Source organism: Streptomyces poriticola, assembly GCF_036689765.1.
In the GTDB taxonomy this organism is placed as follows: Bacteria; Actinomycetota; Actinomycetes; order Streptomycetales; family Streptomycetaceae; genus Streptomyces; species Streptomyces poriticola.
Genome location: NZ_JBAGKH010000039.1, coordinates 1 through 47,234 on the forward strand (window position 1 = coordinate 1; position 47,234 = coordinate 47,234).

General features: G+C 73.5%; 22 protein-coding genes and 2 pseudogenes. 16 read left to right on the plus strand and 8 right to left on the minus strand.

Translation table 11 applies throughout. The annotated features are described in order from the left end of the window. From V5O46_RS28915 to V5O46_RS28925, 3 genes and pseudogenes are all read left to right on the plus strand, one after another. Nucleotides 1-2,427: alpha/beta fold hydrolase (locus tag V5O46_RS28915; protein ID WP_332887673.1), on the plus strand; the 2,427-nt coding region annotated here is incomplete at its 5' end. A gap of 71 nt (nucleotides 2,428-2,498) precedes the next feature. After that, nucleotides 2,499-3,209 (plus strand): annotated as a pseudogene (locus V5O46_RS28920) (thioesterase II family protein); the annotation flags it as partial. A 431-nt stretch (nucleotides 3,210-3,640) separates the two neighbouring features. Further along, nucleotides 3,641-4,567 carry a phytanoyl-CoA dioxygenase family protein gene (locus V5O46_RS28925; RefSeq protein ID WP_332887674.1) on the plus strand — a complete coding sequence of 309 codons (927 nt, stop codon included), beginning with the start codon at nucleotides 3,641-3,643 and terminating at the stop codon, nucleotides 4,565-4,567. A 131-nt stretch (nucleotides 4,568-4,698) separates the two neighbouring features. Here V5O46_RS28925 and V5O46_RS28930 read toward each other — a convergent pair whose 3' ends face one another. Beyond that, nucleotides 4,699-5,751 carry a putative nonproteinogenic amino acid hydroxylase gene (locus tag V5O46_RS28930; RefSeq protein WP_332887675.1) on the minus strand — a complete coding sequence of 351 codons (1,053 nt, stop codon included), beginning with the start codon at nucleotides 5,749-5,751 and terminating at the stop codon, nucleotides 4,699-4,701. 300 nt (nucleotides 5,752-6,051) lie between these two features. Here V5O46_RS28930 and V5O46_RS28935 point away from each other — a divergent pair, with 300 nt between their 5' ends. The 10 genes and pseudogenes from V5O46_RS28935 to V5O46_RS28980 all read left to right on the plus strand — a co-directional run bounded on the left by V5O46_RS28935 (nucleotide 6,052) and on the right by V5O46_RS28980 (nucleotide 32,292). After that, on the plus strand, nucleotides 6,052-6,270 hold the full coding sequence (locus V5O46_RS28935; RefSeq protein WP_332887676.1) for a phosphopantetheine-binding protein: 219 nt from the start codon (nucleotides 6,052-6,054) through the stop codon (nucleotides 6,268-6,270). After that, on the plus strand, nucleotides 6,267-7,517 hold the full coding sequence (locus V5O46_RS28940; protein ID WP_332887677.1) for a cytochrome P450: 1,251 nt from the start codon (nucleotides 6,267-6,269) through the stop codon (nucleotides 7,515-7,517). The genes V5O46_RS28935 and V5O46_RS28940 overlap by 4 nt, the downstream gene beginning before the upstream one ends. Continuing rightward, nucleotides 7,514-8,254 (plus strand): thioesterase II family protein, encoded by a 741-nt coding sequence (locus tag V5O46_RS28945; protein WP_332887678.1) that lies wholly within the window; start codon nucleotides 7,514-7,516, stop codon nucleotides 8,252-8,254. Before V5O46_RS28940 ends, V5O46_RS28945 begins: the two co-directional genes overlap by 4 nt. A gap of 52 nt (nucleotides 8,255-8,306) precedes the next feature. Further along, on the plus strand, nucleotides 8,307-11,396 hold the full coding sequence (locus tag V5O46_RS28950) for a type I polyketide synthase (RefSeq protein WP_332887679.1): 3,090 nt from the start codon (nucleotides 8,307-8,309) through the stop codon (nucleotides 11,394-11,396). 50 nt (nucleotides 11,397-11,446) lie between these two features. Continuing rightward, a pseudogene (locus V5O46_RS28955) lies at nucleotides 11,447-17,038 on the plus strand (SDR family NAD(P)-dependent oxidoreductase); the annotation flags it as partial. A 129-nt stretch (nucleotides 17,039-17,167) separates the two neighbouring features. Next, nucleotides 17,168-23,662 carry a type I polyketide synthase gene (locus V5O46_RS28960; RefSeq protein ID WP_408649077.1) on the plus strand — a complete coding sequence of 2,165 codons (6,495 nt, stop codon included), beginning with the start codon at nucleotides 17,168-17,170 and terminating at the stop codon, nucleotides 23,660-23,662. A gap of 1 nt (nucleotide 23,663) precedes the next feature. After that, on the plus strand, nucleotides 23,664-26,786 hold the full coding sequence (locus tag V5O46_RS28965) for a type I polyketide synthase (RefSeq protein ID WP_332887682.1): 3,123 nt from the start codon (nucleotides 23,664-23,666) through the stop codon (nucleotides 26,784-26,786). A gap of 49 nt (nucleotides 26,787-26,835) precedes the next feature. Then, complete coding sequence (locus V5O46_RS28970) at nucleotides 26,836-30,036, plus strand: non-ribosomal peptide synthetase (protein ID WP_332887683.1); 3,201 nt, start codon at nucleotides 26,836-26,838, stop codon at nucleotides 30,034-30,036. Between the two features lie 109 nt (nucleotides 30,037-30,145). Beyond that, nucleotides 30,146-31,495: a lysine N(6)-hydroxylase/L-ornithine N(5)-oxygenase family protein gene (locus V5O46_RS28975; RefSeq protein WP_332887684.1), complete on the plus strand. Its 1,350-nt coding sequence runs from the start codon at nucleotides 30,146-30,148 to the stop codon at nucleotides 31,493-31,495. A gap of 26 nt (nucleotides 31,496-31,521) precedes the next feature. Further along, nucleotides 31,522-32,292: a thioesterase II family protein gene (locus V5O46_RS28980; protein WP_332887685.1), complete on the plus strand. Its 771-nt coding sequence runs from the start codon at nucleotides 31,522-31,524 to the stop codon at nucleotides 32,290-32,292. A 632-nt stretch (nucleotides 32,293-32,924) separates the two neighbouring features. On the opposite strand, the gene V5O46_RS28985 is transcribed toward V5O46_RS28980, so the two are convergent. Then, complete coding sequence (locus tag V5O46_RS28985; protein WP_332887686.1) at nucleotides 32,925-34,118, minus strand: IS701 family transposase; 1,194 nt, start codon at nucleotides 34,116-34,118, stop codon at nucleotides 32,925-32,927. 774 nt (nucleotides 34,119-34,892) lie between these two features. On the opposite strand from V5O46_RS28985, the gene V5O46_RS28990 reads away from it, so the two are divergent. Further along, a complete protein-coding gene (locus V5O46_RS28990; RefSeq protein WP_332887687.1) occupies nucleotides 34,893-35,447 on the plus strand; it encodes an LmbU family transcriptional regulator in 555 nt (184 codons plus the stop codon). A gap of 108 nt (nucleotides 35,448-35,555) precedes the next feature. On the opposite strand, the gene V5O46_RS28995 is transcribed toward V5O46_RS28990, so the two are convergent. Together V5O46_RS28995 and V5O46_RS29000 are read right to left on the minus strand one after the other, a co-directional pair. Beyond that, nucleotides 35,556-36,212 carry an FMN-binding negative transcriptional regulator gene (locus V5O46_RS28995; protein WP_332887688.1) on the minus strand — a complete coding sequence of 219 codons (657 nt, stop codon included), beginning with the start codon at nucleotides 36,210-36,212 and terminating at the stop codon, nucleotides 35,556-35,558. A gap of 232 nt (nucleotides 36,213-36,444) precedes the next feature. Next, nucleotides 36,445-37,629 carry a serine hydrolase domain-containing protein gene (locus tag V5O46_RS29000; RefSeq protein WP_332887689.1) on the minus strand — a complete coding sequence of 395 codons (1,185 nt, stop codon included), beginning with the start codon at nucleotides 37,627-37,629 and terminating at the stop codon, nucleotides 36,445-36,447. 514 nt (nucleotides 37,630-38,143) lie between these two features. Between V5O46_RS29000 and V5O46_RS29005 the strand changes: the two genes are divergently transcribed. Next, nucleotides 38,144-39,661, plus strand: a complete 1,518-nt coding sequence (locus tag V5O46_RS29005) for an FAD-dependent monooxygenase (protein WP_332887690.1) — start codon at nucleotides 38,144-38,146, stop codon at nucleotides 39,659-39,661. Nucleotides 39,662-39,739: 78 nt separating this feature from the next. Here V5O46_RS29005 and V5O46_RS29010 read toward each other — a convergent pair whose 3' ends face one another. Both V5O46_RS29010 and V5O46_RS29015 read right to left on the minus strand, forming a co-directional pair. Beyond that, on the minus strand, nucleotides 39,740-40,396 hold the full coding sequence (locus V5O46_RS29010) for a TetR/AcrR family transcriptional regulator (RefSeq protein WP_332887691.1): 657 nt from the start codon (nucleotides 40,394-40,396) through the stop codon (nucleotides 39,740-39,742). A 118-nt stretch (nucleotides 40,397-40,514) separates the two neighbouring features. Beyond that, entirely contained in the window at nucleotides 40,515-44,471 is a 3,957-nt protein-coding gene (locus tag V5O46_RS29015) for a type I polyketide synthase (RefSeq protein ID WP_332887692.1), read from the minus strand. 285 nt (nucleotides 44,472-44,756) lie between these two features. Between V5O46_RS29015 and V5O46_RS29020 the strand changes: the two genes are divergently transcribed. Further along, entirely contained in the window at nucleotides 44,757-45,578 is an 822-nt protein-coding gene (locus V5O46_RS29020) for an AfsR/SARP family transcriptional regulator (RefSeq protein ID WP_332887693.1), read from the plus strand. Here the strand turns inward: V5O46_RS29020 and V5O46_RS29025 are convergent. Continuing rightward, on the minus strand, nucleotides 45,568-46,401 hold the full coding sequence (locus tag V5O46_RS29025) for a thioesterase II family protein (RefSeq protein WP_332887694.1): 834 nt from the start codon (nucleotides 46,399-46,401) through the stop codon (nucleotides 45,568-45,570). The genes V5O46_RS29020 and V5O46_RS29025 overlap by 11 nt on opposite strands. Further along, on the minus strand, nucleotides 46,398-47,102 hold the full coding sequence (gene fabG / locus V5O46_RS29030) for a 3-oxoacyl-ACP reductase FabG (protein ID WP_332887695.1): 705 nt from the start codon (nucleotides 47,100-47,102) through the stop codon (nucleotides 46,398-46,400). The genes V5O46_RS29025 and fabG overlap by 4 nt, the downstream gene beginning before the upstream one ends. Nucleotides 47,103-47,234: the final 132 nt, after the last annotated feature.

The window sequence follows — 47,234 nt, forward strand, 5'->3', positions numbered from 1 at the left end:
ATCGAACACGTCCTGGCCGGGCACCCCGGAGTGGCCCGGGCGGCGGTCGTGGTCCGCGAGGACCAGAAGGGCGAACAGCGCCTGGTGGCCTACGTGGCGCCCGACCCGGACGCCGCGGTGGCCGATGCCGAGGCCCAGGTGGACGAGTGGCGCCAGGTCTACGACGAGGGCTACGCCGACTCCGCCGAAGTGGCCTGGGGCGAGGACTTCCACGGCTGGCGGTCGGTGTACGACGGCGAGCCGATCCCGGTCGGGCAGATGCGGGAGTGGCGGGACGCGGCGGTGGCACAGGTGCTGCGGTTCGCACCGCGCCGGGTGCTGGAGGTCGGTGTGGGCTCCGGTCTGCTCCTCTCCAGGATCGTCGGCGAGGTCGAGGAGTACTGGGGCACCGACATCTCGGCCACGGTGGTGGACCGGCTGAGGGCGCAGACCGAACAGGCCGGCTACGGCGACCGGGTCCGGCTCGGCGCACAGGCCGCCCACGACGTCACCGGGCTGCCCCGCAACGCGTTCGACACCGTCGTCCTGAACTCGGTGGTCCAGTACTTCCCGAGCGCCGCGTACCTGGACCGGGTGCTGGGCGAGCTGATGGAGCTTCTCACGCCGGGCGGCCGGCTGATCGTCGGTGACGTCCGCAACGCCGCCACCCTGCGGCTGCTGACGACCGCGGAGAGGCGGGTGGCGCAGCCGCACGCCTCGCGCGGTGAGTTGCGGGCGCTGGTGGAACAGGCGCTGCTCGTCGAGCGGGAGCTGGTGGTGGCCCCGGAGTGGTTCGCCGAATGGGCGGCGGACCACTGTGCCGCGGCCGACATCCGGCTGAAGGAGGGGCGGGAGCACAACGAGCTGACCCGGCACCGCTACGAGGTCGTCCTGCACAAGCGGCCGGCCGACGTCCGCGACCTGGCCGCTGTGCCCGCGACGGCGTGGGGCCGCGACGTGTCCGGCCTGGCGGAGCTGGGAGCCGTGGCGGACCGGGCGGGCGACGGCCCGCTCCGGGTGACCGGCATACCCAACGCACGGCTGGTGGAGGAGGCCGCCGCCGCGTCCGCCGCCGGAGTCCTGACGACGGACGCCCCGCGGGGCCGACCGGTGGATCCGCAGGACCTCGCCGACTGGGCGCGGCGGCAGGGCCGGGACGCCGTCCTCACCTGGTCCGCCGAGGCCGTCCACTGCTTCGACGCGGTGCTGCTGCCCGCGCCGGGCAACGTCGGCCAGGGATTCCTTCCGGGCGGTAGCGCCGGGCGGAGCCTGACCAACGCACCCTCGCTGGCCAAGTCGCTCGGCCCGCTCCTGGCCGAGCTGCCCGAGTACCTGCGCGGGCGCCTTCCCGACTACATGGTCCCGGCCGCGATGGTGCCGCTCTCGGAGATCCCGCTGAATGCCGCCGGCAAGCTCGACCGGCGCGCGCTGCCCGCGGAGCACACCACCACCGTGGGCAGCCGGGAGCCGCGCAACTCCCACGAGGAGACGCTCTGCGCCCACTTCGGCGAGCTGCTCGGCCTGGAGAGGGTCGGTATCGACGACGACTTCTTCGTGCTCGGCGGGCACTCGCTGCTGGCCACCCGGCTCAGCGCCCGCATCCGCAAGGAGTTCGGCCTCGAGGTGCCGCTCCGGACGATCATCCAGTACCCGACGGTGGCCGAACTGGCGGCGCTGGTGCTCATCGGCGGGATCCCCGACGACCACGGCGGCTCGTTCGAGGTCGTGCTGCCGCTCAACAGGGATCCGGGCACGGGCAAGCCGCCGGTGTGGTTCTTCCACGGCGGGGGCGGTCTCGGCTGGGCGTACTTCACCTTCGCGCCGTACCTGCAGGACCGCCCGGCCTACGCACTGCAGTCCCGCGGCTCCGACGGCATCGACCCGCCGGCCGGGTCGGTGCAGGAGATGGTGGACGACTACCTCGCCGAGATCCTCAGGATCCAGCCGGAAGGCCCCTTCCACCTCGTCGGCTGGTCCTACGGCGGCCCGCTCGCGCACGCCGTCGCGGTGGCGCTGGACCAGCGCGGGCATCGGGTCGGTCTCGTCGCCGTCCTGGACTCCCAGCCCGCGACCACCCGTCCGGAGAGCGGGTTCAAGCAGGTGTCCGGCAGAACACCGGACCTCTACCGGGCGGACGTCGAGGAGATCTTCGGCCAGTTCATGAACACCGGCAACATGGACAGCTTCCTTGCGACGATGTCGAAGGTGGGGGCCAACAACCTGAACAGGATGGGCGACTTCGAATCACCGGTCTACCGCGGCGATCTGCTGTATTTCAACGCCAAGCTGGACAAGACCGAGGAGATCCCCTCCTGGGGCCCCGACTGGCGTCCGCATGTCCTGGGCTCCATCGAGGAGTACGAGGTGGACGCCACCCACCACGACCTGCACATGCCCGAGCCGGCCGGCCAGATCATGCGGGTCATCGCCGGAAAGCTGGCGCAGTGACCGGGTCCGACGGACCGTCGACAGGACGAACGGGGTTGGCCGCGGTGACAGAGTCCGACGGGCGCTTGCCGGTGCCGGAACGGGACCGGACCGCGCTGCTGTGTGCGCCGTTCGCAGGAGCGGGACCGTCCTTCTTCCACCCGTGGCGGGCACTGTCCGGCGACCGGTGGCGCGTGGTACCGGTCGGACTCCCCGGCCGGGAGCGGCGGATCCTCGAGACGCCGTACCGGAACGTCGTGGAGGCGGCCGAGAACTCGGCCGACGACCTCGTTGCGGAGCTCGGCGCGGGGGCGCGGGCCGTGCTGTTCGGGCACAGCCTGGGCGCGGTGCTCGCCTACGAGCTGACGCATCTGCTGAGCGCGCGCGGGGTGCACGTCGAGCGCCTGGTCGTCAGTGGTTCGCCGGGTCCGTGGACCCAGCGGGAGAGACGGGCCACGGGGCTCGAGGACGAGGAGTTCCTCGCCCGGGTCGAGGAGTTCGCGGGGTTCCGGCACGAGGCCCTCGACCACCCGGAGATGCGTGAACTGATTCTCCCCGTGCTCCAGGCCGACTGTGAGATGCACGAGAACTACGTGCCCAGCACCGACGAACCGGTCGCGGTGCCGATCTGCTCGGTCCGGGGCTCCTCCGACGGGCTGGTCGGCGCGGACCAGGCACAGGAGTGGGCGAAGGCGACCACGGGCGCCTTCAGTTACGCGGAGCTCCCCGGAGACCACATGTACCTGGTCGATCGCGGCCGCGAGGTACTGGACCTGATCGAGACGGAGTCCGTCCGGGGCCGTCGGGCCCGTGCGTCGGAGCACGCCGGGACGCGGGGAGCGGCAGGCCCCGTTCACCGCCCTGACGACGGTCCCGTGACTGTCCCGTCAGCGGGACATCCGCGTCTCGCCGACGGCGCCGACGCACTGCGGGAACGGTGTGTTTCACCGGATCCGCGGCTCCGCAGGGAATGAGCTCCGGCGTTTTCTGCCGGCGATTCGGCCGAGACCTCCCAGGCACCATGAGAACGTTGACACCCTCCAATGAGGCGGACAGAGTATTGAACTGCTGGGGAACTGGCGAAAAGGCGCGGAGAGTATAGCCGCGACCGGCCGGCCGGAGTTGGCCGGCCCGGTGATCGCCGTCGGCGTGAATGCCGTTCTCGTGCGTGCGGACGAGCCTCTGGAACGCACCGCAGGCATGCAGTACCTCACACCCGAAAAGGAAGTGACGCATGAAAACACTTGACGAGGGTGCTCTGGACAAGGCCGGGGCGGAATACGCCGAGCAGGGCTTCTCCATCATCCGCAATGTCGTGCCACGGGATCTCCTGGACGAGGTGCGTGCCCACGTCGAATGGCTCACCGGAAAGTATCCGGATCTGCGTCCGGAGCATCTCCACCACCCGCTGATCCGCAATGACGCCTTCTGGGCCCGTCTGGTCTCGGATTCCCGTCTGGTGGACATCGCGGAGTTCTTCCTCGGACCGGACCTGGCGTGCTTCACCGCCCACTACATATGCAAGCCCCCGCACGACGGACAGCCGGTGCTGTGGCACCAGGACGGCGCGTACTGGACGCTGAGCCCCATGGAGGCACTGACGGTGTGGCTGGCCGTCGACGAGAGCACCACGGAGAACGGCTGCCTGCGGATGATTCCCGGCAGCCACGAGCTGCCGCTGCACAAGCCGCTCGTCCGCACGGACGAGCCCAACATGCTGTTCTCCACGTCCGACGAGGCCCTGGTGCAGGAATGGGCGGACAAGCGCGGCGTCGTGGACATCGAACTCCAGCCGGGCGACGTCTCGATCCACCACCCCCATCTGCTGCACCACTCGGAGGCGAACACCTCCGCCCAGCGGCGGTGCGGGCTCGACATCGGCTACATCTCGACGACCACGCGGATCCACAGCGAGGGGATCTACCTCGATCCGCTGCTCGTCCGCGGGACCGACGCCGCCGCCCGGAACAAGTACCGTCCGTTCCCCGCCTATCAGGAGGGCGAGACGATCCCCTTCGCCGGACGGGACGAGTGGGACGAGAAGGTGGCCGCGCTCAACGAGACGCTCCCGTCGGCCTCGTGGGACCTGTCCCGGGAGAGCCCGATCGAGACGACCCGGCACATGATCGACCGGCTGCGCGAAGGCACCGTGAAGAACTGATCGCGGGCGCACCGCCGACGGCCGGCCCGGGCAGGCGGGCAGACCGCGGGGCCGGCGGCCGGGCGCCGGCGGGGCAGTCCGGAGCGGCGGCTGCCCGCCAGGTCCCGGACCCGGCGGACGGCCGTGGCCCGTCACCAGACGAACGCCTCCCCGTCGCCCCGCTTCTCGATACAGTACGTACGGAAGGCCCGGGCCTTCGCCACCATGGCGTCGTCCCCGGTGAGCCGCGCGGCCTCCACGTACCAGTCGAACGCCGCGGTGGCGTGTGCGCGCCGCTCGAAGTGCAGCTCGGCGAACCGGCGGAAGGCCGGCCGCATGGTCGTCGGAGTGAAGTCCCGCCCGGAGCGGATGAGTTCCCGGAGCTCCGCGTCGGTCGGATCCGGGCGCTCGACGATGCGGACCGGCTCGGCCGCGGGGACGTCGTTGCGGATCGCGACGGGCTCCTCGGCGTCCGCGAAGTCGAGGCAGAGGGAGAGCCGGGCGGTCCGGGCGGTGCTCCGTGCGGAGTGCGGGTCGGTCGAGTGGATCTTCCACACCTCACCACGGCGGATGTGGTACACCGAGTCGTTCTCGGAGTGGAGGGACTCCTCGCTGGTGCGCAGCGGAATCTGAAGCCTGGTGCCCGGCTCGGAGAACTCGAGGAAGTCCACGTGCGGCGAGATGAGTCCGTCGCGGAGACTGAAGACCCGCACCCACTGCAGCCGGTCCAGCGGGAAGCTGTCGGTCACCAGCGACATGATGCCCGGCAGCTGCTTGCCCAGGTCGGTCAGGGTCAGCCGGCCGCCGTGCGGACGGAAGGCGGTGTCGGAGTCGGCGCCGGTGCCGTTCGCCAGCACATGGGACGACCAGGACCCGAAGGTGAAGGCGTCGTAGTCGCCACCGTACTCGTGACGATCCACGACTGACAGTTCGGATTCCAGGTCGTACGAGTCGACGGGTAGCACTGCAAGCCGTTGCGACTTGAGCAAAAGAATCCCCTCCCGCAGCTGGTTGTCTGATGCACGCGGAGGTTTCTCGAGATCCCTCCGGAGCGTCACAGTAATTCTTCCGAAATACGATGGCAATGACGTGGCCGCGGGCCGGGGACATGGCCGCTCACCGGGGTGTTCGACCGGTGCGGGCCGAGGTGCCGCGCCCCCGGCCGGCACGCGGCTGTGGCCGTGGCTGCCCGAGGATGGCACCATGGGCCGCCGTGAACTCTCCCGGGTGTCCTGTCGGCGGGACAACGGGTGTTCGTCCGGTGCCCGCACCGCCCTCTCCTGCGGTGCCGGACACCGGCCTTCCGTAATTCATGTCGGAGCTTTAGTCTCGTCCCGACCCGCCATTCAGAGAATACGTCCGCGGAGTGGGCCTTCGTGTCCGGCCGTGTCCGGCAGAGAAAGGGAAGGATGGCGATGGAATTGCGGCTGCGGGCTCACCGGCAGGGTGGACATGGTGAGGAGCCGGCACCACAGGCGGATCCTGCGGGAACGTCGGAATCGCTGGTGCTGGAGATCAACGCGCTGTGGGGGGAACACCTCGGCTGCGAGGTCGGCGCGGACGACGACTTCTTCGCGCTCGGCGGCAATTCGCTGATCGGGATCAGGATCATCGAGCGACTGGTCCAGCAGTACGGCGTCGAACTGTCCGTACGCGACTTCTACCTGGCACAGACCCCGGCCCGGGTCGCCGAACTGATCGAGCAGGGGAGGGCGCGGACGTGAGGCTGACGCCCGGAGCCCCACACGACATCGACCTCGACCGCGTCGACCTGTTCGACCTGGACCTCTACACCTCCGGCGACCCGCACCCCGTCTGGGACGTCATGCGGGAGAAGGCCCCCCTGCACCACCAGGTCCTGCCGGACGGCCGGGAGTTCTGGTCCGTGACGCGTTACGAGGACGTCTGCCGGGTCCTCGGCGACCACCGCGAGTTCACCTCGGAGCGCGGCACGGTCGTCACCCACCTCGGGGTCGACGACGTGGCGGCGGGCAAGCTGATGACCTCCACCGACCCGCCGCGGCACACCCAGGTCCGCAGGGCGATCGGCTCCAGACTCACCGCGCGTGCCGTGGCCCCCTGGGAGGACCGGATCCGGCAGGCGGTCGTGCGGTTCCTCGAACCGGCGCTCGACGGTGCGACCTTCGACCTGGCCGAGCAGGCGCTGCGCCTCCCGGCCCTGGTCACCGGCCCGCTGCTCGGTATCCCGGAGCGTGACTGGGACGAGCTCGTGCAGCTGACCGCGATGGTCACGGCCCCCTCGGACCCGCACTTCCGGCACGGAAGCGAGGCCGCGACACTGGCCATCTCCCACCACGAACTGGTCGCCTATGTCACGGAACGGGTCAAGCGGCGCAGGGCTGCCGGGGATGAGGACGGGAGTCTGCTCGACCACCTCATGAGCGTCCACGCCGGGGACGCGCCGCTGACCGACGAGGAGATCGCCCTCAACGGCTACAGCATCCTGCTCGGCGCCAACGTGACGACCCCTCACACCGTCTCGGGCACGGTGCTCGCGCTCGTCGAGCGGCCCGAGCAGTTCGAGAAGGCGCAGGCCGACCCGTCACTCGTCCCGAACCTGGTCGAGGAGGGGCTGCGCTGGACCTCGGCCGCCTGCAACTTCATGCGGTACGCGGTGGGCGACACCCGGATCGGCGGGGGCACCGTCCCGGCCGGCGGGGCCGTCGTCGCGTGGATCGGTTCGGCCAACCGGGACGCCTCCCGGTTCACCGACCCCCATGCGTTCGACATCACCCGGAGCGGCGCGAAGCGGCAGGTCGCGTTCGGGTTCGGGGCGCACTTCTGCATCGGCGCGCCGCTGGCCCGGCTGACCCTGCGCGTCTTCTTCGAGGAACTGCTCCAGCGGTGCGGATCCATCGGACTCGACGGCGAACCGGAGCATCTGCGGTCGTACTTCATCGCCGGGATGACCCACCTCCCCATCGTCGCGCAGAAACGAAAGACGCCATGACATCCGGCCCCACCGCCGCCACGGCACCGTGGTTCCTCCGGCCGCCGTCCACGGCCGGCCATGCCGCCCGGATCTTCTGCTTCCCCTTCTCCGGGGCCGGAGCCTCGGCCTTCAGCGCCTGGCCGCCCGCGGTCGACGGCGTCGAGGTCTGCCCGGTGCAGTTCCCCGGCCGGGAGAACCGGATGGGCGAACCCCACTACGGCACCTACGAGGAGCTCGCCGCCGGACTCGTGGAGGCGCTGGTGCCGCTGCTCGACCGTCCCTACGCGTTCTTCGGGCACTGCGCGGGAGCGCTGCCCGCGTTCGAGACCCTGGTCCGGCTCGCCGACCGGGGCCTGCCCCCGCCCGACCGCTTCTTCGTGTCCGGCCAGCCGGCCCCGCACCACGCCTCGGGCGACCGGATGCTCACCATGACCGAGTCCGAACTGCGGGCCGAGCTGGAGTCCTTCCTCCGCGGCCGGGGGATCGAGCCGCGGCCGGACATGGTCGACATGGGCCTGGCCGTACTGCTCGAGGACCATGCCGCCGCGGGCGCCTACCGCCGCGCGGAGCCGGCGGCCCTCCCCTGCCCGATCGTCGTCCTGCACTGGCGGGACGACCCCGACGTGAGCCTCGACCAGCTGGAGGCGTGGCGTCCGTACGCGGAGTCCGTCGACATCCGGGTCGTCGACGGCGGCCACTACGACTTCATGGACGCGCCGGACGGACTGCTGACGCTGCTGACCTCCTGGCGCTGACCACGGCACCACCCGTGGGAGCCGCGGGCCCAGGCAACCGGAAGGGATTCCTATGAGTGGCGCAGCAGCCACCGGTATCGCCGTCATCGGGATGTCGTGCCGCTTTCCCGGGGTGCGGAACCCGGGGGAGTTCTGGCGCCTGCTGCTCGACGGGCGGTCGACCGTCGGAACGTTCCCGGAGCAGCGGGCGGCCGGCACCCCGCACCCGCCGCACCCGGACGCCGCCATCCTGAACTCGGGTTCGTTCCTCGACGCGATCGACGGGTTCGACGCCGAGTTCTTCGGGACGGGCGCGGCGGAGGCGGCCGCCATGGACCCCGTGCAGCGACTGGGGCTGGAACTCGCCTGGGAGGCCGTCGAGGACGCCCGAATCCCGGCGGGCGCACTCGCCGGCCGGGAGATCGACGTGGTGGTCGGCAGCGCGCCCTCCGGGTACGACCTGCTGCGCAAGCTGTCCGGCAGCGACCGGGACGACCACTACGCCGCGCTCGGCTCCGGGGGCGCGCTGATCGCGAACCGGATCTCCAGCCTGTTCGACGTGCGCGGCATGAGCCTGTGCGCGGACTCGGGCCAGTCCTCCTCCCTGGTGTCGCTGGCCCTGACGTGCGACCGGATACACGGCGGCGCGGTCGACATGGCCCTGGCCGGTGGTGTCGAGCTGATCGTCGATCCGGAGGCCGGGCTGGGCCTGGCGAACCTGGGCGCGCTCTCGCCCGACGGCCGCTGCTTCGCCTTCGACGCACGCGCCAGTGGGTTCGTCCGGGGCGAGGGCGGGGCGTTCGTGCTGCTGAAGCGGCTCGACCTCGCCGTCGCCGACGGCGATCACATCTACGCGGTGGTGCGCGGCTGGGGGGTCGGCAGCGGGGGCGCGTCCAGCCGGATGCCCGATCCCAGCCCCCGCGCACAGGCGGCGGCCGTGCTGTCCGCCCTGGAACGCGCGGCCGTCCCGTTCGACAGCGTCGACTACGTCGAGGCCCACGGCACCGGCACCCGCCTCGGCGATCCGGCCGAGGCGTCCGGTCTGCGCGAGGTGTTCCGGGCGACCGGCCGCAGCCGCCCCCTGACGATCGGCTCGGTGAAGACGAACGTCGGGCACCTGGAGCCCGCCGCGGGAATCGCCGGCTTCGTGAAGGCGGCCCTCTGCGTGGCGCACGGCCGGCTGGTCCCGAGCCTGAACTACGCGTCACCGAACCCCGCCATCCCGGACTTCCACCGGGACTTCGAGGTCCTCCGCGCCGCGCGGCCCTGGACGCGTGCGCCCGGCCGGCCGAGAAGGGCGGGGGTGTCGGCGTTCGGCCTGGGCGGGACCAACGCCCACGTCGTCCTCGAACAGGCCCCCGACGCGCCGCCGGCGCCCCGTGACGCGGACCGGGACCGCATCCCCGAGCACCGGTCCGGGGTGCTGCCGTGGGTGCTGTCGGCGCGGTCGGAGGCGGCCCTGCGGGAACAGGCGGCCCGGTTGCGTGACTTCGTGGCCGCCGACGAGTCGCTGTCCACCGCCGACGTGGGGCACTCGCTGGTGTCGACCCGGGCGCTGCTCGAGCACCGGGCGGTGGTGCTCGGCAGCGGGCGCGCGGATACGCTGGCCGGTCTGGAGCTGGTGGCGGCGGGCACGGCCGCGGCACGGGCGGTGCACGGGGCGGCCTCCGGGCCGGTGGGACCGGTCGTCTTCGTGTTCCCCGGGCAGGGCTCCCAGTGGCTCGGCATGGGACGCCGGCTGTACGCGGAGTCGGCGGAGTTCGCGGGCGGGATCGACGCCTGTGCGCGGGCCCTGGCGCCGTGGGTCGACTGGTCGCTGGTGGACGTGGTGACCGGCGCGGAGTCCGCCGCGTCGCTGGACCGGATCGACGTCGTCCAGCCCGCGTTGTTCGCGATGATGGTGTCGCTGGCCCGGGTGTGGCGCGCGCTCGGCGTGGTCCCCGACGCCGTGGTGGGGCACTCGCAGGGCGAGATCGCCGCGGCCTGCGTGGCGGGCGCGCTCCCGGTCGAGGACGCGGCGCGGCTCGTGGCGCTGCGCAGCCTCGAACTGACCGAGCTGGCCGGCACCGGCGGGATGAGCGCGGTGTCCGCGTCCCCCGCATGGGTGCGCGAGCGGCTGCTGAGGTGGTCCGGCCGGCTCTCCACCGCCGCGGTCAACGGTCCGGCGTCGGTGGTGGTCTCCGGGGACGACGAGGCGCTCGACCGGTTCGCGGCGACCGCGGCCGAGGACGGCGTCCGGGTGCGGCGCGTCAGGGTGGACTACGCCTCGCACTCCCACCACGTCGAACGCATCCGCGACCGGCTCGTCGAGGCCGCCTCCGGACTCACGCCGAGGACTTCGGCGGTGGAGTTCTGGTCCACGGTCACCGGGGGACCGCTCGACACACAGGAGCTCGACGGCTCGTACTGGTACGACAATCTGCGCTCGACGGTGCGGTTCGGCCAGGTCGTCGAAGCGCTGATGCGGGACCGCGGCGGGGTGTTCGTGGAGGTCAGCCCGCATCCGGTGCTCGAGGTGGCGATGGCGGAGACCGCCGACGCGCTGGCCGCCTCGCCGGTGGTGGTGGGCACCCTGCACAAGGACGACGGGAGCGCCGGCAGGATCCTGGCGTCACTCGCCGAACTGCATGTGCGCGGGGTGCCGGTGCACTGGGAGGCGGTGTTCGCCCCGCACCGGCCGCGCCGGGTCGGCCTGCCGACCTACGCGTTCCAGCGGCGGCGGTACTGGCTGACGGCGCCCGACGGCACCGGCACCGGCACCGCCGACCCCGTCACCGCCGCCGACCCGGGCGGGGCGGCGGAAGCGGACTCGGAACCCGCGGTCCTCGGTCTGGTGTGCGCCGAGGCGGCGGGCGTGCTGGGCGCTACCGGTCCGCAACCGACGGCCGCCGACCTCGCGGCACGGGCGGACGACACGTTCAAGGACCTGGGACTCGAGTCCTCGGCGGCCGTACGGCTGCGCAACCGGCTCACCGCGGCGACCGGCGTACGGCTCTCGGCCACCGTCGCGTTCACCCACCCCACCCCCCGGAGGCTCGCTCGGCACCTCTTCTCCCTTCTCGCGCCGGAGGTGCCCGAGGCACCCGCGGCGGCCCAGGAGACGCGCCGGGAAGACCGCAGCGACGACGAGCTGTACGCGCTGATCGAGCGCGGCTACGTGTAGCACCGCCCGTCCGCCCCGTCATCGGTGAAGGAGACCCAGTGGAGGATGTCGACAAGCTCCGGTCCTACTTGCGGCGCGCCGTCGGCGACGCGCAGCAACTGCGCGAGCGGGTACGCGCGCTGGAGGAGTCGGCTCGCGAGCCCGTGGCGGTCGTGGGCGCGGGGTGCCGCTTCCCGGGCGGGGCGACGTCCCCCGAGGGACTGTGGGACGTGGTGTCCGCCGGGGTGGACGCGATGGGGGAGTTCCCGCGGGACCGCGGCTGGGACCTCGAGGCGCTGTACGACCCCGACCCCGGGGCGCACGGGAAGACCTACACCCGCTCGGGCGGATTCCTGTCCGGGCTGGCGGAGTTCGACGCGCCGTTCTTCGGTATCAGTCCGCGAGAGGCGCTGGCGATGGACCCGCAGCAGCGGCTGATGCTGGAGACCTCGTGGGAGGCGCTGGAACGCGCCGCGATCGACCCCGCCGGGCTGCGGGGTTCGGCCACCGGTGTGTTCACCGGGATCTACGCGGTCGACTACGGCCCCCGGATGGGCGGCGGTGCGGCCGCCGAGGTGGAGGGCTACGGGATCGCCGGCACGTACACCAGTGTGGCCTCCGGCCGGGTGGCGTACGTGCTGGGCCTCGAGGGTCCGGCGGTGTCGACGGACACCGCCTGCTCGTCGTCGCTTGTCGCCGTGCACCAGGCGGTGCGCTCCCTGCGCTCCGGGGAGTGCGGGCTGGCGCTGGCCGGCGGGGTGTCGGTGCTGCCGAGTCCCGGCCTGTTCGTGGAGGCCTCCCGGCAGCGGAGTCTGTCCGCCGACGGGCGCTGCAAGTCGTTCGCGGCGGCCGCCGACGGCACCGCCTGGGGCGAGGGTGCGGGCGTGCTGGTCCTGGAGCGGCTGTCGGACGCGCTGCGCAACCGGCGGCGGATCTGGGCGCTGATCCGGGGCTCGGCGGTCAACCAGGACGGCGCGTCCAACGGGCTGACCGCGCCGAACGGACCGGCCCAGCAGCGGGTCGTACGGGCGGCCCTGGCCGATGCCGGTCTCGCCCCCGGCGAAGTGGACGCGGTGGAGGCCCACGGGACCGGGACGAGGCTGGGCGACCCCATGGAGGCCGAGGCGCTGCTGGCCGTCTACGGGCAGGACCGGGAGCCCGGCAGCCCGCTCTGGCTGGGCTCGCTGAAGTCGAACATCGGCCACACGCAGGCGGCCGCGGGCGTCGGCGGCATCATCAAGATGATCATGGCGCTGCGCCACGGGGTCCTGCCCAGGACCCTGCACGTGGACCGCCCGACCCCGCACGTCGACTGGTCGGCAGGAGCGGTGGAACTGCTGACGGAGGCGAGGGACTGGTCCGGCACACCGGGACGGGCCCGGCGCGCGGGCGTGTCGTCCTTCGGGGTCAGCGGGACGAACGCGCACCTCGTTCTCGAGGAGGCGCCCGGAACAGCGGACGCCGCGGCCCCTCCGCGCACGGCCCCCGCCACCGGCCGGGCGTCCACCGATGCCCCGTGGGCGGTGCCGTGGGTGCTCTCGGCGCGGTCCGCCGAGGCCTTGCGGGAGCAGACGCTGCGCCTGCGGGACCACGTCGCCGCGGACCCGGAGCCGTCCGCCTCGGCGGTCGGGCACGCGCTGGTGGCGACGCGATCGCTGTTCGAGCACCGCCGGGTGGCGATCGGCGCGGACCGCGACGAACTGCTCGCCGGTCTGACGGCCGTCGCCGAGGGGGACCGGCATCCCCGGGGGGTGGTCTCCGGCGTCGCGCGGCCGGTGGGCGGGACGGTCCTCGTCTTCCCGGGCCAGGGGTGCCAGTGGGCGGGCATGGGACGCGAACTGTGGGAGACGAGCCCGGTCTTCGCCGAGCAGCTGCGCGCCTGTGCGCAAGCACTGGAGCCGTGGGTGTCCTGGTCGCTGATCGACACCGTGTGCGGCGGGCCGACGGCAGCGGACCTGGACCGGATCGACGTCGTCCAGCCCGTGCTCTTCGCCGTGATGGTGTCGCTGGCACGGGTGTGGCGTTCGCTGGGCGTGACCCCGGACGCCGTGATCGGCCACTCCCAGGGCGAGATCGCCGCGGCCTGCGTCGCCGGCTGCCTGACCCTGCGGGACGCGGCAAGGATCGTGGCCGTCCGGTCCCGGCTCCTCGCCACCGCCGCTCAGGACGGCGGCATGGCCGGGATCGTCGCGCAGGAGGACCGGGTCCGGGAGCTGATGGCGCCCTGGGGCTCCCGCGTCGCGGTCGCCGCGGTCAACGGGCCCTACTCGACGACGGTATCGGGCGAGGCCGGGGCGGTCGGCGAACTGGTGGCGGCCTGCGAGGCCCAGGGCGTACGCGCCCGGTGGATCCCGGCCGGCGTTCCCGGACACTCCCCGCTGATGGACCGGTTCGAGAAGCCGCTGCTGGACGAGCTGGCCCCGATCAGGCCCGTGTCCTCACCGGTGGTGTTCTGCTCGACAGTGACCGGCGGGCCGGTGGACGGCGCCGGGCTCGACGCGGCCTACTGGTTCCGCAACATGCGGGAACCGGTCCGGTTCGAAGCCGCCGTGAGAAGCCTGCTCGAACGCGATCACGGAGCGTTCATCGAGGTCAGTCCGCACCCGCTGCTCACCGTCAACATCCAGGAGATGCCCGACACCGTCCCCGGTGCCACCCGGGTGGTGACCGGTTCGCTCCGCCGCGGCCAGGGCGGGTTCGCGCGGCTCTACCGGTCCGCGGCAGAGGCCTTCGTGGCGGGCGTCGCCGTGTCGTGGCAGGCGGCCCTCCCCGACCCGGGCGGCCGTCGGGTCGAGCTGCCCACCTACCCGTTCCAGCGGCAGCGCTACTGGCTGGACACACCGCACGAGAGCACCACCGGGGGCACTTCGGACCATCCGCTCCTCGACACCGTGATCGACCTGCCGGACGACGGACAGCCCGGTGGAGTGGTCGCGGGCGGGCGCCTGGCGCCCGAGCGCCACCCGTGGCTCGCCGGCCACCTAGTCCACGGCGCCACCCTGGTGCCGGGAACGGCGCTGCTGGAGCTGGCGGTGTGGGCGGCACACCGCACCGGCCGCGACGTCGTGGACGAACTCACCCTGGAGAAGCCGCTGGTGCTGTCCCGCCCGGCCGGCCGCGAGATCCGCGTCGTGATCGACGGCGAGGGGGAGATCGGCGTGCACTCACGGGGCGAGGGCGAGGCCGGGTGGACCCGGAACGCCTCGGGGTCCGCCGGGTCCGGCACCGCAGGCGTCCGCCCGGCCGACGACCTCGCCGTCTGGCCCCCCGCAGGCGCGGTCCGGGTCCCCTTCGAGGAGGAGCACGACCGGCTGTCCGCCCTCGGCTTCACCCACGGGCCCCCGTACCGGGGGCCGAAGGAGGTGTGGCGCGCCGGCGAGACCCTGTTCGCGGAGGTGGAGCTGCCCGCGCCCGACGGTGCCGACCCGGGTGGCCGGTTCCGGATCCACCCCGCGCTGCTCGCCGCCGCGTTGCTCCCGGTCGGCCTGGGGCGGACCGGTGACGACGCCCCGCCCGAGGGGCGGCTGCCGTTCCGGTGCCGGGGCCTGCGCATGGCCTCCGGCGGGCCGGCCGCGCTGCGCGTCCGTCTCACGCCCGCGGGGCCGGACACGGTGTCCGTGACCCTCGCGGACCGGAACGGAGCTCCCGTCGGCGGCATCGAGTCGCTGAGCCTGCGGCCCGCGGACGTCGGGACGCCGACGGAACCGGGCCTCCACCACCACGACTCGCTGTTCCGGACGGACTGGGTTCCCCTTCCGCTCCCGACGCGCGACGTCACCGGTGGGTACGCGGTGCTGGGGGAGCCGACCGCGCTCACCGCGTTCCTGGGCCGGGACCGGCCGGTCCACGCCGGCCCCGCCGAGCTCGCCGCCTCCGGCGCGGAGACACCCCCGCTGGTCATCGCCGCCCTCGACCGCGAGGACGGCGGCGGCGACGCCCCGCCCGCAGCCGCCCGACGGAACCTCCACCGGGTGCTGCGCTGGACGCAGGAGTGGCTCGCCGACGACCGGTTCTCCGCGTCCCGCCTGGTCATCGTCACGCGGGCGGCGATCCACGACGACCAGGTGCCCCGCACCGACCCCGCAGCCGCCGCGGTCTGGGGATTCGTCCGCACCGCACAGACGGAGAATCCCGGCCGGTTCACGCTCCTGGACACGGACGACCGGACCGGCTCCTGGGCCCGCGTGGCGGCGGCGGCCGGCACCGGAGAGGACCAGCTCAGGATCAGAGCCGGTGCCGCGGCCGTCCCGCGACTCGCCCGCACCCACGCCGCGTCCGCCGGATCCGGCACCCCCGGCACGGCGCCGGACGTTCCCGCCCTCGGGGCCGGCACGGTGCTGATCACCGGTGGCACCAGCGGTCTGGGAGCCGTGCTGGCCCGCCATCTGGTGGAGCGGCACGGGGTGCGCCGCCTGCTGCTGACCAGCCGGCGCGGCGCGGCGGCCCCGGCCGCGGCCGGACTCCGCGAGACACTGACCGAGGCGGGTGCGTACGTCGAGATCGCGGCCTGTGACCTCACGCACCGGGAGTCCGTTGCCGAACTGATCGCCGCCGTTCCGGACGAGCACCCGCTGACCGCCGTGATCCACTGCGCGGCCGTACTGGACGACGGCGTCGTCGAGTCACTGACCGAGAGCCGTGTGGACGCGGTGCTCGCTCCCAAGGCACTCGGCGCCTGGCACCTGCACGAGGCCACCGGGCACCTGGAGCTGTCCGCGTTCGTGCTGTTCTCCTCGATCGCGAGCGTGCTCGGCACGGCGGGGCAGGCCGGCTACGCGGCAGCGAACGCATTCCTCAACGGCCTCGCGGAAGCCCGCCGCGCCGAGGGACTGCCCGCCGGCGCGCTCTGCTGGGGCTACTGGGCGGAACGCAGCGAGCTGGGCGCCGGCCTCGGCGAGGCGGACATCGCGCGCCTGCAGCGGCAGGGCGTGCGGCCGATGCCGTCCCGCGAAGGGCTCGCGCTCTTCGACGCGGCCATCGCGCGGGACGAGCCGGTGCTCATCCCCGCGCGACTCGAGCTGCCGGCGCCGGGATCGTCGCACACCGGCCGAGCGGGGTCGCCGCTCCTGCGCGGGCTGCTCCGGACGCCCGCCGGACCCGGCGGTCCCGGAGACCGGGAGAGCACCGGCAGCGGACTGGCGCAGCTGGTGAAGTCGCTGCCGCGGGCCGACGCGGAGGCGGTGGTGCGCGACGCGGTCCGGGCGCAGACGGCGCTCGTCCTCGGCCACGCCGACGGCGAACGGATCGGCCCCGCCGTCGCGTTCAGGGATCTGGGGATCGACTCGCTCACCGCGCTGGAACTGCGGAACAGACTGTCGGAGGCGACCGGCCTGGAACTGTCCGCCACGCTCGCGTTCGACCACCCGAACCCGAGCGCGCTCGCCCAGTTCCTGACCGGCCGCATCGCCCCCGCCTCCGGTGGCGCACCGGAATCCCCGGCCGGCCGGCTGGCCAGGGAGATCGAAGGGCTGGGCGCCCGCCTCGAGGAGGCCTTCCGCGGTCTCCCGGACGAGGACCGGGCCACTCTTTCCACGCTGCTCGGCCAGGTGCAGGGGCGGGTCCGCTCGATGGCGGGCGAGGCACCGGAGGCCGGCATCGTCGACCGGATCAGTTCGGCATCAGCTGGAGAGCTTCTCTCGCTGCTGGACCAGGAGCTCGGCTAGGGGAGAGCGATGACTGACGACAACAACCCCGAGGTTCTCGGCTATCTCAAGCGGACATCGATCGAGCTGATCGAGACCCGGCGGCGGCTGGCGGAGCTGACCGAGGCCGCCGCGGAGCCCATCGCGGTCGTGGGTGCCGCCTGCCGCTACCCGGGCGGAGCGGAGACCCCGGAGGCACTGTGGGACCTGGTGCGGTCCGGCCGGGACGCGGTGGCGGACTTCCCCGACGACCGCGGCTGGGACCTGGAGAGCCTCTACGACCCCGATCCGGACCGGCCGAACACGTGTTACACGCGCTCCGGCGGGTTCCTGCCCGACGCCGGCGACTTCGACGCCGGGTTCTTCGGGATCAACCCGCGCGAGGCGCTGGCCGCCGATCCGCAGCAGCGGCTGCTGCTCGAGACCTCGTGGGAGTCCCTGGAACGAGCCGGCATCGACCCGCGGACCCTGCGCTCCAGCGATACCGGAGTGTTCGCCGGACTGGCCTACTTCGGGTACGGGAACCACCACTTCACCCCCGAGGTCATCTCCGGCTACGGGCAGACCGGCTCCCTGCTGAGCGTGGCCTCCGGGCGCGTGGCGTACGTGCTGGGCCTGGAGGGCCCGGCGGTGTCGACCGACACCGCGTGCTCGTCGTCCCTGGTGGCGATCCACCAGGCGGTGCGGTCGCTGCGGCAGGGGGAGTGCGGGCTCGCGCTGGCCGGCGGAGTCACCGTCATGGCGACGACGCAGGTCTTCCGCGAGATGTCCCGGCAGCGGGGCCTGGCGGCGGACGGCCGGTGCAAGGCGTTCTCCGACTCGGCCGACGGCGCCGGATTCTCCGAGGGCGCCGGGGTGCTGGTCCTGGAGCGGCTGTCGGACGCGCGGCGCAACGGACGCCGGGTCTGGGCGCTGATCCGGGGCTCGGCGGTCAACCAGGACGGCGCGTCCAACGGCCTGACCGCACCGAACGGTCCGGCACAGCAGCGGGTCATCCGGGCCGCGCTGGCCGACGCCCGGGTGCGGGCGAGCGACGTGGACGTGGTGGAGGCCCACGGGACCGGTACGAAACTCGGCGACCCGATCGAGGCGCAGGCGCTGCTCGCGACCTACGGCCAGGACCGGGACGGCGACCGGCCGCTGTGGCTGGGGTCGCTGAAGTCCAACATCGGCCACACGCAGGCGGCCGCGGGCGTCGGCGGGGTGATCAAGATGATCATGGCGATGCGGCATCGGACGATGCCCAAGACCCTGCACGTGGACCGCCCCACGACACACGTGGACTGGTCGGCCGGGGCGGTGGAGCTGCTGACCGGGACCATGCAGTGGCCCAGCGCCCGGGGACGGCCGCGGCGGGCGGGCGTGTCCGCCTTCGGGGCGAGCGGCACCAACGCGCACCTGATCCTGGAGGAGCCGCCCGCACCGCCGTCCGGTGACGGGACGACGGCCGACGTCGCCGGTGGCACGGCGGCCGTCGCCCCGACGACGGTGCCGTGGGTCGTGTCGGCGCGCTCGGAGGGAGCCCTGCGGGCGCAGGCGGAGAAGCTGCGCGACTTCGCCGCCGCCGACCCGGAGCTGGACGTCGCCGCCGTCGGACGGTCCCTGGCGACGTGCCGGGCACGGTTCGAGCACCGCGCGGTGGTGCTCGGCCGCGGCCGGGACGAACTGCTGGGCGGCCTCGCGTCGTTGAGCGAGGGCGCCGAGTCCGCCGCGGTACTGCGCGGAGTCGCCGGCGAGCCCGGCGGTACCGTCTTCATGTTCCCCGGGCAGGGCTCCCGGTGGGCCGGGGTGGCGGGACAGCTGTACGACACCTTCCCCGTCTTCGCGCGGAGCCTCGACGAGATCTGCGCACGCTTCGACGCACATCTCCCCTTCGCCCTCAAGCCCCTGCTCCTCGCCGACCGGCCCGCCGAGGACCCGGCCGACCGCACGGACATCGCCCAGCCGGCGCTGTTCGCCCTGCAGGTCGCCCTGTACCGGCTGATCACGCGGTACTGCCCGCCGCCCGGTCACCTGATCGGTCACTCGGTCGGCGAGATCGCCGCCGCGCACGTGTCCGGCGCCCTCGACCCGGACAGCGCCACCCGGCTGGTGGCGGCCCGCGGAAGGATCATGCAGACCGTCGCCGAGCGCGGCGCCATGCTGGCGGTACGCGCCCCCGAGGACGATGTGCGCGCCCTGCTCGCTCGGTACGACCGCGTCGGCGTCGCCGCTGTCAACGGCCCCGGATCGGTCGTCGTCTCGGGCCTGAGCGAGCAGGTCCACGAGCTCCGCGACCACCTGGCCGCCGTCGGCACGTCCGCGAAACTGCTGGCCGTCGGGCATGCGTTCCACTCCCCGCTCATGGACCCCGTCCTGGACGGGTTCGCGGCCGCCCTCGGCGAGCTCCGGGCGAGCGGGACGACGATCCCCGTCGTCTCGTCCCTGCTGGGCCGCGAGGCCACCGAGCAGGAGCTGACGTCCCCCGCGCACTGGGTGCGCCATGTGCGCGAACCCGTCCGCTTCCACGACGCGGTGCGACGCGCCCGCGAGGCCGGGGCGGACGTCTTCCTCGAAGTGGGTCCGGGATCGACGCTCGCCGGCGTCACCAAAGAGGCCTTCGCCCACGAGGGCGTCGACGACGCGGTGGTCCTGTCGGCGTCGCGACCGGACCGCGGGGCGGCGGAGGCGCTCGTCGGCTCGCTCGCCCAACTGCACGTCCGGGGCGGGAGCGTGGACCTGAGCGCCCTGTTCCCGGCCCGCAAGCCGGTGGATCTCCCCACGTACGCGTTCCAGCGGCAGCGGTACTGGCTGGACTTCCCGGCCGGGACCGCAGGCGCGGGCGTGGCCACCGCCGGTCTCACGGCTCCGGACCACCCGTTGCTGGGCGCCGTGGTGGACCATCCCGGCACCGACGAGCTGGTCCTCACCGGCCTGTGGTCGCTGCGCACCCACCCCTGGCTGGCCGACCACGCCGTGTTCGGCACGGTCGTCGTCCCGGCGACGGCCCACCTCGACCTGGCACTGTCGGCGGGCGGCCTCGTCGGCGCCGCCGCGATCGAGGAACTCTCCCTGGAAGTACCCCTGACTCTGCCCGCCTCGGGGAACGTACAGGTGCGGGTCGTCGTCGGAGCCGCCGACGGGACGGGGCGGCGCTCCCTGGAGGTGTTCTCACGCCCCGGCGAGGACGGCCGGACGAGCGGCGGCTGGACCCGGCACGCGACGGGAGGCCTGGCACCGAGCGCACCACGGACGCCCGCGGCCGACGAGGACGCGACCGCACTCGCCGTGTGGCCGCCGGCCGGGGCGCAGCGGCTCGACCTCACGGGCCTGTACGACTCCTTCGCGGACGCCGGTTTCGACTACGGCCCCGCGTTCCGCGGGCTCCGTGAGGTGTGGCGGCGGGGCGAGGACCTCTTCGCGACCGCCGCACTGCCGGTGCCCGCCGCCGGCGACCCGGCCGGCGGCGGGTTCGCCCTGCATCCCGCGCTGATCGACTCCGTGCTGCATGCGGTGGTGGCCGGCGAGGTCATCGAGGTGGACAGCGGTCAGGGCCGGATGCCCTTCTCGTGGTCCGGGGTGGATCTCGCCGGGGAGTGCGGCCCGGTCGTGCGGGTGCGGATCTCCCCGGCGGGCGACGACGCCGTCTCCGTGACCGTCGCCGACGAACGCGGCCGTGCGATCGCCCGGGTCGGGGCGCTGACGTTCCGGCCGGCCACTCCCGAACAGGTGCGCGCGGTGCCCGGTGGGCACCGTCCGTCCCTGTTCGAAGTGGAGTGGCGGCAGGTCCGGCACGGCGAGGACACGACCCCCCGCGGGCCGTGGGCCGTTCTCGGGGCGAAGGACGGTCTGGCCGCCCGGCTCACCGGGACGGGCGGCGTCGGTGCCGGGCCCGCCGCGTCCCTGGACGACCTCCTCCCGGGCGGAGTCCTCTCGGAGGACGTGCTCGCCGGAGAGGCACCCGCGCACCTCGTCCTGTGCCTGGACGACTTCGTCAACGAATCCTCCGGCCCGCTCGCCGCAACCCGCGGCGCGGACCTGCACGTCCTCGGCTCGGTCCAGCGTTTCCTCGCCGAGGAACGGTTCGCCGGAACCACGCTGGTCGTCCTCACCCGGCTGGCGCAGGACACCGGGGGCGGGGAGAGCGTCGAAAGCCTCCCGGGCGCGTCCGTGTGGGGCCTGATGCGCTCCGCCCAGACCGAGCACCCCGGCAGGTTCCGGCTGGTGGACATCGACGACGAGGAAGCATCGTGGGCACGCCTCCCGTACGCGCTCGCCCCCGGGGAGGACCAACTGGCCCTGCGCCACGGCAGGTGCCTCGCCCCCCGTATGGCACCGGCGGCACCCGTGCACCGGCAGCTCGAGCCGCCCCCCGCCGGGCCCCACCGGCTCGGCATCCCGGCCAGGGGGACCCTGGAGAACCTGGCCTGGGTCCCCTGTCCCGCGGTCGAACAGCCGCTCACCAGCGGACAGGTACGCGTCGCCGTGCAGGCCGCGGGGCTCAACTTCCGCGATGTCACCATCGCCCTCGGCCTGGTGGACCGGACCGCCATCGACGCAGGGCTCGGCAGCGAAGGCGCCGGAACCGTCCTGGAGGTGGCGGACGACGTGACCCGTCTGTCGCCGGGCGACCGGGTGACCGGCATCTTCACCGGCGCCTTCGGCCGCGTGGCCGTGGCCGACCACCGGCTGCTCATGCCCGTCCCCGACGGGTGGAGCCACGCCGAGGCGGCGTCCGTGCCGGGTGCCTTCCTCACCGCCTACTACGCGCTCTTCCACCTGAAGAGGCTGGAAAAGGGGCAGCGGATCCTCATCCACGCCGCGGCGAGCGGCGTCGGCATGGCCGCCGTCCAGCTGGCACAGCACATCGGCGCCGAGGTCCATGCCACCGCGAGCCCCGCCAAATGGCCGGCCCTGCGGGCCATGGGACTGGACGACGACCATCTGGCCTCCTCCCGGGACCTGGAGTTCGCGGGCAAGTTCCTGGACCTCACCGGCGGCCGCGGTGTGGACATGGTTCTGAACTCCCTCGCGCACCACTTCGTCGACACCTCGCTGACGCTGCTCCCGGGCGGCGGGAGCTTCATCGAGATGGGCAAGACCGACATCCGCGACCCCCAGCAGGTGGCGGCCGACCACCCGGGAGTCGACTACCGGGCCTTCGACCTCTACGAGGCGGGCCCGGACCTGATCCACGAGATGTTCCGGTCCGTCATGGACCTCTTCGACGAACAGCGGGTGCACCTGAACCCGATCTCCGTCCGGAACGTCCGCGACGCACGCAGCGCGTTCCGTGAGATGAGCCAGGGCCGGCACGTCGGGAAGCTCGTCCTCGAGACCGGCGACGGATTCGGCGGCGGGACGGTACTGGTCACCGGCGGGACCGGGGGCGTGGGTTCACTGGTGGCACGGCACCTGGTCACCGAACACGGGGTGCGCAGCCTGGTGCTGGCCGGCCGCCGGGGCATGGCGGCCGACGGGGCAGCCGAGCTGGTCTCGGCGCTGACGGGCACGGGCGCGCAGGTCAAGGTCGTGGAATGCGACGTCGCGGACCGGGCCGCGGTGGCGGACCTGCTCGCCTGCATGCCCCGGGACCACCCGCTGACCGCGGTCGTGCACGCGGCCGGCGAGCTGGCGGACGGCACCGTCGAGTCGCTGACCGCGGAGAGCCTCGACCGGGCACTGCGTGCCAAGGTCGGCGGTGCGGTCAACCTGCACGAGCTGACCAGAGGTCACACCCTGACGGCGTTCGTCCTGTTCTCCGCCCTCGCCGGGACGCTCGGCACCGCCGGGCAGGCCACCTACGCCGCGGCGAACGGGTTCCTGGACGGTCTGGCGGCGCACCGCCGGGCGACCGGCCTCGTCGGCACCTCGCTGTGCTGGGGCTGGTGGGAACGGCGCAGCGGCATGACCGGGCACCTGGACCGGGCCGACCTCTCCCGGGTACGGCGGATGGGCGTCGCCGCGATGCCGACCCCCGAGGCGCTGGCTCTGTTCGACTCGGCGTGCGCCACCGGCGAACCGGTCCTCGTCCCCGCCCGGCTGGACCTCGCCGCGCTGCGGAACAGGCCCCGCGACGAGCGGCCGCTCCTCCTGCGCGACCTCGTCGACGGCGGACGGCCGCACCGCGCCCGGACGGCCGCACCCGGGCCCGGCACCGCGCACGGCTTTCCCGCCGCAACGGCCACGCTCCCGGCGGCCGAGGCGGAGGCCGCCGTCCTCGACTGGGTCCGCGACCAGGTCGCCACCGTGCTGGGACACCCCTCCGGCGCGGCCGTCGACGCGGACCAGGCCTTCACCCCCATGGGATTCGACTCGCTGACCTCGGTCGAACTGTGCAATCGCCTGGCCTCCGGCACCGGGCTGCGGCTGCCGTCCACAGTGGTCTTCAGCTATCCCACCCCCCGCGAACTGGGCCGGCACCTGTCCGGACTGCTGCGCCCGGCGGGGCGGACGGAGCCGTCCGAGGACGCGGAGATCCGCGAGGTGCTGCGGACCGTCCCGATCGACCGGCTGCGCAGCGCCGGCCTCCTGGAACCGGTCCTGGCCTGCGCCGGTCCGACCGGGCCGGACACCGACGGGCAGCCGGGCCCCGGCGCGGAGGGACTGGCGGGCCTGGACCTGGACGCACTGGTCGACCTGGCCCTGGACGAGAGGGGGAAGTGACATGGAGCACTCCGCGGAGCACCCGGCGGACGGCGCGGACCGGGTGCAGCGCGCGCTGCGTGCGCTGCTCGGGGAACGCGACCGCCTCCGGCAGGAGAACGACGCACTGAGGGCCGGGCGGGCCGAGCCGGTCGCCGTGGTCGCCATGGCGTGCCGCTATCCGGGCGGCGTCTCGTCGCCCGAGGACCTCTGGAGCCTGGTGCGCGACGGCCGCGACGCCGTGGCCGAGTTCCCGCAGGACCGCGGATGGCGGGACGTGTACGACCCGGATCCCGACGCCGTCGGCCGCTCCTACACGCGCCAGGGAGGGTTCCTCACCGGCGTGGCGGACTTCGACGCCGGGTTCTTCGGCATCAGCCCGCGTGAGGCGCTGGCCGTCGATCCGCACCACCGGCTGCTGCTCGAGACCTCGTGGGAGGTCCTCGAGCGGGCCGGCATCGTCCCCGCGGACGTGCGCGGGGCCGACGTCGGTGTCTTCACCGGGGTCAGCTCCTCCGAGTACGGGTGGCGGTTCCTGGAGGCGGACCGCCCCGAGCTGGAGGGTCACCTGCTGTACGGCAGCGCCCCGAGCGTCGCGTCCGGGCGGGTGGCCTACGAACTGGGCCTGACCGGCCCTGCGGTGTCCCTGGACACGGCCTGCTCGTCGTCGCTGGTGGCCCTGCACATGGCGGCGCAGTCGCTGCGCGCGGGGGAGTGCTCGCTCGCGCTGGCGGGCGGGGTGTCGATGATGCCGACGCCTGCGATCTTCGTGGAGTTCTCCCGGCAGCGGGCGCTGTCCCCCGACGGCCGGTGCAGGGCCTTCGCGGACGGCGCCGACGGAACCGGCTGGGCGGAGGGGGTGGGGGTGCTGCTGCTGGAGCGGCTCTCCGAGGCCCGCCGCAACGCCCACCCGGTGCTGGCCGTCCTGCGCGGCTCCGCGGTGAACCAGGACGGGGCCAGCAACGGTCTGACCGCACCCAACGGCCGCGCCCAGGAGAAGGTGATCCGCACGGCCCTGGCCAACGCGGGGGTCTCCGCCGCCGAGGTGGACCTGGTCGAGGCCCACGGCACCGGAACGGTGCTGGGCGATCCCATCGAGGCGGGTGCTCTGCTGGCGACCTACGGGCAGGACCGGGCGCTGGGCAGGCCGCTCTGGCTGGGATCCCTGAAATCGAACATCGGTCACGCCCAGGCCGCCGCCGGGGTCGGCGGCGTCATCAAGGCCGTGCTGGCCATGCGCCACGGCTGGCTGCCGAAGACGCTGCACGTGGACGCGCCCTCGCAGCACGTGGACTGGTCGTCCGGGGCGGTCCGGCTGCTGGTGGAGGGGCGCGCGTGGTCCCGGCCGGACGGTCCGCGGCGGGCCGGGGTGTCGTCGTTCGGGGTCAGCGGCACCAACGCCCACGTCATCCTGGAGGAGGAGCCTGCGCGGGATCCGGCGGAACGGGGCGGTCCGGGACCGGCGGTGGCCGGCGGCCTGGTGCCGTGGGCCGTCTCGGGCAAGGACCCGGCGGCCCTGGCGCGGCAGGCGGGCAGGCTGCACGACCTCGCCGCCGCCCGCCCGGGCCCGGACATCTCCGACGTCGGCTGGTCGCTGGTGTCCTGCCGGTCGCGGTTCCCGCACCGTGCGGTGGCCCTCGGCCGCGACCGGGACGAGCTGCTGCACGGTCTGGCCGCACTGCGCGACGGCGGGGACGCCGCCGGGGTGGTGCGCGGTGCCGCCGCGGACCTCGGGGGTGTCGCTTTCATGTTCCCCGGCCAGGGCTCCCAGTGGACCGGTATGGGACGGCAGTTGTACGCCGCCTTCCCGGTGTTCGCGCGCACTCTGGACGCGTGCGCGGCCGCCCTGGCCGAGTGGACCGACTGGTCGCTGCTGGACGTGGTGCGGGGCGCCGGGGGAGCGCCTCCGCTGGAGCGGGTGGACGTGGTACAGCCGGCGCTCTTCTCGGTGATGGTGTCCATGGCCGCCCTGTGGCGGTCCTGGGGTGTGGAACCGGACGCGGTGGTGGGACACAGCCAGGGCGAGATAGCCGCCGCCCACGTGTGCGGCGCGCTGTCGCTGCGCGACGCCGCCAGAGTCGTGGCACTCCGCAGCAGGGCCCTGACCGAACTGATCGGCCACGGCGGGATGGCGTCCGTCGCGGAGTCCGCGGATCTCGTGGCGGCACGTCTCGCCCCCTGGGGCGACCGCCTCAGCGTCGCCGTCGTCAACGGGCCCCGCTCGGTGGTGGTGTCGGGGGAACCGGACGCACTCGACGAGTTCGTCGGGAAGATGAACGCCGAAGGCGTCCAGGCCCGGAGGATTCCGGTGGACTACGCGTCCCATTCGCCCCAGGTGACCCGGGTCCGCGACCAGGTGATCCGGCCGCTGACCGCGGTGAGCCCGAGGACGTCGGCACTTCCCTTCTACTCCACCCTGCACGGCAGGAGGATCGACACCGCGCAGCTGAACGGCGGCTACTGGTACCGCAACCTGCGCGAACGGGTGCGCTTCGAGACCTCCGTGCGGCGGCTCGTCGACGACGGTCTCCGGGTGTTCGTGGAGATGAGCCCGCACCCCGTGCTGACCTACCCGGTGCAGGAGATGGTCGAGGACCTGGACGGCACGGTGGTCCTGGCCTCCGCGCGGCGGGACCGGGGGGAGGTGGACGCCGTGGTCGGCTCCCTCGCCCAACTGCACGCCCGGGGCGGGACCGTGGACTGGGACGCCTTCTTCGGCGAGCGGCGGCGGGTGGACCTCCCGACCTACGCCTTCGAGCGGCAGCGGTACTGGCTGAGCTCCTCGCACACGCCGGCGGCGGTGGTGGAGAGGCCCCCGACGGAGCCGCCCCCGGCCGGCGGCCGGCCCGTCTCCCTCGCGGACCTGCTCGCCGGCCGGCCCGATGCCGACAGGGAGGCGGTCGTCCTCGACCACGTCCTCGAGAGGGCCGCCGCCGTTCTCGGGCATGCCTCGGGCGAGACCCTCGACCCCGACGGGGAGTTCAAGCGCCTCGGGTTCGACTCGCTCCTCTCGGTGGAGCTGAGCAAACGGCTCGCCGCGACGACGGGCATCAGGCTGAGGGCGAACCTGGTGCTGCGGTACCCGTCACCGAGACTGATCGCCCGGCACATCGTGTCCGCGATGGCCGAACGCGACCCGAAGTGATCCGTGAGTTCCTGCTGTTCCCGGCCTTCTTGCTGAGGGGTTGATCCGAATGCGTTCGTTCGGCGCGTCGTCCGCGCACAAGGGGATGTGGCTGGCGCAGAAGATGTCTCCCGACATGCTGAACCACGCGCTGGCCATGTGGGAGGTGGACGGTGGACTGGACGCGGCGGTCATGGAATCGGCGATGCTGCGCGTACTGGACGAGGCGGAGGTCCTGCGCGTCACCTTCGTGGACGACGGCGGCGGACTGCGGCTGGTACCCCGGGAGCTGGGGGACTGGCGGCCCTTTCACCTGGATCTGAGTGCCGAGGCCGACCCGGAGCAGGCTGCGCGCGAAGCGCTGGCCGACATGGTGCGGCAGCCGTTCGACCTCGAGCGGGACCTGCTCCTCCGGCTCGGCGTGGTCACCCTCGCGGCGGACCGCTCACTGGTGGTGATCTCCTACCACCACCTCGTATCGGACGGATACGGTGCCGGCGGCCTGCTCTCGCGCCGCATCGCCGAGGTGTACACCGCGCTGCGGCGGGGCCACCGGGTACCGGAGCCGCCGTACCCCTGGGACGCCGGGTCGTACGCGGCCCTGGCCGAGGAGTACAACGCCTCCGAGAGGTTCACCGACGACACCGCCTTCTGGCGCGACTACCTGGCGCACGCGCCCGCACCCGCCCAGGTCCCCGGCGTCGCCCTGTCCGACGCGCGGCGCGCCGCGCTCTCCGAGCCGCTGAGCGGCGCCGACCGCTGGTCGGAGGTGGCCGGTTCGATCGGGATGGCGAGCCGGACCCTGACCGTCCCGCGCGCCGAGGCGGACACCTGGACCGAGACCGCCAAGTCCCTGGGCGTCTGGATGTCCTCGCTGCTGACCGCGGCCACGGCCGTCTTCCTCCGCCACCGCTGCGACCGTCCCGAGTTCCTCCTGTCGCTGGCCGTGGGAAACCGCACCGGGGCCGCGGGCCGGACACCCGGTCTGGCGGTCAACGTGGTGCCGGTGCGGATGCGGGTGCCGCTCGGCACCTCCTTCGCCGGGATCGCCGACGCGGTGGTGGACGAGACGTACGAGATCTTCGGGCGGACCGGCTGCCACTACTCGGACATCCAGCGCGCGTGCGGCACCGTCCTGAGCGGTCGGGGCAGCTTCGGAGCCGTCCTGAACGTCGTCGACTTCGTGGAACAGATCCACTTCGCCGGCCGCCCGGGGCGCTACTTCTCCGCGACGACCGGCACCTTCGACGAACTGTCGATCGGCTTCTGCACCGACGGCAGCCCCGACAGCGACCTGTTCCTCCGGCTCGACGCCCCCGCGGCCCTCTACTCCCGCGCGGAGCTGCGTGCCATCGGCGAGGACCTGCTCGACCACATCCGGGCCGTGCCGGCCGCCGCTCCGCACACGCCGGTCGGCGCGCTGGACGTGCGGAACGGCACCGGGCCGGACCGGCTGCCGGCGCGGCCGGACGACACGGCCGCGCCGCTGCCGGGGCTGACGGTCCCGGAGCTGTTCGCCCGCCAGGTGGAGCGGGCCCCCGACGCCGTCGCGATGGTGTCCGGGGACACCACGGTGTCCTACCGGGAACTGGACGCGCGCTCGAACCGCCTGGCCGCGGCGGTGCGGCGGCGGAACGTCGGGCCCGAGACGGTCGTGGCGGTCGCGCTGCCCCGGTCGGTGGATCTGGTCGTCGCCCTGCTGGGGGTGGTGAAGGCGGGCGGCGCCTATCTTCCGGTCGATCCGGAGTACCCGGCGGAGGGGAGCGCCGCTGACGCGGCGCGCCTCCTGCTCACCGACACCGCGACCGCCGCCGCGCTCCCGGCCGGTCCGGACATCCCGGTCCTGCTGCTCGACGACCTCCGGACGGAAGCCGTCGACGGGGCGGGCACGGTCCCGGTCCCGCCGCGCCAGGACAGTCTGCTGGCGGTGCTGCACGGCGGCGCACCGGCCGGTGCGGACACCCGGGTCGCCGTGACACACCGGAACCTGGAGCGGTTCGTGCTGGACCGCAACTGGCGGGACGGAAGCCGTGGCACCGTGCTGTGGCACGCGCCGCACACCACCGACGCGCTCGCCCTCGAGGTCTGGGTGCCGCTGCTCAACGGCGGCCGGGTCGTCGTGGCCCCTCCGGGGGAGCTGGACACCGCCGCCCTGCCCGCGCTCCGGGAGTCCGACGGGATCTCCACCGTCTGGCTGCCCCCGGGCACGTTCGCGGCGGTCGCGGCCGGACGCCCCGAGTGCCTCGCCGGGCTGCGCGAGGTGTGGACCGGCGGGGACCGCGTCCCCGCTGCCGCCGTACGCCGTGTGCGGGAGGCCTGCCCCGAGATGACCATCGTCGACGCCCACGGCCCCACGGAGGCCACCCTGTCCGCCGCCTGCCGGCGTCTGACGCCGGAGGAGCCCGCCCACGGAGCGGGCGTCCTCGGTCCCATGGACCACACCGCCCTCCACGTCCTGGGACCGGGGCTCGCGCCGGTCCCCGCCGGCGTGGCGGGAGAGCTGTACGTGGCCGGACCCGGTGTGGCGCGCGGTCGTCCCGGGGAGCCCGCACGGACGGCGGAGCGGTTCGTGCCCTGCCCGTTCGGGCCGCCCGGCGGACTGATGTACCGGACCGGGGACCGGGTGCGGTGGGACGGCGAGGGGCGCCTCGAGTACGTCGGACGGTCGGACGCCCAGGCGGACGTCCGCGGCTTCCGGGTCGAACTGGCCGACGTCGAGGAGGCTTTGTCCGAACACCCGGGGCTCGCCCAGTCGGTCGCTGTCGTGCGGCGCGACGACTCCGGTCAGCAGAGGCTGGTGGCCTACGTGGTCCCAGGCGGCGGAGCCGGCGTCTCGGGCGAGGAGCTCCGCGGGTTCGCCGCGGGGCGGTTGCCGGAGTCCATGGTGCCGTCCGTGTTCGTGGTGCTGGACCGGCTGCCGGTGACGGCGGGCGGACGGGTGGACCGGGCGGCGCTGCCGGATCCGTCGCTCGACGACGGGTCGTACCGGGCACCGCGCAACCACACCGAGCGGGTCCTGGCCGGGGCGTTCGCGGACGTGCTCGAGGTGGAACGGGTCGGCATCGACGACGACTTCTTCGACATCGGGGGCAACTCACTGCGCGCGATCAGACTCGTCGGCCTGATCCGCGCCGAGCTGGACCAGGAGGTGTCCATCCGCAAGCTGTTCGCGGCGCGCACCATCGCCGGTCTGTCGGACCTGTGGGGGGACGTCGCCCGGTCGAGCAGGCCCGCACTCCGCAGGAGGACGAAGGACGGCGAGGTCCTCTGAGTCCGAACGGGGCCACCGCGCCCGCCGCCGGCGGCGCGCGGGCCGCGAGCCGCCGGCCCTCCACCCCGAGCCCACCCCGACAACGGTCCTTCTGGCGGGAGAATTCTCCATGAGTCAACGTGAACCCGAGATCCACGACGTGGTCGGCGTCGGGTTCGGTCCGTCCAACCTGTCCCTGGCCATCGCCCTGCAGGAGTGCCGGACGAGCGGTCCGGACCAGGAGGTCAGCGCCCTCTTCCTGGAGCGCCAGCCCTCCTTCGGCTGGCACCGCAACATGCTGCTGCCGTCGGCGACCATGCAGATCTCCTTTCTCAAGGACCTGGTCACCTTCCGCAACCCGACATCGAGTTTCAGCTTCGTCGCGTTCCTGCACGCGTCGGGGCGGCTCCCGCGGTTCGTCAACAACCAGGACTTCTTCCCCACGCGCGAGGAGTTCCACCAGTACCTCGAGTGGGCGCAGGCCCGGGTGGCCGACCGCGTCGAGTACGGCTCGGAGGTGAGGTCGATCCGGCTGGTTCCGGGCGGTGCTCCGGAGGCGGACCGGCTGCGGCTGGACGTCGCCGGCAGTGCCCGCCGGGCCGGGCGCGTGGTCGAGGCACGGAACGTGGTGGTCTCCACGGGCCTGGTCCCGAACATGCCCGAGGGAACCGAGCGGGACGAACGGGTCTGGCACAGCTCCGAGTTCCTGGAGAAGTACCGCCGGACGGACCCGCCGAAGCTGCGGCGGGTGGCGGTGGTCGGGGCGGGCCAGAGCGCCGCCGAGATTACCAGGTTCCTCTACGACGAGCTTCCGCACGCCGAGGTGTACTCGGTCATCCCCTCCTACGGGTACTCCGTGGCGGACGACACCCCCTTCGCGAACCAGGTCTTCGATCCCGGGGCCGTCGACGACTACTACTTCGGCACCGAGCAGACCCGTGAGGCGTTCTGGCGGTACCACCGCAACACGAACTACTCGGTCGTGGACGACGAGGTGATCCGGGACCTGTACCGCAGGGCGTACGACGACGAGGTACGAGGCGTCGAACGGCTTCGGTTCCTCAACCTCACGAGGGTCACCGGGGTGAAGCGCGTCGGCGCCGAGACCCGCGTCTCACTCCAGGTGGGCCCCGACGCGGAGGTGCGCGAACTCGACTGCGACGCGCTGGTCTGCGCGACCGGCTACCGCGGGATGGAGCCCACCGGCCTGCTCGGCGACCTCGACCGGCACTGTCTGCGCGACGGGGCGGGCCGGTACCGGATCGAGCGGGACTACCGCGTCGTCACCGACCCGGAACTGACCTGCGGAATCTACCTCCAGGGCGGCACCGAGCACAGCCACGGCCTGACCTCCTCGCTGCTGTCGAACATCGCCGTCCGCAGCGGGGAGATCGCCGGCTCGATCGTCGCCCGGCGTGCCGGGCGGAACGCCGGGCGCCCGGTCGCGGTCCCCGTCGAGGTCGGCGGCGACCTCCACTGAACGCACGCCCGACGAGGGGAACGCACATGAGGAGCCCGGACGACGAGCGCTGGATACGCCGCTTCCACGACGACGACGGGTACGGGACCAAGCTCGTCTGCTTCCCGCACGCCGGCGGCTGGACGAGCGCGTACGGCGGCTGGCCCGGACCGCTGCCGCCGGACGTCGGAGTGCTCGCCGTCCGGTACCCGGGCCGCGAGGACCGGCTCGGTGATCCGTTCCCGTCCACGCTGGAAGCCCTTGCCGACGACGTCGCGGAGGCACTCGAAGGGCTGACGCGGCACCGGCTGGTGCTGTTCGGCCACAGCATGGGCGCCTCGGTGGCCCACGAGGTGGCGCTGCGCCTCCAGAAGCGGGGGCGTCCTCCGGCCGCCCTGTGCGTGTCGGGCAGGCGCCCGCCGCATCTGCTGGACGGCCGGCAGCGTCTCCTGGGCACCGACGAGGAGATCATCGCGGGGATCGTGCGCCTCGACGAGAGCCGGGCCGCGGTGTTCGCGGAACCCGAACTGCGGGAGCTGCTGCTCCCCGCGATCCGCGCGGACTACCGGCTGGTGGACGAGTACGACGGTGGCCACCGCCCCCCGCTCGACTGCCCGGTGCACGCCTACACCGGCCAGGACGATCCCGAAGTGACCCCGGAGCAGATGCGCGGCTGGGCGGACCTGACCAACGGCGCCTTCCGTCTCCTGGCGCTGCCCGGCGGGCACTTCTACCTCAGAGCCGGGGAACCCGCGCTCCTGGCGGATCTGGGGGATGTCCTCCGGCACCTCGAGCACCGCACGGAGGGCGTCTCCTGACCGGCCGGCAGGCTTGCTGGGCGTGCTGCGGTCCGGCGCGGGCGCTGCGCGAGAGGGCGCGGGCCCCGGAGAGCGGGGGAATTTTTCTCTCCGGGGCCCGCGAGTACGGCACCGGGCAGCCGCGCGGTGCGGCAGCGATACCGTGATCATGGAGGACCGGTCACCGCCCGTCGGCACCGGATGGGGCAACGGCGTCCGGCGAGGTGACGGAGGCCCCGCGCCCGGATTGCCGTCCGCGACGGTCGAACGATGGTGTCATCGTGGCACCTTTCTGACCCCAGTGCAAGGCGCGTCCCGTGAACCGGACGCGCACCGCCGCTCGGCGACGTGGTCGCCGAGCGGCGATCGGTTCATTCGCGCCGTCGCCGGCCAGGTCGCGTCCGGCAACGCCGGTCCGGGGCCCGGGCCGTGGCAGGGCGGCGCCGACTTCTTCCGGTCAACGTCGAGGCGAGGAGGACCCGCCGCGCCGCCGCTTCCGGCGGCGCGAATCCACAGGTCGCGGCAGCGGCCTCGGGAGCGGGAGCAGGCCTCGGACGCCTCGATGCCGCTGTTGCGCGCCATATTGGCTCGACCTGGTACTAGACTTGGCGCCAGACAATGCCATCATGGCACTCGGTAACCGGACGCCGTCGCTACGGCAGGTGCGGCGCCGGGCCGCGGGGCGGCGGCGGGGTGAGGCCGTGCAGGCGACGGAAGGTGTACGCGGCGGAGATGAGGGCCATGTGGTGGTACCAACCCGGAAACGAGCGCCCCTCGAAGTCCAGCAGTCCGAAGTCCTGCTCCAGGGAATCGATCACGCTCGTGGTCCCGCCGGTCAGTGCCGCGATCGCGGCGACCGCCCCGAGGGTGTGGTGGGCGAGGCTGGTGAGCCACAGCCGGCCGGATGCGCGGGTGGGGCCCACCTCCATGAACAGCCGGTAGGGCGGGCCGCAGGAGCGCCCCGGGGCGCTGCCCGGAAGGTGGATGAGGGACGTCTGGAGGCTGGTGGTGCGCTGCCGTCCGTCGGGAAGCGGGACGACGTCCGTCTCCGGGCTCTGTGCCAGGACCAGGGTCCGCGCACTCACCGGTGCGGGGGCGGCCTCACCGACGGGGAGCACGGCGAGGTGCGGCGGCACCGCGACCACGACGTCACGGCGCCGCTTGGCCAGTCCGCGCAGCAGGTGCCCCACGTCGGGTTCGTTGCTCATGTCGGCGAGAACCACGGAGGACGGGGAGCCCAGCCGGGCCGTCAGCCGGTCGACGAGCCGGAGCGCGTGCGCCCACATCGGCCGGTACCGCTCGGAGTCCGGTATGCGGGCCTCCCTGCGCCGCCCGGCATCCTGCGTCCAGGCCGCCGGCAGGTGCAGACACCAGTCGACGGGAATCTGCGCCGGACCCACGCAGAGGAAGGCACCCAGCCCCAGCTGGCAGTTGAGCGTACGGCCCGACTGCAGGTCGAAGTGGCGGTGCACGCCCACCGACTTCTCACCCCGTTTGGGCAGCACGGCCCGGCCGATGGGCCACACGGGCTCCGGGCGTCGGTGCGCCACCCAACGGGTGATCTCCTCCATGACATCACCGAAGTCCCACGGGCTGAGACTGACGAACTGGCGCAGGGACTGTACGACGGAGGGGTCGCGGGAGATTCCGGCGGCAATCCTGCGCACCGACTTCTTGCCCGGCGTGACGAGTAACCCGCTCAGATAGGCGTGGGCCCACTTGCGTTGGTCGATCCGGCGTAAGCTCCTGAAGATCGTTCCGCTGAAGTGTTCCAGTGACGAATCCGAATCGACGGTGTACGACGCATGGCGCGAAGTCGACGAGGTCTGCGGTGGGGCCGTTTCCATGCCGCGACAACTCCCCCGAGGTTACTGGCCGTGTGGCGGTTGAGTGTAGGACGCGCTCCACGGTGGCGCCACCGTCAGGTTCCCTGGCTTTATCCGGCACCTCGGACGGCGCAGGGACCGGTGCCACGGGGAGCGGGGCCCGCCGCGTCCGCCCGCCGCGTCTCGACGCTGCCGCCGACTCCGCTCTTTGCCATCACGCGTCCGTGACCTGCAGAGATGTGCCGTCCCTAGGTGCTGTCGAAGAGGTGGAGGGCAGGGGGCCGCTGTGGCGTCAGGGGTGGTCCTGACTGGTGCGACGGCTGGTTCGAAGTCCGGCTTCCGCATGCGCCTGCAACGTAATCGCGCCATCAGCGGACCGGATCGCGCGTCAAGGGAACGTTCGAACTCCGTAAAGTAGTGCTCGATGGTGCCAAGATCCTTGAACTGGTGCCGCTGCCGGGGTCTACTCAGGGGCCACAGCAATTGGCCACCCCGCCGGCACTGGTGACCGGACATTTCCCGGTTCATCCAGGTCGTCGCCGCGCAACCGCGGGCGGTGGTCATTGTTCTCTGTATGCATGCAGTAAACGAGGTGAATGCTTCCGTGTTCAGCGGGGGTCACCGCGAACCCACTCGGTGTATAAGCGCGTCGACTCGGGGGGCATGATGGCGAATCAGGTCGGGGAATGCAAGGAATCCAGATCGGTCATATTCGGCAGGCCCGCAGGGACCGCGCCGCGGAACCGCAGGGCCGGTGGCGCGGAGTCACGGCGCGATCAGGTACTCACGACGAAGGTGGGGCTGCACATCCCCGTCGGACTCGCGTTCGAGGAGTGGGAACACGCGGGGCGTCAGCTCTCCGGGCTGCTCAACTCGTCGTCCTGGTGGCTGGGGGACTGGCTGGTGTACGGCAAGGCCCACTACGCCGACCGCTATGAGCGCGGCATCCGCGCGGCCGGGCTCCAGTACCAGACGCTGCGCAACTACGCATGGGTCTCCCGCCGGTTCGAACTGGACCGGCGCCGGCCCGCGCTCAGCTTCCAGCACCACGCCGAGCTGGCATCGCTGCCGGTCGACGCGCAGGAGACCTGGCTGGACCGCGCCGAGCGGCTGCAGTGGAGCACCAAGCAACTGCGCAACTCCATCCGGAGCGAGCGCGAGGGGAGGTCACCGCAGCAGGACACCGCGGCGGCGACGCGTCGGCTCGCCGTGCCCGGCAACCGGCTCCAGTGGTGGCACCAGGCGGCGGCACAGGCCGGCACCGAGCTGGAGGAGTGGGTGATGGCCACCCTCGATGCGGCCGCCAGCCAGGTGCTGGAGAACTCCGAACGGCGCCTGTCCCTGGACTGAGTCCTGCGGCACAGGGTGACCGGGCTGTGGGGCCCGACTCCGGCCGGAGCCGGGCCCCACAGCGGGATCGGGGCGGCCGGGCCCCTCGCCCCCCGCGGCCCGTGAGGTTCAGGGCCCCGTCGGGGGCAGCCTGCTCATGAGTTCGGCCGTGTCCCGGTGCCGACTGCACTCGCGTGCGCCGAACGATTTCTGTACCCTTTCCCGGACCTCGGCCGGCTGCTCCTGGCTGAGTTTGAACATTCCCTGGGAACCCGTCACCGCTATCCGGAACGCGCCGACCCCGGAGACGATTTCCCGGAAGTACCCGATCGATTCCGACTGGTCCCAGTCGGCTCCGAACCGGGCTTCGAAGGACAGTGCGGTGGCCCGCACGACATCGAGGGTCTCCTCGATCGAATCGATTTTCTCCACCACCCCGCGCACATGCGCGGACGTGAAGTTCCACGTCGGTGCGGCCGGCGTGGTTCCGTACACCGAGGGCGAGACATACGCGTGCGGCCCGGTGAAAGCCAGCAGAACCACGTCTCCCGTGCTCAGCGCCCGCCACTGCGGATTGGCCCTGTTCATGTGTCCCAGCAGGGTGGCGCCCACCAGGTCGTCGGGCCACTCGCCGGTCGTCCGGGGGTCCGGGATCACGGGAAGATGCGTGGCGAACGGGCCGTCGTCGGCGCTCCCGTTGATCACTGCCAGTGCCAGTGGGTTCTGGCGTATCAGATCGGCTATCCATGAACCGTCCGGTTCGCGGTAGTGACGGGGAACGAACATCCGGACATCACACCCCTCGTTGGTCAGCGGTCCAGCCCCGGGACCAATTTCCGAAGACTAACGGCACATTGCAAGGACGCCGAGGTTCCGGGACCTTTTCCTTCCGCCGCCCGGCCGGCTCCGTTCGCTGTCCTGTCAGCGGGACAGCACGGTGGAATTCGAGGTCCGGCCGGCGCGGCGCAAGGAGTGCACCGGCGGTTCTCCCGGGAATTCCGCACATCCGCGTGCTGCCTCAGGCCGATGGCGAAGGCTCCTCGCAGTACTCGGCGTCGAGAATGGGCAGGACGGTCTCCGCTCCCCAGCTGCTGTTGTAGTTGACGGTGATCTGGTGGCTGCCGTCCTCCGTGGTGGCGGCCAGGGTGAGCCACCCCACCGTGCCGCCGTCGTGGTACCAGAACGGGGTGCCGCAGCTCGTCGTGAACCGCTCGATGCCGAGCCCGTAGGACGAGCCGGGGAAGTCCGGGTTGTCGACGGTGGTCTTCATCGCCTTCAGCTGGCGCGGCGGCAGCAGCTTCCCGCGCATCAAGGCCCGGTAGAACCGGTTGAGATCGCCCACACTGGAGATGATGTCGCCGTCGCCCCAGCCCTGGGACCCGTTCATCTCGGTGACGTCGTCGATCCGGTCCGGCGCCGACGGGAACAGTCTGGCGTAGCCGCGGCTGCTCGGCCGGGGCAGGCGGACGCTGTCACCGGGGTGGGACGTCGCCCTGAGCCGCAGCGGCTCGATGATCCGGTCGCGCACCTCGTCCTCGTACGTCCTGCCGCCGATCCGCTCGACGATCAGCGCGGCCAGGATGTCGTTGGTGTGCGAGAACCAGTGCCTGGCACCGGGTCCGAACAGGGGCTCGTGGGAGAGGGCCACCTTCACCCGCCGCTCGGGAGTCAGGGTGTCGTACCGGTGCCGCAGGAAGCCCTCGCCCACCAGGTACGTCCTGCCGTACTCCTCGTCGGCGAGGTAGTCGAACAGGCCACTGGTGTGGTTGAGGAGCTGCCGCACGGTGATCCTGCGGCCGTCGTTGCCGTTGCCCCTCACCAGGCCGGGCAGATACCGCTCCACGGGATCGTCGAGACGGAGCCGCCGCTCCGCCTCCATCTGGAGGAGCACGGTCGCCACGAACGTGTTGGTGATGCTGCCGACCCGGAACCGGTCGTTCGTGCGGCGCGGCGCACCCGTGCGCAGACTGCCGACGCCCGAGGCCGAGGACCACACCCCGGCGGTGTCCCGCGCCTGGGCGGTGACGCCGGGGACACCGGCTGCCACGGCCGCGTCCAGCGCCCGCTGCGTGGCCCGGTGGCCGTCCGGCGGGGCCGCGGTGTCCGGTGCCGCCTGGGCGGGAGCCGTGAAGGCGGTGGCCGCCAGCACGGTGGCCGCCGCCAATCCGGCCAGGGCGGCCTCGAAGCGCTTGCGTGTCGTCATTCCGTGCTCCTGGGAGTCGTCTGTACTCGGCACTCGGCTGTTCCGTACCTCGTGCGCCGTCCGTCGACGGACGCATGGATCACCCAGCCGCGGGGGCCGGGAGGAGCACGCGTCCGGGAACGGGCAGTGCCTCGCCGGCTCCGTCCACCCGCCGGCCGGCGGGACGGAGTTCGGCGTACGGGACCGTGCAGGGGCCACTGGCGGGTGCCGATGTCACCGGATGCGGCGACGGCCACCGCCGGGTCCGGGGCGGCCGTCACGTCCGGTTCACGGCGCGGACCGGTCAGGTGTGTCGGGCCTCAGGCGCACCAACGAGAGCACACCCCGCGGCACCCGGGCAACGGTCCCCGCCCCGCCCCGTCCTGTGCCGTCGTCCCGCCGACGGGACACCGGACAGTTCCGGCACCGGCTCGCCCGGTGCCGGCACCGGCACCGTCTTGACCGCCCGATCCGCTTCCGTGAACGTGGGGGTGCTCCGGCGACGTCGCGGAGCGCATGGCGGAGGAGGGGCGGCGTGGCAGACACGGGCTGGGACACGGACGTGGTGGTCGCGGGTGCCGGGCCGACCGGCCTGATGCTCGCCTGCGAGCTGCGACTGGCGGGCGTCGACGTGACCCTGGTCGACCGGCTCGCGCAGCGCACGGGGGAGTCCCGGGCCGGCGGGATGCACTGCCGCACCCTCGAAGTGCTGGACCAGCGCGGGGTCCTGGACCGGTTCCTGGCGGCGGGCGACCTGACGCCGGTCGGCCACTTCTCCGGACTCATGCTGGACTTCGACGGTCTGGAGTCCCGGCACCCCCTCCCGCTGATGATCCTTCAGTCCGCGGTCGAGCGGCTGCTGGAGGAGTGGGCCGAAGAACTCGGCGTACGGGTGCGCTGGTCGTCCGAGGTGGCCGGAGTCCGTCAGGACGACGACGGGGTGTCGGCCGAGCTGCGGACGGCGGAGGCGGCCCCCGCACTGCTGCGCGCCCGCTACCTCGTGGGCTGTGACGGCGGCCGCAGCACGGTGCGCAGGCTGTCGGGCATCGCCTTCCCCGGCACTCCGGCGACGATGACCGCGCTGATCGGCGATGTCGAACTCCCCGACCTGCCCGAGGACTACATCTGGGCGCGGCGCTGTGCGACCGGCGACTACTCGGCGATCTCGTTCGAGCCCGGCTGGTACCGGGTGATCACCTCCGACTACGACCGGGTCGCGGACCGCGACGAACCCGCGACGTTCGAGCAGCTCCGCCGGTCGCTGATCAGACTCGCGGGTACCGACTACGGTATGCGCAACCCCAGGTGGATCTCCCGGTTCGGCGACGCCGCACGGCAGGCCGACCGGTACCGGGCGGGCAGGGTCCTGCTCGCGGGCGACGCGGCGCACATCCACTTCCCGGCCGGCGGGCAGGGACTGAACACCGGAGTGCAGGACGCGGTCAACCTCGGCTGGAAACTCGCCTCGGTGGTGCGCGGCCGGGCACCGGAGAGCCTGCTGGACAGCTACCACGCCGAGCGCCACCCCGTCGGGGAGCGGGTCCTGCAGAACACCCGGGCCCAGGCGGCCCTCACCCGCCCGGGCGCCCAGACCGACGCGCTGCGCGACGTCTTCGGCTCGCTGCTGGTGTTCGACGACGTCAACCGGCAGCTGCGCGACATGCTCACCGCGCTGGACGTGCGGTACCCGGTCGACGGCGGTCACCCGCTGGCGGGCCGCCGGGTCCCGGACGCCGGGCTCAAGGCGCCCGACGGGGTCACCCGCGTCCACGAACTCCTGCACGCAGCCCGCCCCGTCCTGCTCGACCTGCGCGGCAGCACCACACTGGGGACGGCCGTGGCCGGCTGGGCCGACCGCGTCGACCTCGTCGAGGCGCGCTGCGAGGACGGCCACTGGGCCGTCCCGTCGCGGGGTGAGATCCCCGCTCCCGCCGCGGTCCTCGTCCGACCCGACGGGCATGTCGCCTGGGCGGCCGACGGCGACCGCACACCCGACACCACCGCGCTGCGGACCGCCCTCACCACCTGGTTCGGCCCGGCCCGGCAGCGCTGAGACGCCCGCCCCGGACACCGCGGGCACGGCGGACCGGGCGGCGCCGACGACGAGCGGGGCCCGGTGCCGCCGTCCCGGCTACGCCTTGCTGTGCGTCCCGGGCTCCGGGGCGTACGGGACCGGCCGGGCGTAGGACAGGATCCCGTTGAGCACGATGCGCAGGACCTCGCGCAGCTCGATGTGGAGCGGCACCCGCGGCTCCGGGCTCTGCGACCAGCGGTAGAGCAGGCCCAGATAGGAGTCCCGCAGGATGTTGCCGGCCCGCAGGGGGTCGATGTCCACCGCGATCTCGCCCCGTTCGCGGCCCGCCTCGATCATGGTGGCGAACACGCGCCCGGCGTAGGGCTCCTCCAGGAGCGGCCGGCCCGCCTTCACCCAGGCCTGGAGCATCGCGGAGGTGATCTCCCGCTCCGTCTCGTTGAACTCGGCGAGCGCCAGCATGCAGCGTTCCAGATGCACCGTGACGCCGTCCTCGCGGGCGAGCATGGACTCCTCCATGCACGCCTCCAGACGCCGCTGCCGCGCTTGCGCCCAGGCGGTGACCAGGTCTTCCTTGCGCTGGAAGTAGTTGAAGAACGTCCCGCGCGCGACGTCCGCGTGCTCGGCGATCTGGTCGACGGTGGTGCGGTCGTAGCCCTGTTCGGCGATCAGGGTCAGCGCGGAGGTGTAGATACGGTCCCTTATCCGCTGCTTGCTGCGTTCGCGACGCCCAAGGGGTGCCGGCTCGGCGCTCATGTGATCCTCGCTTCTCACGCCTCTGTGAGATCCCCCGGCCTCGAAATTTATACCACAGTACATGAATGAATCGTGGACTTGTTTCCCGGGCCGCGGACCGCCCCGTGTCCCGGCGCGCTCACCGGCCCCGGGTCCCGACGAGCGCGCCGGCCGGGGAGGGGGCGGGGCGGGTTCCGGCCAGTGCCCCGGCGATCTCGCCGAACGGGTCCGGCCCGAGCAGGCGCTGGGCGGTGACGTCCACGCCGAGCGCACGGTTCAGCCGCACCCTCAGCTCGGTGGCCAGCAGGGAGTCCAGCCCCAGGCTGCGCAGCGGACGGCGCGGATCCAGCCGCGAGGCCGAGATGCCGAGGACGGTCGCGGCGTGCCGCAGCACGTCGGCCTCCCGCACCGCCCGCTCCGGCTTCTGCGGCCGTGAGTCCCGGTGCGGCCGGACGATCCCGGTGGCCGCGGGCCGGGGCGGGGCGGCGGGTGCGGTCTCACCCGTGCCCGCGGGGGCACTCGCGGTACCGGAGGGCTCCGCCGTGCCGTACGACGGGAGAGGGCGCAGCCGGATGCCGAGGAACTCCGCCACCAGGTGCCCGTCCGGCGCGACGAGCCGGACGTCGCAGTGGGCCTCACCGGGCCCGGTTCCGGGGACGCAGCGGGTCAGCGACCAGTGGTCCGCGGCCAGGGCGCCGGGGTCGGCGATGTGCACCCGGCCGAACGACACCGGCAGGAGGGTGCCTTGTGCGCCGGAGGGCGCCGTCCGGGGCCAGGTGGCCGCCATGGTCACCAGCGCCGCCTCCAGGGCCGCGGCCGGGGCGGCGCCGGGCGTGCCCTGCATCCGGGCGACGCACTCGCCGTCGCCGAGCCACACCTGGGCGGCCGTGCGCAGCGGGTCGTCGACCGCCAGGCCGCGCGCCCTGGTGCGGCGGTAGAACTCGGCGGCGGGCACGTACTCCCCGCACCGGGTCAGCGCGTCGTCGAGGAGCTCCCGCCCCGGTCGCCGTTCCCCCGCCGGCTCGCCGTCCGGCGGGGCGTCCACGGTCCGCGCCCGTCCGCTCAGCAGGACGTCGCCGTCCCGGTGTCCGTCCTCGGTGCGCCCGGCGGTGACGGTGAAGGCGAACGCGTCCCGGCCCGGCAGGGCGGTCAGCTCGACCCGCACGGTGGCGTTGCCCGCCCGCGCGAGTTCCAGGGGCCGGCCGCCGAACTCGATGTCGCTCAGCACCGCGTCCCGTCCGCCGCCGGCGTCCCGTGCGGCCCGGCGCACCGCCTCCAGGTACAGCACGGCGGGCACCGTGGCCGGGCCCCGGCCGCGCACTCCGTCGCCCGGGACCGGCAGCCCCAGGTCACGCAGCGCGAACTCCCGGCCGTGGCCGGCCGCCGTCGCGGGGCCCGTCTCGCGGCGGAACCGTTCCAGGTCCCAGGCGTACGTCGGCAGCGGCACGTAGGGCTCCGGGTCCCGCTCGTCGGTCCGCAGGCACCGGTCCCAGTCGACCCTGCCGCCGCAGGCGAAGATCCGGCCGAGCGCGCGCAGCAGGTTCTCCGGCTCGGGCTGCCGTCGCTTGAGCGTCACCACGGCGGACGGCGTCTCGCCGCGATCCTCCAGGGTGGCCGTGACGGCCTGGGTGAGCAGGGGATGGGGGCTGATCTCGACGAAGACGGTCGCCTCCCCGTCGGCCGCCTGCCGTACGGCGTCCACGAAGCGCACCGGTTCGCGCAGGTTGTCCGCCCAGTAGGCGGCGTCCAGGCCGGTGCCGTCGACGGGCGCGCACCGGACGGTCGACAGCAGGTCCGTCTCACCGTGACGCGGGGAGAGACCGGCGAGAGCGGTGAGCAGGTCCTCCCGCAGCTCGTCCATCGCCGGTGAGTGGGACGCCACGTCGACCTTCACCAGGCGGCAGAAGACACCGTCCTCCTCCAGCGCGGCGGCGATGCTCCGCAGCGCCCCGGTGTCGCCGGCGAGCACGGTGGAGCGGGGCGCGTTGCGCGCGGCGACGCAGACGGCACCGGCGTGGGGTGCCGCCGCGGCGGCGGCCGCGTCCGCGTCGAGCTCGACGACGAGCATCGCCCCGCGCCCGGCCAGCCGGGCCATCAGGCTGCTGCGCCGGCAGATCACCGCCGCCGCGTCCCGCACCGACAGCGCGCCCGCCGTGCAGGCGGCGGCCACCTCGCCCATGCTGTGCCCGAGGCACAGGGCGGGCTCGGCGCCCCTGGCGCGCAGGGCCGCGGCCAGGGAGACCTGGACGGCCCACAGCAGCGGCTGCACCACGGCCACGCCGTCCCAGGACCCCGTCTCCTCCGTGGAGTCGGCGCCGGTCAGGGTCTCGATCACCGACCAGCCCAGTTCGGCCCGGACGGCGGCGTCGCACTCGGTCATGGCGCGGCGGAAGTCCGCGTCGTGTTCGAGCAGCCGGCGTCCCATCCCCCGCCACTGGGCGCCCTGGCCGGGGAACACGAAGGCGATCCGGCGGTCCCCGTGGAAGGGGGCCTCGCCGAGACCGCCGTCCGCGCTCTCCTCGCCGCGCGCCAGGGTGCGCAGCGCGGCGGCCATCTCGTCGTGGGTGGTGGCGACGGCCCAGAGGCGGTGGGCGTGGATGTCGCGCCGGGTCGCGGCGGCCCGGCAGAGCGCGGCGAGCCGGTGGGCCCGGCCCCGCCCGCCCGGTTCCAGATGGGCGGCGTAGCGCTCCGCCAGGCGGCGCAGCGAGGCGGGGGTGCGGGCGCTGAGGACCAGCAACTGCGGTTCACCGGCGTCCGGTGCGCGCTCCGGGCGGCCCGCCGGGGGTGTGGGCGCGGAGGCCGCCTGTGCGTGACTGGCCACGATGACCTGGGCGTTGGTGCCCGACAGGCCGAAGGAGGAGACACCCAGGACGGCGGCCGGGCCGGTCGGCTCCAGCGGGGTGTTGCGGGTGACGGCCTCCAGCGGGACGCCCGGCTCGGTGAGGACCGGGTGGGGGGAACGCTGGTGCAGGGAGGCCGGTATCAGGCCGTGACGGGCGATCAGTACGGTCTTGATCAGGCCGGCGATCCCGGCGGCGGCCTCGGCGTGGCCGATGTTGGACTTCACCGAGCCCACGCGCAGCGGGCGGTCCGCCGTCGGGTCCTCGCGCAGCACGTCGGCCAGGGTGCGCAGTTCCACCTCGTCGCCGACCCGGGTTCCGGTGCCGTGGGCCTCCAGGTAGTCGAGCCGGCCGGGGGTGACGCCGGCGCTGCGGCAGGCCGCGCGCACCATGTGGGCCTGGCCCGCCACGGCGGGCTGGAGCAGCAGTCCGCTGCCCGCGCCGTCGTTGGTGACCGCGCTGCCACGCAGCACGGCCAGCACCGGGTCGCCGTCGCGCAGGGCGTCGTCCAGACGTTTGAGCAGTACGGCGCCGACGCCCTCGCTGCGGACGAACCCGTCGCCGGAGGCGTCGGCGAACTTGCAGCGGCCGTCCGGTGCGAGCATGCCGCCCTGGGAGTAGGTGACGGCGTCGGCGGGCGAGAGGACGGCGTTCACCCCGGCGGCGACGGCCAGATCGCACTCGCCCGACAGCAGGCTCTGCCGGGCCAGGTGCACCGCGACCAGGGACGACGAGCAGGCGGTGTCCACCACCAGGCTGGGGCCGCGCAGGTCGAGGGCGAACGACACCCGTCCGGCGGTGACCGCGCGCAGCCGGGCGCCCGCCATGCCGTGCACGTCCGTGGGCCGGTCGCCGGCCTGTTCGCCGTAGTCGGCGGTCGCCTGCCCCACGAACACCCCGGTGGCGCTGCCGGCCAGGGAGGACGGCCGGATGCCCGCCTCCTCCAGCGCCTCCCACACGACGTGCAGCAGGAGCCGCTGCTGCGGGTCCATGGCGAGCGCCTCGCGGGGGGCGATGCCGAAGAAGGCGGCGTCGAAGCCGTACAGGTCGTCGAGGAAGCCGCCGTGCCGGGAGACGGTGCGGCCCGGTACGCCGGGCTCGGGCGCATAGTGCGGTGCGATGTCGAACCGGTCCCCGGGGACGGGCCCGACGGCATCGGTGTTCTCCACCAGGAGCCGCCAGAACTCCTCCACCCCGTTCGCTCCCGGGAACCGGCATCCCGTCCCGATGACCGCCACCTGCGCTGCTCCGCCCATGCGGATCGCCCCCTCGTCGTTGTCGCGAGTCCAAAGATATACCCGAGGCTAACTATGACTCCGACCACCGGGTGGCGGTGCGAGGACGGCCCGGTCGCGACCGGATGACCTCCCGGGTGACCGGCGGACAATCCAGCCTTTTCTGCGAGGGGTCTTTGCCGGACGCGGGTGTGTCATGCACCGAGGATCGCGCTACTGTTGCGACGAAGGTGACCTCCAGTACATGTATGAACTGATACACATGGATGGGTGTGGAGCCCGGTCACCGGCGAAGGAGGAATGACCATGATCGCCAGAGTGCTCGGACCGCTCCGGGTGACGGTGAACGGCACCTCGGTGGTCCCGACCGCGGTGAAGGCGAGGAAGCTCATGGCGATGCTCGTCCTCAACCGCGGGCGGGTCGTGCAGCGCGCCACCATCGAGCGTGAACTGTGGGACCTCGACGCACCGCGAAGCGCCTCCACCGGGATCCAGAACTGCGTCATGTGGATCCGCAAGGGCATCGGATGCGCCCAGCAGAGCGGGGCGGGCCGGGCTGCCAGACAGACACTGATCACCGAGCCCACCGGCTACCGGCTGGAGGTGCCCGGCGACCAGTTCGACGTGGTCCGCCACCAGCGGCTCGTCGCCGAGGCGGCAGCCGCCGAGGCACGCGCGGACCTGACCGAGGCCTCCGCCCTGCTGAACGCCGCGCTGAACCTGTGGCGCGACGCCCCGCTCGCCGACGTACCGGCGGGCCCGGTCCTGCGGGCCCATGTGCGGCGCCTGGAGGAGGACCGCAAGGCGGTGCTGGCCCAGCGCCTCGGCCTGGACCTGCGGCTGCACCGGTACGCCGAGGTCGTCGGCGAGCTCCACGCGCTGGTCGCCCTCGACCCCTACGACGAGGTGCTGCACGAGTACCTGATGCTCGCGCTGTACCTCTCCGGGCGCCGCAACGACGCGCTGACGGCCTATCAGCAGGCCCGCACCGCGCTCTCCGACGGCGTGGGCCTGGAGCCCTCGCACCGGCTGCGCGGCCTGCAGAAGCGGATCCTGGCCGGCGACGAGACCCCCGCGGCCGTCCTGCAGGGGTGGTCCGGCCTCGTCCCGGAGCCGGTCAGGGCGTGAGGGAGGGATCCCTGCGACGACCGGACGGCCGGAGGGACGCGGTGACTTCCTCCAGCACGGCCGCCCGACCGCGGGCGGTGAACGGCAGGAAGTGGCCGCCCTCGGCCGGCCGCGACCGGAACGGACCCCGGGTGAGCCGGGCCCACAGGGGCAGCGCGGCGAGCGGGACCAGCGGGTCCTGGTCGCCGGCGAGGGCGGTCAGCGGTACGTCGACGCACACCCCGTCCACGGCGAGCAGGGCCTCCCGGGCCAGCGCCAGGTCATGGGCGAGAGCCCGGCGCGCCGGCGGCAAGGAGGCGTCCTCCAGGGCGTCGGCGGCCAGCCCGTGCCGTGCCAGGACGGCCGTCAGGCCCGCGCCGGTGCCCAGCAGGGCGGGCCGGGGGAAGGCGCGGGAGCCGGGCAGTGAGCACGACACCACCAGAGCGTCACAGCGCACCCCGCCCCGGTACGCGACGAGCAGGGCCAGCAGTGCGCCCAGACTGTGGCCGTAGAAGACGGTGCGCCCCGTTGCCGGTGCCCGTAGTTCCGCCCCGATCCCCGCGACGGCCCGGGCGAGCGTGGTGTGCGGGGCCAGGCCCGCGCGCCGCTCCCGTCCGGGCAGGGTGACGCCGACGACCTCGGCCTCGGCCGGGAGCGGCGCCAGCACGTCGCGGTAGCGGCGGGCGGCGCCTCCCGCGTGCGGGAAGACGACGACGCGCGGGCCGGGGCCCGCCGCGGGACGCAGCACCTCCGTCCAGCACCCCGGGTGGTGCGCCCGGGCGCCGGACGCGGAGGCGGGCGCGGCGGTCCCCGGGTGCGGGCCGGTGCCCGGCGTACGGGTCACAGTCCCATGCCCAGGCCGCCGCTGACCGGGAGGACCGCCCCGGTGATGTAGCCGGCCTCCTCGCCGGCCAGGAACCGGACCGCGGCGACCACGTCGTCCACCGTGCCGGGCCGGCCGAGCGGGGTCATCCGCATCACCTCGCCCATGCGCCGGTCCGGCAGTGCCGCGGTCATGTCGGTGGCGATGATGCCCGGCGCGACGACGTTCACCGTGATACCGCGGTCCCCGAGTTCCCACGCCAGAGAGCGCGCGAGGCCCGGCAGGGCCGCCTTGGACGCGGCATAGTTGGTCTGGCCCGGCGCGCCGAGGAAGCCCAGCACCGAGGAGACCAGGACGATCCGCCCGCGCCGGGCGGGCAGCATGCTGCGCACCGCGGCCCGTACCGCGGCGAACGACCCGGTGAGGTTGGTGCGGAGCACCTCGTCGAAGTCCTCGTCCGACATCCGCAGCATCGGCCGGTCCCGGGTGACACCGGCGTTGGCCACCAGCACCTCCACAGGGCCGTGCGCCTCCTCCGCCTCCCGCAACGCGCGCTCCAGCGCACCCGGTTCCGTGACGTCGGCCCGGACCCCGAGCACGCCCTCGGGCGGGCTGCCCGTGCGGTGGCTCACGGCGACCCTGTCACCGTCGTCGGCGAAGGCCCGGGCGACGGCGTGACCGATACCGCGGTTGCCGCCGGTGACGAAGACCGAGCGGTTCATCGTCGTACTCCTTCCGGAAGGGAGACGTCCTGTGCGGACATCTGCGCGGACGGCCGTGAGGACGGCCGTGGGGACATGCGGAACCCGGGTGGGCGGCCCCCCCCCCCCGCGCGGGGCGCCCCCCCGCCCGCC

Coding starts and splice junctions, on each gene's coding strand:
- V5O46_RS28925 (WP_332887674.1), top strand. CDS start 3,641: ATGAAAACACTTGACGAGGGTGCTCTGGACAAGGCCGGGGCGGAATAC.
- V5O46_RS28930 (WP_332887675.1), bottom strand. CDS start 5,751: ATGGTGCCATCCTCGGGCAGCCACGGCCACAGCCGCGTGCCGGCCGGG.
- V5O46_RS28945 (WP_332887678.1), top strand. CDS start 7,514: ATGACATCCGGCCCCACCGCCGCCACGGCACCGTGGTTCCTCCGGCCG.
- V5O46_RS28950 (WP_332887679.1), top strand. CDS start 8,307: ATGAGTGGCGCAGCAGCCACCGGTATCGCCGTCATCGGGATGTCGTGC.
- V5O46_RS28965 (WP_332887682.1), top strand. CDS start 23,664: ATGGAGCACTCCGCGGAGCACCCGGCGGACGGCGCGGACCGGGTGCAG.
- V5O46_RS28970 (WP_332887683.1), top strand. CDS start 26,836: ATGCGTTCGTTCGGCGCGTCGTCCGCGCACAAGGGGATGTGGCTGGCG.
- V5O46_RS28975 (WP_332887684.1), top strand. CDS start 30,146: ATGAGTCAACGTGAACCCGAGATCCACGACGTGGTCGGCGTCGGGTTC.
- V5O46_RS28980 (WP_332887685.1), top strand. CDS start 31,522: ATGAGGAGCCCGGACGACGAGCGCTGGATACGCCGCTTCCACGACGAC.
- V5O46_RS28985 (WP_332887686.1), bottom strand. CDS start 34,118: ATGGAAACGGCCCCACCGCAGACCTCGTCGACTTCGCGCCATGCGTCG.
- V5O46_RS28995 (WP_332887688.1), bottom strand. CDS start 36,212: ATGTTCGTTCCCCGTCACTACCGCGAACCGGACGGTTCATGGATAGCC.
- V5O46_RS29000 (WP_332887689.1), bottom strand. CDS start 37,629: ATGACGACACGCAAGCGCTTCGAGGCCGCCCTGGCCGGATTGGCGGCG.
- V5O46_RS29010 (WP_332887691.1), bottom strand. CDS start 40,396: ATGAGCGCCGAGCCGGCACCCCTTGGGCGTCGCGAACGCAGCAAGCAG.
- V5O46_RS29015 (WP_332887692.1), bottom strand. CDS start 44,471: ATGGGCGGAGCAGCGCAGGTGGCGGTCATCGGGACGGGATGCCGGTTC.
- V5O46_RS29020 (WP_332887693.1), top strand. CDS start 44,757: ATGATCGCCAGAGTGCTCGGACCGCTCCGGGTGACGGTGAACGGCACC.
- fabG (WP_332887695.1), bottom strand. CDS start 47,102: ATGAACCGCTCGGTCTTCGTCACCGGCGGCAACCGCGGTATCGGTCAC.